This window comes from Tenacibaculum sp. FZY0031 (genome assembly GCF_036350695.1).
GTDB lineage: Bacteria > Bacteroidota > Bacteroidia > Flavobacteriales > Flavobacteriaceae > Polaribacter.
This window is the reverse complement of record NZ_JAZDVY010000010.1, coordinates 57672-115342: the sequence shown is the minus strand read 5'-3', so window position 1 is coordinate 115342 and position 57671 is coordinate 57672. Positions and strand designations below refer to the sequence as shown.

61 protein-coding genes (2 of these 61 cut by a window edge) are annotated in these 57671 nt (G+C 31.7%); 38 read left to right on the top strand and 23 right to left on the bottom strand.

Going from position 1 to position 57671, the window contains the following annotated elements; translation table 11 throughout:
• On the top strand, positions 1-562 hold the 3' portion of the coding sequence (locus V1T75_RS14600) for an AAA family ATPase (protein WP_330489233.1). The gene continues 443 nt to the left of window position 1, outside the view; only the last 562 of its 1005 coding nucleotides appear in the window; its start codon lies beyond the left edge, outside the window; the stop codon is at positions 560-562.
• Between the two features lie 2 nt (positions 563-564).
• Positions 565-1896 (top strand): DUF58 domain-containing protein, encoded by a 1332-nt coding sequence (locus V1T75_RS14595; RefSeq protein ID WP_330489246.1) that lies wholly within the window; start codon positions 565-567, stop codon positions 1894-1896.
• 47 nt (positions 1897-1943) lie between these two features.
• Here the strand turns inward: V1T75_RS14595 and V1T75_RS14590 are convergent, their stop codons facing one another.
• The 3 genes from V1T75_RS14590 to V1T75_RS14580 are packed head-to-tail and all read right to left on the bottom strand — an operon-like array spanning position 1944 to position 2908.
• On the bottom strand, positions 1944-2270 hold the full coding sequence (locus tag V1T75_RS14590) for a CCC motif membrane protein (protein WP_125345467.1): 327 nt from the start codon (positions 2268-2270) through the stop codon (positions 1944-1946).
• Between the two features lie 14 nt (positions 2271-2284).
• Complete coding sequence (locus V1T75_RS14585; RefSeq protein WP_330489232.1) at positions 2285-2578, bottom strand: DUF2752 domain-containing protein; 294 nt, start codon at positions 2576-2578, stop codon at positions 2285-2287.
• A 6-nt stretch (positions 2579-2584) separates the two neighbouring features.
• Positions 2585-2908: a YbaB/EbfC family nucleoid-associated protein gene (locus V1T75_RS14580; protein WP_330489231.1), complete on the bottom strand. Its 324-nt coding sequence runs from the start codon at positions 2906-2908 to the stop codon at positions 2585-2587.
• A gap of 74 nt (positions 2909-2982) precedes the next feature.
• On the opposite strand from V1T75_RS14580, the gene V1T75_RS14575 reads away from it, so the two are divergent.
• On the top strand, positions 2983-5145 hold the full coding sequence (locus tag V1T75_RS14575; RefSeq protein WP_443082052.1) for a S9 family peptidase: 2163 nt from the start codon (positions 2983-2985) through the stop codon (positions 5143-5145).
• Positions 5146-5259: 114 nt separating this feature from the next.
• Positions 5260-6255 carry a PLP-dependent cysteine synthase family protein gene (locus V1T75_RS14570; protein WP_330489230.1) on the top strand — a complete coding sequence of 332 codons (996 nt, stop codon included), beginning with the start codon at positions 5260-5262 and terminating at the stop codon, positions 6253-6255.
• Position 6256: 1 nt separating this feature from the next.
• Here V1T75_RS14570 and V1T75_RS14565 read toward each other — a convergent pair whose 3' ends face one another.
• Complete coding sequence (locus tag V1T75_RS14565; RefSeq protein WP_330489229.1) at positions 6257-6745, bottom strand: hypothetical protein; 489 nt, start codon at positions 6743-6745, stop codon at positions 6257-6259.
• 56 nt (positions 6746-6801) lie between these two features.
• Positions 6802-8058, bottom strand: coding sequence for an exo-beta-N-acetylmuramidase NamZ family protein (locus tag V1T75_RS14560; protein WP_330489228.1), 1257 nt, complete (start codon positions 8056-8058; stop codon positions 6802-6804).
• A 136-nt stretch (positions 8059-8194) separates the two neighbouring features.
• Here V1T75_RS14560 and V1T75_RS14555 point away from each other — a divergent pair, with 136 nt between their 5' ends.
• Entirely contained in the window at positions 8195-9430 is a 1236-nt protein-coding gene (locus V1T75_RS14555; protein WP_330489227.1) for an ABC transporter permease, read from the top strand.
• Between the two features lie 22 nt (positions 9431-9452).
• Positions 9453-10811, top strand: coding sequence for a pyridoxal-phosphate dependent enzyme (locus tag V1T75_RS14550; RefSeq protein ID WP_330489226.1), 1359 nt, complete (start codon positions 9453-9455; stop codon positions 10809-10811).
• Positions 10812-11047: 236 nt separating this feature from the next.
• On the opposite strand, the gene lipA is transcribed toward V1T75_RS14550, so the two are convergent.
• The 6 genes from lipA to V1T75_RS14520 are packed head-to-tail and all read right to left on the bottom strand — an operon-like array spanning position 11048 to position 15242.
• Positions 11048-11917 (bottom strand): lipoyl synthase, encoded by an 870-nt coding sequence (gene lipA, locus V1T75_RS14545; RefSeq protein ID WP_330489225.1) that lies wholly within the window; start codon positions 11915-11917, stop codon positions 11048-11050.
• A 39-nt stretch (positions 11918-11956) separates the two neighbouring features.
• The gene (locus V1T75_RS14540) at positions 11957-13177 is read right to left on the bottom strand and encodes an Nramp family divalent metal transporter (RefSeq protein ID WP_330489224.1); all 1221 of its coding nucleotides are present in this window, start codon (positions 13175-13177) and stop codon (positions 11957-11959) included.
• 12 nt (positions 13178-13189) lie between these two features.
• Positions 13190-13318, bottom strand: a complete 129-nt coding sequence (locus V1T75_RS14535; protein WP_330489223.1) for a hypothetical protein — start codon at positions 13316-13318, stop codon at positions 13190-13192.
• A 28-nt stretch (positions 13319-13346) separates the two neighbouring features.
• On the bottom strand, positions 13347-13910 hold the full coding sequence (locus tag V1T75_RS14530) for an RNA polymerase sigma factor (RefSeq protein ID WP_330489222.1): 564 nt from the start codon (positions 13908-13910) through the stop codon (positions 13347-13349).
• Entirely contained in the window at positions 13901-15004 is a 1104-nt protein-coding gene (locus V1T75_RS14525) for a glycosyltransferase (RefSeq protein ID WP_330489221.1), read from the bottom strand. The genes V1T75_RS14530 and V1T75_RS14525 overlap by 10 nt, the downstream gene beginning before the upstream one ends.
• Before the next feature lie 34 nt (positions 15005-15038).
• Positions 15039-15242, bottom strand: a complete 204-nt coding sequence (locus tag V1T75_RS14520; RefSeq protein ID WP_028892532.1) for a hypothetical protein — start codon at positions 15240-15242, stop codon at positions 15039-15041.
• A 135-nt stretch (positions 15243-15377) separates the two neighbouring features.
• Here V1T75_RS14520 and aqpZ point away from each other — a divergent pair, with 135 nt between their 5' ends.
• Entirely contained in the window at positions 15378-16064 is a 687-nt protein-coding gene (gene aqpZ, locus V1T75_RS14515) for an aquaporin Z (RefSeq protein WP_330489244.1), read from the top strand.
• A 46-nt stretch (positions 16065-16110) separates the two neighbouring features.
• On the opposite strand, the gene murB is transcribed toward aqpZ, so the two are convergent.
• Positions 16111-17121 (bottom strand): UDP-N-acetylmuramate dehydrogenase, encoded by a 1011-nt coding sequence (gene murB, locus V1T75_RS14510; RefSeq protein ID WP_330489220.1) that lies wholly within the window; start codon positions 17119-17121, stop codon positions 16111-16113.
• Position 17122: 1 nt separating this feature from the next.
• Positions 17123-18313: a pyridoxal phosphate-dependent aminotransferase gene (locus V1T75_RS14505; RefSeq protein ID WP_330489219.1), complete on the bottom strand. Its 1191-nt coding sequence runs from the start codon at positions 18311-18313 to the stop codon at positions 17123-17125.
• 157 nt (positions 18314-18470) lie between these two features.
• Between V1T75_RS14505 and V1T75_RS14500 the strand changes: the two genes are divergently transcribed.
• Complete coding sequence (locus V1T75_RS14500; RefSeq protein ID WP_330489218.1) at positions 18471-19811, top strand: aspartyl protease family protein; 1341 nt, start codon at positions 18471-18473, stop codon at positions 19809-19811.
• Positions 19812-19856: 45 nt separating this feature from the next.
• On the opposite strand, the gene V1T75_RS14495 is transcribed toward V1T75_RS14500, so the two are convergent.
• Positions 19857-20261, bottom strand: coding sequence for a DUF1573 domain-containing protein (locus tag V1T75_RS14495; RefSeq protein ID WP_330489217.1), 405 nt, complete (start codon positions 20259-20261; stop codon positions 19857-19859).
• A 187-nt stretch (positions 20262-20448) separates the two neighbouring features.
• Between V1T75_RS14495 and V1T75_RS14490 the strand changes: the two genes are divergently transcribed.
• Entirely contained in the window at positions 20449-23088 is a 2640-nt protein-coding gene (locus tag V1T75_RS14490; RefSeq protein ID WP_330489216.1) for a valine--tRNA ligase, read from the top strand.
• Between the two features lie 145 nt (positions 23089-23233).
• Positions 23234-24772, top strand: a complete 1539-nt coding sequence (locus V1T75_RS14485) for an ArnT family glycosyltransferase (protein ID WP_330489215.1) — start codon at positions 23234-23236, stop codon at positions 24770-24772.
• Here V1T75_RS14485 and V1T75_RS14480 read toward each other — a convergent pair.
• Both V1T75_RS14480 and V1T75_RS14475 read right to left on the bottom strand, forming a co-directional pair.
• The gene (locus V1T75_RS14480) at positions 24769-25440 is read right to left on the bottom strand and encodes a phosphatase PAP2 family protein (RefSeq protein WP_330489214.1); all 672 of its coding nucleotides are present in this window, start codon (positions 25438-25440) and stop codon (positions 24769-24771) included. The genes V1T75_RS14485 and V1T75_RS14480 overlap by 4 nt on opposite strands.
• A 188-nt stretch (positions 25441-25628) precedes the next feature.
• A complete protein-coding gene (locus V1T75_RS14475) occupies positions 25629-26357 on the bottom strand; it encodes a head GIN domain-containing protein (RefSeq protein WP_330489213.1) in 729 nt (242 codons plus the stop codon).
• A gap of 23 nt (positions 26358-26380) precedes the next feature.
• Here V1T75_RS14475 and V1T75_RS16410 point away from each other — a divergent pair, with 23 nt between their 5' ends.
• Positions 26381-27073 (top strand): lysoplasmalogenase family protein, encoded by a 693-nt coding sequence (locus V1T75_RS16410; protein WP_443082051.1) that lies wholly within the window; start codon positions 26381-26383, stop codon positions 27071-27073.
• Here the strand turns inward: V1T75_RS16410 and V1T75_RS14470 are convergent.
• The 3 genes from V1T75_RS14470 to V1T75_RS14460 are packed head-to-tail and all read right to left on the bottom strand — an operon-like array spanning position 27036 to position 29188.
• A complete protein-coding gene (locus tag V1T75_RS14470; RefSeq protein WP_330489212.1) occupies positions 27036-28106 on the bottom strand; it encodes a hypothetical protein in 1071 nt (356 codons plus the stop codon). The genes V1T75_RS16410 and V1T75_RS14470 overlap by 38 nt on opposite strands.
• Positions 28093-28623 carry a hypothetical protein gene (locus V1T75_RS14465; protein WP_330489211.1) on the bottom strand — a complete coding sequence of 177 codons (531 nt, stop codon included), beginning with the start codon at positions 28621-28623 and terminating at the stop codon, positions 28093-28095. Before V1T75_RS14465 ends, V1T75_RS14470 begins: the two co-directional genes overlap by 14 nt.
• Positions 28613-29188, bottom strand: a complete 576-nt coding sequence (locus V1T75_RS14460) for an RNA polymerase sigma factor (protein ID WP_330489210.1) — start codon at positions 29186-29188, stop codon at positions 28613-28615. Before V1T75_RS14460 ends, V1T75_RS14465 begins: the two co-directional genes overlap by 11 nt.
• A gap of 202 nt (positions 29189-29390) precedes the next feature.
• Between V1T75_RS14460 and V1T75_RS14455 the strand changes: the two genes are divergently transcribed.
• The 10 genes from V1T75_RS14455 (at position 29391) to V1T75_RS14410 (ending at position 42250) form a co-directional block, all read left to right on the top strand.
• The gene (locus V1T75_RS14455; protein ID WP_330489209.1) at positions 29391-30248 is read left to right on the top strand and encodes a hydroxymethylglutaryl-CoA lyase; all 858 of its coding nucleotides are present in this window, start codon (positions 29391-29393) and stop codon (positions 30246-30248) included.
• A gap of 4 nt (positions 30249-30252) precedes the next feature.
• Positions 30253-31074: a hypothetical protein gene (locus V1T75_RS14450; RefSeq protein WP_330489208.1), complete on the top strand. Its 822-nt coding sequence runs from the start codon at positions 30253-30255 to the stop codon at positions 31072-31074.
• Between the two features lie 37 nt (positions 31075-31111).
• On the top strand, positions 31112-32677 hold the full coding sequence (locus V1T75_RS14445) for a bifunctional metallophosphatase/5'-nucleotidase (protein WP_330489207.1): 1566 nt from the start codon (positions 31112-31114) through the stop codon (positions 32675-32677).
• Positions 32678-32788: 111 nt separating this feature from the next.
• Positions 32789-33988 carry a DUF4856 domain-containing protein gene (locus V1T75_RS14440; RefSeq protein WP_330489206.1) on the top strand — a complete coding sequence of 400 codons (1200 nt, stop codon included), beginning with the start codon at positions 32789-32791 and terminating at the stop codon, positions 33986-33988.
• A gap of 98 nt (positions 33989-34086) precedes the next feature.
• Positions 34087-35190: an imelysin family protein gene (locus tag V1T75_RS14435; RefSeq protein ID WP_330489205.1), complete on the top strand. Its 1104-nt coding sequence runs from the start codon at positions 34087-34089 to the stop codon at positions 35188-35190.
• 99 nt (positions 35191-35289) lie between these two features.
• Positions 35290-36654 carry an HTTM domain-containing protein gene (locus V1T75_RS14430; RefSeq protein ID WP_330489243.1) on the top strand — a complete coding sequence of 455 codons (1365 nt, stop codon included), beginning with the start codon at positions 35290-35292 and terminating at the stop codon, positions 36652-36654.
• Positions 36644-39109 (top strand): TonB-dependent receptor family protein, encoded by a 2466-nt coding sequence (locus V1T75_RS14425; RefSeq protein ID WP_330489204.1) that lies wholly within the window; start codon positions 36644-36646, stop codon positions 39107-39109. The genes V1T75_RS14430 and V1T75_RS14425 overlap by 11 nt, the downstream gene beginning before the upstream one ends.
• A gap of 169 nt (positions 39110-39278) precedes the next feature.
• The gene (locus V1T75_RS14420; protein ID WP_330489203.1) at positions 39279-39788 is read left to right on the top strand and encodes a hypothetical protein; all 510 of its coding nucleotides are present in this window, start codon (positions 39279-39281) and stop codon (positions 39786-39788) included.
• 200 nt (positions 39789-39988) lie between these two features.
• A complete protein-coding gene (locus V1T75_RS14415) occupies positions 39989-41503 on the top strand; it encodes a tetratricopeptide repeat-containing sensor histidine kinase (RefSeq protein ID WP_330489202.1) in 1515 nt (504 codons plus the stop codon).
• Between the two features lie 3 nt (positions 41504-41506).
• A complete protein-coding gene (locus V1T75_RS14410; RefSeq protein ID WP_330489201.1) occupies positions 41507-42250 on the top strand; it encodes a LytR/AlgR family response regulator transcription factor in 744 nt (247 codons plus the stop codon).
• On the opposite strand, the gene V1T75_RS14405 is transcribed toward V1T75_RS14410, so the two are convergent.
• The 3 genes from V1T75_RS14405 to V1T75_RS14395 all read right to left on the bottom strand — a co-directional run bounded on the left by V1T75_RS14405 (position 42251) and on the right by V1T75_RS14395 (position 43995).
• A complete protein-coding gene (locus V1T75_RS14405; RefSeq protein WP_047789511.1) occupies positions 42251-42520 on the bottom strand; it encodes a hypothetical protein in 270 nt (89 codons plus the stop codon).
• 5 nt (positions 42521-42525) lie between these two features.
• Positions 42526-43113, bottom strand: coding sequence for a hypothetical protein (locus V1T75_RS14400; RefSeq protein WP_330489200.1), 588 nt, complete (start codon positions 43111-43113; stop codon positions 42526-42528).
• Between the two features lie 111 nt (positions 43114-43224).
• Positions 43225-43995 carry a hypothetical protein gene (locus tag V1T75_RS14395; RefSeq protein ID WP_330489199.1) on the bottom strand — a complete coding sequence of 257 codons (771 nt, stop codon included), beginning with the start codon at positions 43993-43995 and terminating at the stop codon, positions 43225-43227.
• Between the two features lie 256 nt (positions 43996-44251).
• On the opposite strand from V1T75_RS14395, the gene guaB reads away from it, so the two are divergent.
• Positions 44252-45727 (top strand): IMP dehydrogenase, encoded by a 1476-nt coding sequence (guaB, locus tag V1T75_RS14390; RefSeq protein ID WP_330489198.1) that lies wholly within the window; start codon positions 44252-44254, stop codon positions 45725-45727.
• A gap of 79 nt (positions 45728-45806) precedes the next feature.
• On the opposite strand, the gene V1T75_RS14385 is transcribed toward guaB, so the two are convergent.
• The gene (locus tag V1T75_RS14385) at positions 45807-46550 is read right to left on the bottom strand and encodes a hypothetical protein (protein ID WP_330489197.1); all 744 of its coding nucleotides are present in this window, start codon (positions 46548-46550) and stop codon (positions 45807-45809) included.
• A gap of 374 nt (positions 46551-46924) precedes the next feature.
• On the opposite strand from V1T75_RS14385, the gene V1T75_RS14380 reads away from it, so the two are divergent.
• From V1T75_RS14380 to V1T75_RS14305, 16 genes are all read left to right on the top strand, one after another.
• Positions 46925-47098, top strand: a complete 174-nt coding sequence (locus tag V1T75_RS14380) for a hypothetical protein (RefSeq protein WP_330489196.1) — start codon at positions 46925-46927, stop codon at positions 47096-47098.
• Between the two features lie 56 nt (positions 47099-47154).
• Positions 47155-49026 carry a tetratricopeptide repeat protein gene (locus V1T75_RS14375; protein WP_330489195.1) on the top strand — a complete coding sequence of 624 codons (1872 nt, stop codon included), beginning with the start codon at positions 47155-47157 and terminating at the stop codon, positions 49024-49026.
• Between the two features lie 2 nt (positions 49027-49028).
• Complete coding sequence (locus tag V1T75_RS14370; protein WP_330489194.1) at positions 49029-49694, top strand: response regulator; 666 nt, start codon at positions 49029-49031, stop codon at positions 49692-49694.
• A 1168-nt stretch (positions 49695-50862) separates the two neighbouring features.
• Positions 50863-51528 (top strand): hypothetical protein, encoded by a 666-nt coding sequence (locus tag V1T75_RS14365; protein WP_330489193.1) that lies wholly within the window; start codon positions 50863-50865, stop codon positions 51526-51528.
• 84 nt (positions 51529-51612) lie between these two features.
• Entirely contained in the window at positions 51613-51819 is a 207-nt protein-coding gene (locus V1T75_RS14360; protein ID WP_125067306.1) for a hypothetical protein, read from the top strand.
• A gap of 10 nt (positions 51820-51829) precedes the next feature.
• Complete coding sequence (locus V1T75_RS14355; RefSeq protein ID WP_099216602.1) at positions 51830-52063, top strand: hypothetical protein; 234 nt, start codon at positions 51830-51832, stop codon at positions 52061-52063.
• Positions 52063-52344 (top strand): membrane protein insertion efficiency factor YidD, encoded by a 282-nt coding sequence (yidD, locus tag V1T75_RS14350; protein WP_330489192.1) that lies wholly within the window; start codon positions 52063-52065, stop codon positions 52342-52344. Before V1T75_RS14355 ends, yidD begins: the two co-directional genes overlap by 1 nt.
• Positions 52345-52424: 80 nt before the next feature.
• Positions 52425-52982 (top strand): SH3 domain-containing protein, encoded by a 558-nt coding sequence (locus tag V1T75_RS14345; protein WP_330489191.1) that lies wholly within the window; start codon positions 52425-52427, stop codon positions 52980-52982.
• 84 nt (positions 52983-53066) lie between these two features.
• On the top strand, positions 53067-53402 hold the full coding sequence (locus V1T75_RS14340; protein ID WP_330489190.1) for a YegP family protein: 336 nt from the start codon (positions 53067-53069) through the stop codon (positions 53400-53402).
• 117 nt (positions 53403-53519) lie between these two features.
• Positions 53520-53741, top strand: coding sequence for a hypothetical protein (locus V1T75_RS14335; RefSeq protein WP_330489189.1), 222 nt, complete (start codon positions 53520-53522; stop codon positions 53739-53741).
• A 7-nt stretch (positions 53742-53748) separates the two neighbouring features.
• On the top strand, positions 53749-54507 hold the full coding sequence (locus tag V1T75_RS14330; protein ID WP_330489188.1) for an ion transporter: 759 nt from the start codon (positions 53749-53751) through the stop codon (positions 54505-54507).
• Complete coding sequence (locus V1T75_RS14325) at positions 54507-54755, top strand: DUF4236 domain-containing protein (RefSeq protein WP_330489187.1); 249 nt, start codon at positions 54507-54509, stop codon at positions 54753-54755. Before V1T75_RS14330 ends, V1T75_RS14325 begins: the two co-directional genes overlap by 1 nt.
• 27 nt (positions 54756-54782) lie before the next feature.
• A complete protein-coding gene (locus tag V1T75_RS14320) occupies positions 54783-55151 on the top strand; it encodes a DUF6804 family protein (protein WP_330489186.1) in 369 nt (122 codons plus the stop codon).
• A gap of 4 nt (positions 55152-55155) precedes the next feature.
• Complete coding sequence (locus V1T75_RS14315) at positions 55156-55551, top strand: hypothetical protein (protein ID WP_330489185.1); 396 nt, start codon at positions 55156-55158, stop codon at positions 55549-55551.
• A gap of 13 nt (positions 55552-55564) precedes the next feature.
• On the top strand, positions 55565-56827 hold the full coding sequence (locus V1T75_RS14310; protein ID WP_330489184.1) for an ABC transporter permease: 1263 nt from the start codon (positions 55565-55567) through the stop codon (positions 56825-56827).
• 6 nt (positions 56828-56833) lie between these two features.
• Positions 56834-57671: the 5' portion of a hypothetical protein gene (locus V1T75_RS14305; protein ID WP_330489183.1), read on the top strand. 77 nt of this gene lie beyond the right edge of the window; the window shows 838 of its 915 coding nt (coding positions 1-838); the start codon lies at positions 56834-56836; the stop codon falls past the right edge of the window.

The window sequence follows — 57671 nt, the reverse complement described above, 5'->3', positions numbered from 1 at the left end:
CACGATGGATGGTGAGCGTTATGTAATGAATCCTCCCTTTATGGTATTGGCAACTCAAAACCCAATAGAACAGGAGGGGACGTATGCCTTACCAGAGGCGCAATTAGACCGTTTCTTATTCAAAATAAATGTTGGATACCCAAATTTAGAAGAAGAAATACAAATCATTACTGCTCATAACGAACGAAAAGGAGCGTTACCGCAAACGAAAGTGGAAGCTGTGTTAACAGAAGCTGAGTTATTAGAATACAGAAGCAAGGTTTTTGAGGTGTTGGTAGAAGAAAAAATTATCAAATACATAGCACAACTTATTTCTAATACGCGAAACAATGCACATTTGTATTTAGGAGGTTCACCAAGAGCAAGTATTGCAGTATTGATGGCATCTAAAGCGTTTGCAGCCATTAACGGACGTGATTTTGTAATTCCAGAAGATGTAAAGAAGAGTATTTACCCTGTATTACGCCATAGAATTATGTTAACTCCTGAACGCGAAATGGAAGGAATGACAGCCGATAAGGTGATTGAAATGATTGTACAATCTGTAGAAGTTCCAAGATAGTGATTCAATTCTTTAAATCGTTATACGTACACAATCGCTTTTTTATCTATATAAGCGTAATTTCGGCATTGTTTTTAGTGTCGTTTTGGATTCCTGCGCTCTATGCAGCAACGTGGATGCTTGTGTGGTTATTTGTGATAGCGATGTGTGTTGATGTGCTCATTTTATATCGATTTAAAAACGGATTTTCAGCGAAAAGAATTGCATCAGAAAAATTATCGAATTCAGATGCTAATGAAATAGCCATTAGGCTTGAGAATAACTATCCGTTTCAAGTTTTTATTTCGTTGATTGATGAATTGCCAGCACAATTTCAAAAAAGAGATTTTGAACATGCAATGTCTTTGAAACCCGGAGAGAAATCAACCTATACCTATGCTGTTAGACCTGTTGAAAGAGGAGAGTATACCTTTGGAAAAGTAAATGTATTTGTGTCTTCTTTTTTGCAGATGTTTTCTAAACGATATTCATTTTCAGCGGAAGAAAGTGTAAAAGTATACCCGTCGTACATACAAATGAAAAAGTATGAATTTTTGGCAATGCACAATAACCTAACGGAATTTGGTATGAAGAAAATACGACGCATTGGGCATACTATGGAGTTTGAACAGATTAAAAACTACATTCCTGGTGATGATGTACGTACTATAAACTGGAAAGCAACGGCTAAAAGAGCAGAGTTGATGGTGAATCAATATCAAGATGAAAAATCACAACCCATATATTCTATTATCGATTTAGGTCGTGTGATGAAAATGCCTTTTGAGGGATTAAAGTTATTAGACTATGCGATTAACTCAACCTTAGCTTTTTCAAACATAGCCTTATTAAAAAATGATAAAGCAGGGATGCTTACGTTTTCAAAAAAAGTAGAAAAAATAGTAGCAGCCAGTAATAAGAAAACAAACTTATCGGTCATCAACGAAGAGTTGTATAATATTACAACCGATTTTTCAGATGCTAATTTTGCACTGTTGTATGCCAATATTAAACGAAAAATAAATCAACGAAGCTTACTAATTTTATATACGAACTTTGAGCATATATCTGCCTTAAAACGACAATTACCGTATTTAAAAGCGATAGCTAAAAAGCACCTATTGGTAACTGTTTTCTTTGAAAATACGGAGTTAGATACGTTAATTACTGAAAATGCAGAAGATTTACAAAGTGTGTATCACAAAACGATTGCTGAAAAATACGCTTACGAAAAACGGTTGATGATAAAAGAGTTAGAGAAAAATGCGGTACATGCTATCTTAACCAAGCCTCAACATTTATCGGTGAATGTAATTAACAAATACTTAGAGTTTAAGGCAAAAGGAATGATATAAAAAAAGCGACCATTGGTCGCTTTTTTTATTTTTTTATTGATGCAGAATTATTGTAGCTCTTGTAATCTTTCTTGTAGTAATTCTGGATTTCCTAAAGCATCCATTCCAATCATTGAAATAATCCAAATAATGTAAGCTATAAAAATAACGTTTAATACAATACCTACAATACCCAATATTTTACCTGTATTGGCATTTTTTACTCCCTCGTACATGTCAGGGTTTTCGTTATCCAATTTAATAGCTTTGTTACCTAAAACCAAAGCAATAATTCCTAAAGGTAGCCCAATAACACCATAACAACAGCAAGTTACAATAGAGCAGATACCTAAAACTAAGGCTGTAGTTGAATTTGGTAGTTTTTGTTTTTCCATAGTTTTTCTAAAGTTTAAATTAATTGATTCATTTTTATAACATAACTACTCACAATAATGAGTATGTTAATGATAGCCAATATACTGATTATTTTTTGAGCATATTTTACTTTGTAGAAGAAGTTAATACTTACAACAAAAGCTAAAAGTAGCAAGGTGTATATTGCAGGATACATTTTAAAAGCTGCAACAAACTCTCCATGTAAAAGGAAACTCAAAGCACGCTGTATACCACAACCCAAACAATCAAATCCAAAGAATTGTTTGTTTAAGCAGGGAAACATATAATCTTCTAATTGTAACGGCATAATTTGTTATTTAAACATATCCATTCCTGGAATGTTTGGCATTCCGCTTTTAGCAGCGATAGCTAATTCTTGTTCGTTAATTTCACCAGCACGTTTCAATGCTTTGTTTAGCGCTAAGATTAAGTAATCTTCTAGTTCTTCTTTATCTTCTAACAAAGATTCATCGACTGTAATCGCTTTTATTTCACGATTAGCAGTTACGGTAACTTTTACATTTCCTCCAGCAATTGCTTCGTCAATTAAAACGGTGTCTAATCGTTTTTTAGTCTCTTCTACTTTTTGTTGAGCTTCTTGTAGTTTGCCCATCATTCCAGAAATATCTCCAAACATTCTTGTACAGTTTTTTATGATTTACTTAACAACAAAAATAGTATTTTCACAAGAAATATAAACCAACTTAAAAAATGAAAAAAATAATGCTGTCGGCTTTAGTTTTTAGTCTTATTTTTGGTTCTTGCAAAAAACAAGAAATGAATAAAGATATCAAAGCCCCAGTTGCTGAAAAGCAACCGACTAAGTTAGAGAAACATGGAGATGTTCGTACTGATGATTACTTTTGGATGCGTTTAACAGATGCTCAAAAAAATGCGAAACTAAAAGATGAACAAACTCAAAAAGTATACGATTATTTAAATGCAGAAAATGCTTTTTACGATGAAATGACGAAAGAAACGAAAGAGTTTCAAGAGGAGTTATTTCAAGAAATGAAAGGTCGTATTAAAGAAGATGATGAATCTGTACCATACAAAAAAGACGGATATTTTTACATTACTCGTTATGAAAAAGGACAACAGTATCCAATTTATAGCCGTAAAAAAGAAACTTTAGAAGCAGAGGAAGAAATCATGTTCAATGTAAATAATGAAGCAGAGGGATATGATTATTTTCAGTTAGGAGGATTAAATGTGTCACCAGATAATAAAATGGTGGCTTTTGCTACAGATACAGTTAGTCGTCGTCAATATTTTATCAGAATTAAAAATTTAGAAACGGGTAAGATTTATAAAGACATTATCGAAAATACTACAGGAGGATCGGTTTGGGCAAATGATAATAAAACGTTGTTTTATGCTAAAAAAGATCCTGTAACTTTACGTTCTTCAAAAATTTATAAACACACGTTGGGTTCTGATGCAGCTTTAGATGAATTAGTGTATGAAGAAAAAGATGATACGTTCGGAGCTTTTGTTACCAAATCAAAATCTAAGGATTATATCATAATAGGTTCGTATAGTACAGTTTCAACAGAATACCATGTGTTAGATGCTAACAATCCTGATGGAGAATTACAAATAATTCAACCACGTGAGCGTGATTTAGAATATGAAGTAGCACACTACGGAGATTATTTTTACATTAAAACTAACAAGGACGGAGCAACCAATTTTAAGTTGATGAAAACTCCTATAGATAAACCTGGAAAAGAAAATTGGGTAGATGTAATTCCACATAGAGAAGATACGTTATTTGAAGACTTCTCAATTTTTAAAGATTATTTAGTTTTAGAAGAAAGAAATGAAGGATTGAATAAAATCCGTATCAAACGATGGGATGGAACAGAAGATTACTACTTACCTTTTGATGAAGAAACCTATTCAGCAGGAGTATATGGTAATCCTGAGTTTGATACAGAGGTAATCCGTTATTCGTATAACTCAATGACAACTCCAAGTTCAGTAATCGATTTCAATATGAAAGATAAATCAAAAGAAATCAAAAAGGAACAAGAAGTTTTAGGAGGGAAATTTGATAAAAATAATTATGTAAGCAAGCGTATTTGGGTACCTGCTCGCGATGGTAAAAAAGTAGCGTTATCAATTGTACACCATAAAGATACGAAGCTTGATAAAAACACACCAATTTTACAATATGCATATGGTTCTTACGGATATACAATTAATGACGGATTCTCAACAACACGTTTAAGCTTGTTAGATCGCGGATTTGTATATGCATTAGCGCATATTAGAGGAAGTCAGTATTTAGGACGTGAATGGTACGAAGATGGTAAAATGTTGAACAAGAAAAATACATTTACCGATTTTATTGATTGTTCTAAGTATTTAATTGATAATGGCTATACATCACCAGAGCATTTGTATGCTATGGGAGGTTCTGCTGGAGGTTTATTAATGGGAGCTATTGTGAATATGAATCCGGAGTTATACAACGGAATCATAGCTGCGGTACCTTTTGTTGATGTAATTTCTACCATGTTAGATGATAGTATTCCACTAACCACAGGAGAATATGACGAATGGGGAAATCCGAACGATAAAGTATACTACGATTATATTAAATCGTATTCTCCATACGATCAAGTTGAAGCAAAAGCATATCCTAATATGTTAGTAACTACAGGTTTACACGATAGTCAAGTGCAGTATTGGGAGCCAGCAAAATGGGTAGCGAAACTACGTGAATTAAAAACTGATGACAACATGTTATTCTTACACACGAATATGGAAGCAGGGCATGGAGGAGCTTCTGGAAGGTTCGATGCATTAAAAGAAACTGCGGAAGAATATACGTTCTTTTTAATGTTAGAAGGTAAGTTAAAAAAATAATTATATTTTTGCGCTCGATTGAGTGTAAGTGTCATTGCGAAAGCAACGAACAATCTCAACAGATTTTTCGTGTCCGTTTTTCGTAATGACACTTTTTCTTATTTACAAACTATAATGAAGAGACATCAAGGTATTACCAATTCAATAATAGATTTAGTAGGTCAAACTCCCATGATTCAACTGCATCGCATTACCCAAGATTTACCGGGTACTTACTATGCAAAAGTTGAAGCTTTTAATCCAGGACACTCTGCTAAAGATCGAATTGCATTGCATATCATAGAAACAGCTGAAGAGAAAGGAATTGTAAAAGAAGGAGATATTATTGTGGAAACAACTTCTGGTAACACAGGGTTTTCATTAGCAATGATTAGTATTGTAAAAGGGTATCGCTGTATTTTAGCAGTGAGCGATAAGTCTTCTCAAGATAAAATAGATATGCTAAAATCGATGGGAGCAGAAGTGCATGTTTGTCCTGCAAATGTTACTCCTGATGATCCTCGTTCGTATTACGAAGTAGCTAAACGATTGCATAGAGAAAATCCAGGGTCTATTTATATCAATCAGTATTTTAATGAGCTGAATATTGAAGCGCATTATAAGAGTACAGGACCAGAAATTTGGGAACAAACCGAAGGAAAAGTAACACATGTAGTGGCTGCAAGTGGAACAGGAGGTACGATTTCTGGAACTGCACGATACTTAAAAGAACAGAATCCTGATATTCAAATTTTAGGAGTAGATGCGATGGGATCTGTAATTAAAAAATACCATGAAACGGGTGAATTTGATGCCAATGAAATTAGTCCATATAAAATAGAAGGTTTAGGTAAAAACTTAATTCCTACTTCTACCGATTTCGATGTGGTAGATGTCTACGAAAAAGTATCCGATAAAGAAGCAGCATTAAAAGCCAGAGAGTTAGTGAAAACTGAAGGAATTTTCGCAGGCTACACTTCAGGAGCAGCCTTACAGGCTACACAACAATACGCCGATAACGGATTTTTTGATGAAAAAAGTGTGGTGGTAGTAATTTTACCAGATCACGGTTCTCGTTATATGAATAAGATTTATTCGAATAAGTGGATGAAAGAACAAGGGTTTTTGTAGTTTATAAATAGTTGATACCATGCAGGGTACTTAACTTTTTATGAATTACCCTAATGTCTTTTTCATGAATATAATAGCAAGTAGAAGATAGTTTAACCTGATTTTTGTTGTCTTTAATAATGAAAGAGACAAACAAAGTAAAAGATATAAATGGGGAGTGATTTATTTTAGAAACTACTAATTCATCTAATTTTAAAGATGTTTTTCTACAAGAATTAAAACCTAAAAATTTATTGATAACCAAACTTTGGTTATCATAATCGATATAAATACTATCTAATTTTACTCTAGAGATGTAGATAAATATTTTGATAATGATGGCAAATTCAAAGATTATTATAAATTTTATAATATCCATAACCTCTGGTTTTGACCACGTAATTAAATCAATTAGTAGAGACCAGAATAAAGCTATGGGAATTAGTATAAAAAACTGATTGATAAAATCAGTGTATTTTAATCTTCTGTTATTTTTAAAAATCTTTTTCATATAAACTAAATACACTATAAAAATAGAACTAACAGTTAGTGGGGGCAATATGTATATTATTCATACAACAAATACTGTTCACGTACCTTTTTAAAGTCATTTAGACCTTCTTGCCAACTTGCTTTAATTTCCTCTTCCGAAAGTCCTTGTTCGATTTGTTGTTGTAGTTTTTTAGTTCCTGCTAGTTTGGTAAAAAAAGCATTAAAAAAGTCTTTTTTAGGAGACTGTTGATGTGCTTTTACGAGCCAACTAAGGTTTAAGCTAATTAAGCTTTCAGAAGCGCTTAAATCTTCCCCAAAACACATCTTTTCTTTATGTTTTGGATGTTTTGCTCCTTCATTGGGTTGTGGTGTAAAACTAAAGTCAGATTTTTCTAAATGTGGAGAACCATAAATTTGAAATTGTTTGTCAGTTCCTCTTCCCGCAGATACATTAGTTCCTTCAAAAAAGCACAAACTAGGGTATAAGTTAATTGAAATGTCGTTCGGTAAATTAGGCGATGGTTTTATCGGTAAACTATAGGTTGATTGATGCGTGTAATTTTCTAACGGAATTACGGTTAAGTCACACTGAATACCATTTGCTAACCATTGTTCACCGTTAATCATTTGCCCGTACTCCCCAATGGTCATTCCATAAACTACAGGAACAGGATGCATACCTACAAAACTTTTGTGTTCAGGTTCTAAAACAGGTCCGTCAATATAATGTCCGTTAGGATTTGGTCTATCTAATAAAATCACAGGAATATTTGCCTCGGCACAAGCTTCCATTACATAATGTAATGTAGAAATATAAGTGTAAAAGCGAGCACCCACATCTTGAATATCAAAAACAACCACATCAATTCCATTCAATTGTTCTGGTGAAGGTTTTTTGTTTTTTCCATACAAGGAGATGATTGGGATGCCTGTTTTTACATCTTTTCCATCAGCTATGGCTTCACCAGCATCAGCTTTTCCTCTAAAACCATGTTCTGGAGCAAACACTTTTTGCACGTTAATTCCTTCGTAATTATGTAAATAATCTACTAAGTGGTGTTGTATCATTTCTGAACCCATAATGTTAGGTGCAACTTCTGCTCGTTGTAATACTTGTAATACGGAAGTCTGATTAGCCACGATGGCAATATTTTTATTCTTTAAAAGAGGAAGGTAGGCTGTAGTTCTATCAGCACCCGTTTTAATTGTTTTTGGTTCTTCTTGTTTTATAGCTTCTTTAGCAGTAGATTTTTTTTGCTGTTGTGCACAAGAAGAAAATTGAAAACTAACTACTAAAAAAAGTAAAAAAATGGAATAAAAAGAAAGCTTCATCTATCAAAAATTAAAAGATAAAGGTACAGATTTCTGTTTTTTAAGAATAAAAAAAGTGAAAGAATTAAAACCTAGGGATTCTTCTCTTTCTTTACATAAGAATTAGTTACTTTTGGTTTTGTAAAAAAGAAAACATTTGAACTTCGAACTATTCATAGCAAAACGAATCATTGCTGGAAAACAGTATAAAAGCAGTATTTCATCACCAATTATTACCATTGCAACCATCGCAATTGCGCTGGGGGTAGCTATTATGTTAATTGCAGTCTCAATTACTTCAGGATTTCAGAATAAGGTGCGTGATAAAATGACAGGTTTTAAAGGACATATTCAAATTGTAAATTATGATAATAACAATTCAGATGTTTCTACAGTTCCGATTGATATTAACCAAGAGTTTTATCCAGAGTTCAAAAATATTGACGGTATAAAAAAAGTACAACCTTTTGCCAATGTAGGGGGAATTATAAGAACCCCAACTGATTTTGAAGGAGTTATTTTTAAAGGGGTTTCGGCCGATTACGACTTTACTTTTTTTAATGAGTGTTTGGTTGAAGGTCGCCTGCCAGATTTTACGCAAGATAGAAACCGAGAAATTCTAATTTCAGAATCCATAGCAAACCGATTGCATTTTAAACTAAATGATACCATTCAAACTTGGTTTGGAGCCGAAAATAGTAGTTTGAAATTTAAATCTAGAAAACCAATTATTGTGGGAATATACAATACAGGTTTTGAACAGTTTGATAAGATTATGTTGCTGGGAGATGTAAGAGAAGTACAAAGAATTAATCGTTGGAAAGATACTGAAGTAGGAGGTTTTGAAGTATTGATTGATGATTATGATAAGCTAAAAGAAAAAGGAGATGAAGTGTATACTAGCATTGGAGCAACTTTAAATAGTATTACGATTGTAAATAATTATCCCGCTATTTTTGAGTGGTTAAAACTCTTAGATAATAACGTGTGGTTTATTATTGGAATCATGGTACTAGTTGCTGGTATAAACATGGTAACAGCCTTGTTGGTTCTTATTTTAGAGCGTGTGCAAATGGTTGGAATTTTAAAAGCATTGGGAAGTGTAAATTGGAGTATCCGAAAAATATTTTTATACAATGCTTCTTACTTAATTTTAAAAGGATTGTTCTGGGGAAACCTTATTGGACTTAGCATTCTTTTAATTCAAAAATATACGAAGTTAATAAGTCTGGATCCTGAAACTTATTATGTGTCAACAATGCCAGTAGATATTAATTTCTTAGCAATTTTATTGTTGAATATAGGTACGTTGGCATTGTGTTTTTTAATGCTAATTGTTCCTTCGTATATCATCACAAAAATCCGCCCTTCAAAATCCATTCGATTTGCTTAGTTTTGCATAACATTAATTAGATATGAAGTACGCAAAAAATATATTAGAAACTATTGGTAACACACCTTTAGTTCAGTTAAACTCAGTAACAAAAGAAGTAGATGCTTTGGTATTGGCTAAAGTAGAAACGTTTAACCCAGGGAATTCTGTAAAAGACCGTATGGCACTGAAGATGATTGAAGATGCCGAAGCAGATGGTCGTTTAAAACCAGGAGGTACTATTATTGAAGGTACTTCAGGAAATACAGGGATGGGATTAGCATTAGCGGCCATTGTAAAAGGGTACAAGTGTATTTTTGTAATTTCAGATAAGCAGTCTAAAGAGAAAATGGATATTCTGCGCGCAGTAGGAGCAGAGGTAGTTGTTTGCCCTACGAATGTAGAACCAGATGATCCTCGTTCATACTATTCGGTATCTAAGCGTTTAGGGGAGGAAACTCCAAACTCTTGGTATGTGAATCAATACGACAATCCTTCAAATGCACAAGCGCATTACGAGCAAACAGGACCAGAAATTTGGGAACAAACCGACGGTAAAATCACACATTTTGTTGTTGGAGTAGGAACAGGTGGAACAGTTTCAGGTACAGCGAAGTTTTTAAAAGAAAAGAATCCCAATATTAAAATTTGGGGAGTAGATACGTACGGATCCGTCTTTAAAAAATACCATGAAACAGGTATTTTTGATGAAAATGAAATTTACCCATACATTACAGAAGGAATTGGGGAAGATATTTTACCAAAGAATGTAGACTTTTCTTTAATAGATGGATTCACTAAAGTCACTGATAAAGATGCGGCTATTTATACACGTAAAATAGCAAAAGAAGAGGGTATTTTTGTAGGGAATTCAGCTGGTTCAGCGATTAAAGGATTGTTACAGTTAAAAGATAAGTTTAAACCTGATGACGTAGTGGTAGTGTTATTTCACGATCATGGAAGCCGCTATGTAGGGAAAATGTTTAACGATGATTGGATGCGTGATAGAGGTTTCTTAGAAGAAGAAATTACGACAGCAGAAGATTTAATTAAAGATCATATAGATAAACCGTTGGTAACTGTTCAAACAGAAGAATTAGTATCGCATGCCATCGAAAGAATGCGTGCATTTAAAATATCACAAATTCCAGTAAGAGATACAAATGGGTTTGTAGGTTCTGTAGATGAATCTGCATTATTACATAGTTATTTAGAAGATAAAAACATAGCAGAAAAGCCTATTAAAGCTGTAATGGGTAAAGCGTACCCTACGGTTAAAAAATCAGCTTCTATTGATGAGGTATCGAAGTTAATTAATAAAGAGAACCAAGCTGTATTAGTTGATTTAGAAAACGGTAAACATCATATCATAACTAAATATGATATTATTAGAGCTATTTAAATAGCTTTATTATAAATACAAAAACAGGAAGCCCGCTCAATTGAGCGGGCTTCTTTGTTAATCAACTAATTCAAATAATTTACACAATGAAAACAATGTTACTTGCTTATGGTATTGTTGTTTCCAATATCTGTGCCAAAATTATAAATAAAAAGACGTACTTTTTTTAATTTTTAATTATTTGACATTTTTTTAACGTTAAACCGTTAAAAAGTTAAGAATATTTTAATTTAAGGTTAGCTAGCGTGTTTGTGTGCTTTGTATGAAGAACGTACTAAAGCACCACTTTCTACATACATAAAGCCCATTTCTAACCCTAATGTTTCGTATTTTTTGAATTGTTCAGGTGTTATGAATTCCTTAACAGGTAAGTGTTTTTTACTAGGTTGTAAGTATTGACCAATAGTAATAACATCCAATCCAACATTGCGTAAGTCTTTCATGGTTTGAATTACTTCGTCTTCCGTTTCTCCTAAACCAAGCATGATTCCAGATTTAGTACGCATTCCGTTGTCTTTTAAGTATTTTAAAACTCCCAAACTACGATCATATTTAGCTTGAATACGAACTTCACGTGTTAAACGACGAACAGTTTCCATATTGTGAGAAACGACCTCAGGAGCTACCTCAATAATACGGTCTAGTAATTTTTCGTCTCCTTGAAAATCAGGTATCAAAGTTTCTAAAGTCGTATTCGGATTCGCTCTACGGATAGCTTGCACAGTTTCAGACCAAATAATAGAACCTCCATCTTTTAAATCATCACGGTCAACAGAGGTAATTACTGCATGTTTAATATTCATTAATTTAATAGAACGAGCTACTTTTTCAGGTTCATCCCATTCTACAGTATCTGGACGTCCAGTTTTAACCCCACAAAACCCGCAAGAACGTGTACAGATATTCCCTAAAATCATAAAGGTAGCAGTACCTTCTCCCCAACATTCACCCATGTTAGGACAGCTTCCACTGGTACAAATAGTGTTTAGTTTATATTTATCAACAAGCCCTCTTAGTTCCGTATATTTTTTTCCTACAGGTAATTTTACACGTAACCATTTTGGTTTTTTCGTTCTTTCTGGTGTTGCTAAAGTTTCGTTTGCCATTCCATAAAAAATTGAACAGCAAATTTACGAAGAAAAGATTTATAAACTAAGTAAAAACCAAATACTAAATCCGAATAAAAAAACTATGCCGAAAAGGCTCAAAATACGCAAGCCTATATTGGGTCTGTATTTTTTAGGTGTGTGTTTACCAGTAATTAAAATATAGTTGAGAATAGCATAAAAAGGAGCCGTTAAAAAAGATAAAACGGTGGCTATTCGTACCAGAAATACCATATCACTTAAAAAATAATACAAAATAACAGAGGTTCCAAGTGTTAACAATACTAACCAAAACCAATACCCTAACCTTATTGTTCTCGGAAAAAGTAAAAACGACGATTTTTCCATAGCTCTTGGGGAAGCATCTAATGTGGTAATAGTAGTACTAAACATGGTTGTAAAAGCCGCCACTCCAATAAATACAGAAGAGAACTCTCCTAAGTTTTTTGTGTATAAATTGATTAGTTGAGAAGCAAAAATAGTTCCTTTACTAGAGAATGATTCTCCCGATTGATACATAACTAATGCACCTAGCATAACAAAACAAACTCCCAAAAACAAGGCTCCAATATATCCAACGTTAAAATCAAAAATAGCTTGCTTGGGTTTAATTTTTATAAAAGTAGTTTTGTCTTTTTCTACCGACCATAAAGAATGCCAAATAGAAATATCCAAGGGGGCAGGCATCCATCCTAAAAAGGCGATTAAAAAGGTAACCTGAGCTGTTCCGCTTGGAACTATTTGTTGAAAACTAAAGCCTTTATCCGTTTTAACTAATGCAATGTTAACAGCAACTATAGTGCTAATGGTTAAAATTGCAATAATGTATTTCATTAAGTTATCTAAGAACTTGTATTTACCAATACCTAATAAAACAATACTAATAAGCATAATGAGTACAGACCAGGCAACTAAATCAAGTGAAATGCCAAAAAGATTAGAGGCTAAACTGGCTGTAACAATAGTAACTGCTGCTTGAATGGTAAACATAGTGGCAAGATTTAAGATAAAGTAGCTGATTAAAACTCCTTTACCTAGTCTTTTATAACCATCGAGAAGAGTCTCTCCAGTTGCCGTAGCATATCGAGGACCAAATTGAAAAAATGGGTATTTGATAATGTGCACTAGGAGTAAAGCCCATAACAATCCAAAGCCAAAATCGGCACCAGCTCTAGTTGATTGTACCAAATGAGAAACACCAATGGCAGCACCAGCAAACAATATTCCAGGACCAAGTAAATTTAAGAGGGGTTTTTTCATGAAAAAGAGAGCTTAAAAGTTTAAATAGTCACTATCTTTTAACTTTTTAAAGAAAGTTTCTAGATGTTTTTTTTCTTCTCTTTTTGGTTGAAATTCTTTTTTATGTAAATATTTTCCTGTTACGTTAAACTGTAAAATCATAAAGTTTTGATTTTTATGGTTTTGCAATTTATGATTTCTTTATTATTTCAGCTAATAATTTTTTGGCACGTAGTAGTTTTACTTTTACATTGTTCATCGGTTCCCCAATTTGCTCAGAAATTTCTCTATAACTTAATTCTTGGAAGTAACGAAGATTGATGACATCTTGATACTTTGGTTTTAATTTTTTAATGTCCTTTAGAAGCTTTGCTAAGTTTTGTTCGGTAATAATCTTATCTTCAGGAGAAGGAGCATCATCAACAACAGCGTACACTTCTTTTTCTTGCTCTTCGGTTGTTTGCATATATATGGTAGATTGTTTCTTTCGAAGAAAATCGATGTATACGTTTTTAGAAATTGTAATCAACCAAGTTTTAAATTGATAGCTTTCATCAAAAGTTTCAATTCTATCAAAAGCTTTGGAAAAAGTTTGAATAGTAATATCTTCAGCATCGTTATCGTTTTTGGTTTTTTTAAGCTGAAAAGCGTACACGGTTCCCCAAAAAGTATCTAACAAATAATTAAAAGATATTTGATTTCCTTTTTTTGCTTGTTGAATATGGAGGAGTACTTTTTCTTGATTTATGTCCAATGCTTAGGTTTCGAGATTTGATTTGATATAAAGATACTAATTTGTAGCAATACTAAACAAATATCAAGGAATGGGAGTAATAAAACAATATTTTTTTCATGGAGTTTTGATGCTGACCTTCCAAGAACGATGTATTGAATAAGATAAAAACTAATTATAAAAGGCAAGGCTAATCTCCAGTTAACAACAGTTACATAACCTACTAAAAGATAAAAAAGAAGCTTGGTAAGGTAGAAAAACCAAAGAAAAAAACGATGGTTGAATTTATATAAAGAAAAAAGAATGGATGCTTTTTTTTCTAAAGAAAACCACTTTTTAAAAGAAAGAAGTTCTGTTGAAACAACGAAGCTATCTAGGGTATTTACATAAGTAGTGTTTGTATTTGTCGAAGCATCTTTTAAAAACAAATCCGCTTCCCCCATAAAAAGATTTATGTGATTGATATATCCATTCACTTTAAAAAACTCACTTTTAGTATAGGCAAGGTTATGATTTGTAGCCCTGTAAGGACTCTGAAATTTAACAAAAGAAAGAGATTGTACAGTTTTAAGTAAGTGGTCAAAACGAATGAGAAGATTGCCCAATGAATTTTTCTTATACCTTAGTTTTTGAAGACCAATAACAATGGTTTTTTCTTGTGAAAAATTACGAGCTATTTCATGAATCCAGTTTTTAGAGAAAGCTTTACTACTAATTTCAGTGAATAATAAATGATTGTAAGTGGCTGCTTTCACACCCAAAGTCAAGGCATATTTTTTATTTCCCCAAAAAGCTTCTGTGTTTTTTACATTTACAAGCTTGATATTTGGAAGTTCTCTCTGTAGCTCTTCTATTATGTTGAGAGAATTATCAGAGGAAGCATTGTTTACTAAAACAATTTCGAAACAAGAATATTTTTGTTCGGCTAAGTCTTGAATATAATTAGCTAAAATGTCGACATTGTTTTTTATATAAACAATTACTGACACAGGGATATTTACTTCCGTGTTTCCTAGTTTTTTTCTTGTATTAATAAAAGAAAAAAAGAACAAATAATACATTACTTGTACAACCGTAACTACTACAAAAGTGTAGAACAGGATGGTAAATATCATAAAGAGAGTAAAAGGTTAGTTGGGTAGTGTTTGCCTAATTATGTTGAGGCTCACTACAGGTATCGAACTGGTCTGGAGTTTTACCACAAAATCCACAAGCTTCACCGCTTTCGTTTAACATTGGGTTTTGACTAGCACAGGTACCAGCAAACTCTCCGTCTTTTTTTGCCCAAATTTTAATGGCAATTCCAGCAAATGCTAATGCTAATAATCCTATGGTAACAAAAATTAATTTCATGATGTATTGTTTTGTATTGCAAAGATACAAACTTCCTGTTTTTCTATATAAAATAAAGAGAGATTTATAAGATTGTGACTTTTATGTGTTTGAGGGTCTTAATAATGTAATCAATTAATTAAAAAAAATATGGATATTAAAAAATATTTTGCTGAATTCTTCGGAACATTTTGGTTAGTCTTTGGTGGTTGTGGTAGTGCCATTTTTGCCGCTGGTTTTCCTGAATTAGGAATTGGTTTTGCAGGAGTAGCTTTAGCATTTGGTTTAACAGTATTAACAATGGCCTATGCTGTAGGACATATTTCTGGAGGTCATTTCAATCCTGCGGTTACTATTGGTTTATGGGTTGGAGGAAATCATACTGCTAAAGAAGTAGTGCCGTATATTATATCGCAGTTAATTGGGGCTGTGTTAGCAGCTAGTTTTTTATACTTAATAGTATCAGACAATGATAGTTTTGAATCACTAGGAGGCTTTGCTGCAAACGGTTATGGAGAGTTATCTCCAGGAGGATATAACATTGGAGCGGCCTTCTTAGCAGAGTTTTTATTAACTATGTTTTTCTTGCTAATTATTTTAGGAAGTATTCATAAAAATGCTCCGAAAGGTTTTGCTCCAATAGCAATTGGTTTAGGGTTAACTTTAATTCATTTAATTAGTATTCCTATAACGAATACATCTGTAAATCCAGCTCGTTCTATGAGTCAAGCATTGTTTGCAGGAGGAGATTACTTATCGCAGGTATGGTTGTTTTGGGTAGCACCAATTGTTGGAGCAATTGTGGGAGGTTTACTTTATAAGACCCTGTTTGATAAAGAGTAACAAAAGAGGTAGAAATAAAAAAGGAGTGTATTAATACACTCCTTTTTTATTTAATAATATTGACTTCTATTTCTAGATCAATATCAAATGTGTTTTTAATAGTATACTGAATTTTTTGTGCTAACTCGTAAATTTCATTTCCTTTAGCACTTCCATAATTCACTAAAACTAAAGCTTGTTTTTCATGCACTCCATAGGCACCAAAACGCTTTCCTTTAAATCCGCTTTGTTCAATTAACCAACCTGCAGGTACTTTAATTTCAGCATCAGAAATAACATAACTAGGAATATTAGGATATTTTTTCTGAAGTTTTTCAAAATGTTCTCTGGAAATTACTGGATTTTTAAAGAAACTTCCGCTATTACCAATTTTTTTAGGATCTGGTAATTTGGACTGACGAATAGCAATAACAACATTAGAAATATCTTTAATAGTAGGATTTGTAATTCCTTTTAAAGTTAATTCAGACGCTATTGCTCCGTAAGAAGTGTTAAGTTTATGGTTGTTTTTAGTTAATTGAAAACTAACTGAAGTTAACACGTACTTGCCCTTGGCTTTATTTTTAAAAATAGAATTTCGGTATCCAAACTGACATTCTTCCGCAGCTAGAGAAACCAATTTTCCTGTTTCAATTTCAACCGCTTCTACTTTTGTTATGGTGTCTTTTACTTCAACCCCGTAAGCTCCAATGTTTTGGATAGGACAAGTACCAACATTTCCAGGAATTAAAGATAAGTTTTCCAATCCGCCATAGTTTTGAGAAACGCACCATAAAACAAACTCATGCCAATTTTCGCCAGCATTTACAGTTAGGTGAATGCTGTCTTGATTTTCTCTATCGATAGAAATTCCTTTGATATCAATATGTACAACTAGGATTTCAATATCTTTGGTAAGTAACATGTTGCTACCACCGGAAATTAAAAAGATATTTTTTTCTTCTTTTAAGAGTTGTTGTAATTGGTATACAGAAGTAATAGAAACAAAACGTTTGGCATTTACATCAATGCCAAACGTGTTGTATTCTTTTAAAGATATGTTTTCTTGAATATTCAAATTAACTATTATAGTTTTCTAGGGCGATTTTTAATATTTCAACAGAACGCTTTAAATCAGTTTTGTTTAAAACATAGGCAATACGCACCTGGTTTTTTCCTTCCCCTTCAGTAGAATAGAATCCACTTGCAGGAGCTACCATTACGGTTTCGTTGTTATCACTAAATTTTTCTAAAATCCACTGAGCAAAATCGTCACTGTCCTTTACTGGTAATTCAGCAACACAGTAAAAAGCCCCTTTTGGGTTGGCAACTTTTACTCCTTCAATTTTTTGTAACTCAGAAATTAAGGTATTTCTACGATCTTCATACTCTTCAATAACTTCATCAAAATAACTTTGAGGAGTGTCTAAAGCAGCTTCACTGGCAATTAAAGCATAGGTTGGCGGACTTAAACGTGCTTGTGCAAATTTAATAGCTGTTCCAATAAAGGCTTCGTTTTTAGAAACAATACAACCAATTCTTGCACCACACATACTATAACGCTTCGATACAGAATCAATCATAATAGCATTTTGCTCAAGTCCTTCTAAAGCCATGACTGAATTGTGCTTTTCACCATCGTAGGTAAATTCACGGTATACTTCATCAGCAATTAAAAATAAATCGTGTTTTAATACAATTTGTTTTAGCTTTTCAATTTCTTCTTTACTGTATAAATATCCAGTTGGATTCCCTGGATTACAGATTAAAATAGCTTTAGTTTTTGAAGTAATTAACTTTTCAAAATCTTCAATTGCAGGTAAGGCAAAATTGTCTTCAATTTTAGAAATAACAGGCACTACTTTAACACCCGAAGCAGTAGAAAAACCGTTATAGTTAGCATAAAAAGGTTCTGGAATAATAATTTCATCTCCTGGATCGGTAATACTACCAATAGTAAATAACAAAGCTTCTGATCCGCCAGTAGTCGCAATAATATTATTAGCAGTTACATGAATATCATTTTTAGCATAATAATTAGCTAGTTTGGTTCTGTATTCTTCTGAACCTTCAGATCTAGCATACGATAACACTTCAATAGCATTATTTTTTACAGCATCTAAAGCAACTTGTGGTGTTTTAATATCTGGTTGACCAATGTTTAAATGGTACACTTTTGTCCCCTTTTTTTTAGCTGCCTCAGCAAAAGGAACCAATTTGCGAATTGGTGATTGAGGCATAGCATTTCCTTTACTAGAAATTGATGGCATTTTAATATAAATTAGTTGTTTGAAAAGCAAAATTGCGAAATATATTTGAGAGTATTGGAATGTTTGTTGGAAAAAAAACGGTTAAAAAAATCATAAAAACCAGAATTTCTAAAATGAAGATTGTATCTTTAAGTATATAACCATTAAATAAGTTCTTTTGAATAGATTAGTACGATACTTTTTAACGCTTTTTTTTAGCGTGTCTGCCTTTGCTCAACAAAATTTTCAGTTTTTAGGCAAGGAAACTGATAAACAATCCTTAAGATTTCAATTAATAAATAATTTAGTAGTCATTCCCTTAGAAATTAATGGACATCAGTTATCATTTATCTTAGATACGGGGGTAAATAAAACAATCTTATTCAATTTAACCTCAAAAGATAGTGTTGGTTTAAATAATGTAAAGAAAGTGTTTATAAGAGGTTTAGGTAGTGGAGAACCAGTTGAAGCCCTGTTTTCTAGAGGAAATAATTTTAGAATTAAAAACATTACGAGTTCTAACCAAGGCTTATATGTTATTTTAAAAGATGCTTTTGATATTTCTGCTAAAATGGGGACCACTATTCACGGAATTATTGGGTACGATTTGTTAAAAGATGTTATAGTTAAGATTAACTATGTAAATAAACGAATTGACTTTTACAATCCTAAAACATTTAAGTTCAATGCATGTAGTAAGTGTGAAAGTTTCCCGTTACAATTTTTTAGAAACAAACCCTATATAAATGTAACAGCGCAGGTGGATACGGTAACAAACACTATGTTGCCAGTTAAATTGTTAATAGATACAGGAGGGAGTGATGCTGCATGGTTGTTTGAAGGAACCAAAAAAGAATTAAAAACACCTAAGAAATTTTTCAAAGACATAATTGGAGAAGGTTTTAGTGGAACTATTTATGGGAATCGAAGTAGAATTCCTAAAATAGCCATAGGAAAGTTTAATATAAGTGAACCAACGGTCTCTTTTTTAGATTCGTCGTCTACATTTAATGCTAGGCAGTTTAAAGAAAGAAATGGGAGTATTGGTGGAGAGATTTTAAAGCGCTTTAAGGTATGGATTGATTACCCTAATAAAAGAGTTATACTCAAAAAAAATGCCTCATTAAATAAGGGCTTTTATTACAATATGAGTGGTTTACACATTGTATATGATGGACAAGAATTAATTAAAGAAAAAGCTTTGGAAAAATTTGTAGATAGTTACAATTCAAACAATCAAACATCTAAAAACAATGTAATTTCTTTAATAAGTACTTATTTTTATCGTTTTAAGCCTAAGTACAAAATAGATAAAATAGTAGAGAATTCACCTGCGTTTACATCGGGACTTCAAGTAGGAGATGTAATCAAGAAAATTAATGGAAAAGCTGCCCATGAATATCACTTAAACGAAATTATGGACATGTTTCACACAAAGCCAGGAAAGAAAATAAGAATGGAGGTAGAAAGAGTAGGCGTAAAACTTAAGTTTGTGTTTAAGCTTGAACAACGTATATAAAAAAAGCACAACATCTGTTGTGCTTTTTTTATATGGAGTAGTTTTTTAACTATCGCTTACTGTACTTTTCTCTTTGGCAGGAGTAGCATCTTTTACGATAAATCCTTTAATCTTAACTCTTTTTCTTTTGTTTTTAGCATTTGAAATAACAGTTAACGTTTTAGAGAAACCACCTAATCTTTTTGTATCGTAAGAAACTTCAATTTGCCCTTTTTTTCCAGGCATAATTGGTTCCTCTGGCTTAGTAGGGACTGTACACCCACAAGGAGATACAATATCCTTAATAATGATAGGAGCATCACCTATGTTTGTGAATTCAAATACGCGTTTTCCTTCAGACCCATAAGCTATTTTCCCATAGTCAATAGTTTCAGTTTCAAATTTAAATTCTTGAGCGCTTACTGTTAAGGTAATAAAGCAAACAGCGATAAATGATAAAATTGTTTTCATAATGTAAAAAATTAATTTTTTAGGGTATTAACCGCTACAAATTTAGTATTATTTCTTTAAGTTCTAAAAAAACAACCTCTAATTTTCTGTACCTCATAGATAGTTGTATTTTTGCTAATCGAATTTCAAAAACAATGCCAAAGGTTAAAAAGTGTTAAATTATTAACCATAAAGATACACATAACATATGAATATTCCATCAAAATATAATTCTAAAGAAGTAGAAGGAAAATGGTACGATTACTGGATGAAACACAATTATTTTCGTTCAGAAGTAGACGAACGCGAACCCTATACAATTGTTATACCTCCACCAAATGTCACAGGTGTGTTACATATGGGACATATGTTAAATAATACCATTCAAGATGTATTAATTCGCAGAGCTCGATTGCAAGGAAAGAATGCGTGTTGGGTTCCGGGTACCGATCATGCCTCAATTGCTACAGAAGCAAAAGTGGTCGCAAAATTAAAAGAGCAAGGGATTGATAAAAACGATTTAACTCGTGAAGAATTTTTAGCACATGCCTGGGAGTGGAAAAATGAGTATGGAGGAATCATTTTAGATCAATTAAAGAAATTAGGAGCCTCTTGTGATTGGGAGCGTACTGCATTTACAATGGATCCTGCGTTGTCAGAATCGGTAATCAAAGTATTTGTGGATCTATATAATAAAGGATTAATTTACCGTGGATATCGTATGGTGAACTGGGATCCCGAAGCAAAGACAACGCTTTCTGATGAAGAGGTGATTTATGAAGAACGCCAAGGTAATTTGTATTATTTACAGTATGCTATAGTAGGTTCTGATGAAAAAGTAACCATAGCAACTACACGTCCTGAAACCATTTTAGGAGATACAGCTATTTGTATCAATCCAAACGATGAGCGTTTTGCACATTTAAAAGGGAAAAAAGCTATTGTTCCTCTTTGTAATAGAGAAATTCCAATTATCGAAGATGAATATGTTGATGTTGAATTTGGTACAGGGTGTTTAAAAGTAACTCCTGCACACGATGAAAATGATAAAACTTTAGGAGACAAGCACAACTTAGAGGTAATTGATATTTTTAATGAAGATGCTACCCTAAATTCTTTTGGATTGCATTATGAAGGTAAAGATCGTTTTGTAGTTCGTAAGGAAATATCTAAAGAACTAGAAGAAAAAGGATTTTTAGTGAAAACTGAAGTACACGTAAATAAAGTAGGAACTTCAGAAAGAACCAAAGCAGTAATTGAACCAAGATTATCAGATCAATGGTTCTTGAAAATGGAAGAGTTGGTAAAGCCAGCTATTGAAGCTGTATTAGGAGAAGATAGAGAGGTGAAGTTATTCCCTAAAAAGTTTGAAAATACGTACCGTCACTGGATGGAAAATATCCGAGATTGGAATATATCACGTCAGTTATGGTGGGGACAACAAATTCCAGCATTTTATTATGGCGATGGGAAAGAAGATTTTGTAGTTGCTGAAACTATAGAAGAAGCAGTAAAATTAACTCAAGAAAAAACAGGGAACTCTTCATTATCTGCGTCAGACTTACAACAAGATCCTGATGCGTTAGACACGTGGTTTTCTTCTTGGTTATGGCCCATGAGTGTTTTTGATGGAATTCGTAATCCTGAAAATGAAGAAATCAAATACTACTATCCAACCAATGATTTGGTAACTGGACCAGATATTTTATTTTTCTGGGTAGCTCGTATGATTATTGCTGGATATGAGTACAAAGATAAACGTCCGTTTGAAAACGTATATTTAACAGGATTGGTACGTGATAAGCAACGTAGAAAAATGAGTAAATCTCTAGGAAATTCACCAGACGCCTTAAAATTAATTGAAGATTTTGGTGCAGATGGGGTTCGTGTAGGGTTGTTACTAAGTGCTGCAGCAGGAAATGATTTATTGTTTGATGAAGATTTATGCCAACAAGGAAAAGGATTTGCTAATAAAATTTGGAATACTTTTCGTTTAATTAAAGGTTGGGAAATAGATGAAAGTTTAGCGCAACCAGAAACAGCTAAAATAGGATTAGCTTGGTATGAAGCGAAGTTTAATAAAGTATTATTAGAAATAGAAGACCACTTTAGTAAGTACCGTTTATCAGATGCGTTAATGGCTATTTATAAATTAATTACCGATGATTTTTCATCATGGTTATTAGAAATTGTAAAGCCAGGATACCAACAACCAATCGACGCAAAAACATATAAAGCTGTAATAGAAGTATTAGAAAATAACTTAAAAGTATTACACCCATTTATGCCTTTCTTAACAGAGGAAATTTGGCAGCACATTACAGAAAGAACTCCTGAAGATGCATTGATTATAGCTAAATATCCAACAGTAGGAGAAACAAATGAAGAATTGATAACGAATTTTGAGTTTGCTACAGGGGTTGTTTCTGGAATTAGAACAATTAGAAAAAACAAAAATATTTCGTTTAAAGATGCAATTGAATTATCTATTGTAAATAACGAAAACGTTACAAAAGCGTTTGATGCAGTAATTCAGAAGTTAACCAACGCTTCAGCAATTAACTATGTTACCGATAAGGTAGAAGGAGCAGCATCTTTCCGTGTAAAATCAAATGAATATTTTGTGCCAATTTCATTAGATACGATTGATGTAGCAGCAGAAATTACAAAGTTAAATGCAGAGTTAAAAAGAGCAGAAGGCTTTTTAACTGGAATTCAAAAGAAATTGTCTAACGAGCGATTTGTAAGCAATGCACCAGAGCAAGTTATTGCTTTAGAACGTAAAAAAGAATCAGATACCTTGGCAAAAATCGAAACGATTAAAGCTAGTTTGTCTTCGTTACAATAAGTAAATAAAATTGAATAATAAAAAAACCGCTGTATGATTACAGCGGTTTTTTATTGGTAATTAGTTGAGAAATAGGAAACATAAGCTTAATAATTACTTAAAAAAAGAACATTTACATTTGTTTTAATTTAAAAACATTTGTAAGGTGAAATATGCCAATCATTATATTCTTTTAATTATTTCAGCAGTTGTTTTTACAGCTGGCATCTCTAGTACAGATATCTATTTTTTAGATGAAGCAAAAAATGCAGTATGTGCGAGAGAAATGATGGAGAATAGCGAGTATGTGGTGCCTACGTATAATGGGATTTTACGTACAGATAAGCCTCCACTGCATTATTATTTTATGATATTGGCGTATAAAATTTTTGGAGTAACCCCATTTGCAGCAAGGTTTTTTTCAGCAATAATGGGGGTGTTAACCGTTTTGTGTGTGTATTTTTTTTCTAAAAAACACCTGGGGAATATAAAAGCGTTTTACGCGAGTTTACTTTTAATAGCTTCTCTACATTTTAATATTCAAATGCATTGGAGCGTGCCTGATCCGTATTTCATTTTCTTTATCACATTAGCTGGATGTAGTTTTTATGAGTTTTATAAAACCAATAAGAAAATATGGTGGTGGATTCTTTACCTTTCGTTGGGATGCTCTTTTTTGTCAAAAGGCCCCGTAGGAATGGTTTTAATGAGTTTATCGGTTTTTGTATTTCTATTAATAAAAAAGGAGTTTACATGGAAAGTAATTAAGAGTATAAATCCGTTTGTAGGAATCCCCTTGGCATTAGCAGTCGCTTTTCCTTGGTTTTATGCAGTTCATAAGGCAACTGATGGGAAGTTTACAGAAGGCTTCTTTTTAAAGCATAATATAGACAGGTTTAGTAATGAAATGGAAGGGCATGGAGGAGTCTTCTTACTAACAATTGCTTTTGTTGTTTTAGGACTAATCCCTTGGTTTTTCTTTTTTGGAAATTACAAATTAGTCAAAAAGATGATTAAAGAAAATAGCTTTTATTTGTTTAGTTTTTGTGTTTCGGCTAGCATCGTTTTCTTTTTTATGATTTCAGGAACCAAACTACCCAATTATACAGTACCAGCTTATCCGTGGCTGTTTGTGTTACTATCTGGAATACTATTGAATGTTGAAAAGAAAAAACCGTATGTAATAGCTATAGTAGTTTTATCTGTTGTTTTACCAATTGGAGTTATAATTGGAATAAAACAAGATAAAGTTATTCATGATTTGTATGTATTAGGATTTAGCTTTTTTATTGTAAGCATTGGGGCAATAGTAGCTTTTTTTTACAGAGACACCCAATATAGATGGATAAATATTTTAAATGGTAGTTGGTTAATTATGGCTCTGGTGTTTTTTTACATTGTTTTTCCTATAGTAGATAAACAAAACCCAGTACAAAAAACAATTTCTTTTTTTGATAAAAATGAGGCGATAGCTGGTTACAAAATCGTAAACTCTGCATTTATTTTCAAGCTAGAAAAAGAAATACCAGTATACAGAAGTTTAGAAGAATTACAAAATTTTATAGAGAAACATCCAGAAGGAGGGAAAATTATTACACGTGCAGGCAAAGAAAACGAGTTACAATTAGAAAGCATAGGGTTAAAAGAGGTCGCCAGAGAAAAAGATTTGTTTGAGAATCCTACGACATTAATTTTAGGGTTTTAGGCTTTTTTTATTAGCAAAACACTAACAGCGGTTAGGAACCCTAAAAATGCTCCAAATGAAATATCTATTAAAAAGTGCTGTAAAAGATATACCCTTGATAGTCCTGCAAAACAAGCTAAAACAAACAAAAATAATTGCCCGTACTTGTGTAACTTAAAAAAGAAAATAAAAAAGAAAGCTAAGGAAAAAGCTGTTAAAGTATGCCCTGAAGGAAAGCTGTTTAAACTGTGAATATTAATACCAGATACTTTATGTAAAAGCTCAAAAGTATTTGTGTCAAAATATGCTTTGGGTCTGGCCATTCCTTTAAAAATTACTTTTTTCAATACCCAAGAAATTCCTGTTTGTATTAGTAATAAATAAATTAAATACGTGAGATTTTTTCGTTTTAAAAAGAAAATTAAAATAGCCAAAGGAATATAAATTATAGCATCCCCTAAATAGGTAATGTATTTAAAAAAAATATCTAAAAAATTAGTATGGTGTTTGTTTAGAATAATTAATAATTCTCCTTTAGGGATGGTAATAGAAAAATATAAAGCTAAAAATAGAACAGCTATAGATGTGAGTATAATTATATTACTTTTGAGAAAAAACCAAATTAAGTTAACATGATTGTCGTGTTCAACTTTTTGAGGGAGGTAAATAACATCTTTGTAACTTAGCATTGTTATGTCTTTATAAATTCACAGTAGTGAAATTAAAAAGCCTATTTTGCCAAAATGTTAAGAGTTTTTTTTATTTGCTTTACTAAAAAGTAAAAAATGTTATGTTATTATTATCTAGGTTTTTAACTTGAAAGCTTAGGTATGATAAAAAATCCGCTGGACTTTTTATCATACCTAATTAAAAGTGTTTAGTTTTTGTCAACCACATCACCTGAACCTAGAGAGTTGCTATCTATTTGAGAGGGGTTTCCTTTATAATAAATGCTTCCAGAGCCTACAACAGTAGCTTTAATTTTGTTACTAACAGTAGTCAATATATCACCAGAGCCAGCAATACTAGCTTTTAAAGAACTTGTTTTTAAATCGTAACCTTTTATATTACCAGAACCTCCAATAGCACATTTTAAATAGTCAGTTTTTCCTTTTAATTTAATATTCCCTGATCCTCCTATAGATGCTTTAATAGTATTTGCTTCAACACTAGCAACAATATTTCCTGATCCTCCTAAAGCAAAAGAAACTTCGTCAGCTTTGATACGTTTTTTTGCAATTACATTTCCTGATCCCCCTAAAGCAACCGATTCAATATCTTCAAAAGGAACGGTAACGGTTAATTTTTTGGTGGTATGAATGTTGGTGTTTTCTTTAAAATTAATATTCAACTTTCCATTTTTCACTTCTGTTTCAATATATTTTAAAATATTCTCTTCACCTTCTATGCTAAGTTTACCTACTGTCCCCTCAGTTAAATAAACATCAAAGGAACCTCCAACGTTCACTTTATCAAAAGAATTAATTTTTCTAGTTTCTGTGATAACATTTCCGTTACCTTTAATTTTTTTAGCGCCCCACCAACTTTGAGAATTAACAGTAATTGATAAGAGAATTAAAACGATGGTAGTAAATTGTTTTTTCATTTTTAGTTATATTTAGCGTTAATATGATGTCGTTTAGTTTTAAAACTTTTAGTATAGCCTATATAGTAGCAAGTATTTTATCATTGTTTTTTATTGATGTTGATAAACCTATTACAGAGCTAATTTTTAAAATTTTTTCACTACAGTTTTTGTCTTTTTTATACTTGAGTTCTTCTCAAAAAATAAATTATTGGTATTTACTAATACTAATGAGCTCTGTTGTATCGGATGCTCTTTTGATTTTTGAGGATGACTTTATAAAAGGAGGTGTCTTTTTTTTATTGTTAAATAGAGTTTTATATTTAATCATAGCTAGAAAAGCGATGCATAAAACAAAACTCAAAACGTTGCTAGCCTACCTTATACCAGGCTTAATACTTTTTTTAATCATTTCGTATTTGTTAAGACCTTATTTAAAAGAACTTTCGTATTCAATTTTTATAATATGTTTTTTAAATGCCACTATAGTTGGAATAACTTTTTTTAATTTTTTAAATAAAATGAGTAAAGAGAATTTGTTTTTCTTCTTAGGGATCTTTCTCATTATTACAGCCGATTTTTTAATAGTGTATAATAAATATGTTGATTACAAACTTTACTATGTTATTGCCTATACGATAGTGTACTACATTGCTCGTTATTTAATTTGTGTTTCAATGATTAAGAAAAAAAGCGGTTTTAATCATTTAATTTTAAAGAAACGCCTCCGTATCTAGATTTGATACTGATACTAGAATTAGAATTGTTAGTTCCAAAAGTTCCTTCGTAATACTTTTTAGATGACTTATTACTGCTTTTAAACATTGTTACATGGTTATCAGGATAGTCAAACCCAGCATAGCCTAAATCAACAGTAAAACTAAAGTTGTTATCACTATTAGTACCAAGCTTAATTCCAGCATAACTTCCATCGATAACAATACTTTCAAAACCTTTTTCAATATTTCTAACTCTTACCCCGCCATAATCGGTATCAATTTTTAAATTTTTTCTAAGAGTTCCTATTTTTATACTAGCGTAATCAGAGTTACCATTAATGTTTGAGGCATCATTTATAGAAATACTTCCGTAATCACTATTAAAATCAACATTGGTTGCAGTCCCAATTTTCATGGTAGAATAATTGGCATTTACTTTTAAGCTCTCTGATTTTACAACGGTTAACTTAGAGTAGTCAACACTTAAGTTTCCCGATTTCATAAAGTTAATTTCAGAAACACCACAATAATCTAAATTAATGTTGTTAGTTTCATTTAAGAGTTGATCTATTTGTAGTTTACCATAATCACAATTAATGTTAGATTTCCCTTCTAGTTTATCTAGTTCAATATTCCCGTACTTATTATTTAAATCAGCATTATTGGTAATGGGCATCTTTACAAAATAATTAATCTTATAGTTTGTGTTATTGTTGCCCCACCAAGACCAACTAGATTTTGTTTTCTCAATAATGGTTCTGGCTTCTACCAAACTAGGAGTCGCTTCAAATTGAACATCTATAGCTTTTAATTTACGTTCAACATTAGATAAGTCACTGCCTTTAACAGTTATTTTGACGTCAATTTCTATGGTGTTTTTGTCCCAAGTCACAACATTTACATTGCCGTATTTATTACTAATGTATAGGGTTGCATTTTTATGAACAGAAAAAGTTTTACGAATGCTCTTACTTTTTTCGTGTTTTTTATCATTAGCTACTAAAAGTGTAGGAATGAAAAGGAATAGGAAAAGTAGTTTATATAATTTCATCTTCTAATATTTCTAATTTTGCGGGGTTTTGTTGTAATTCTAATCGTAAAAGAAGTTTTTCTAATACATCTAATCGTTGTTGATAATTTTGTATCATTTCTCTGATAATTTGATGTTTATTTTCTCTTTTAGATAGTTCTTTTTCGAGCGTTTGGTACTGATCTTCCAATTCTTCAATTTGATTTAAAGAATCTTCTATAAGTATTTCAGTTTCTAAACTTCTATATTGTTCAACTTCTTTTAACTCTTGATTTATGGTTGTAACAAAAAAGTTTTGAGCTTCTGCCATCTTGGGCGAAATATCGGCTAAGTCGTAGGTGTTTTTTTGTTGGTAACTACCAAGATAAAACCCTATAACTAGTACTACTGACGCTGCTATACTCATCCAAAAATAAGATGGTTTTTTAGCTCGTTTTGACGATTCTAGTTTTCGTTGAAAGCGATTTAAATGCCCTTGATGAGGTTCAAAAACATCAAAATCATTTTCCTGAAAAAACAGATGTAGTTTATCCTCCATATACTTGTGTTTTATGTGTATTACTTACGAATACTTGTTTTAACTTCTTTTTTGCTCTAGATATTGTTGTTCGTACATTTTCATTAGTGTAATTTAAGATTTGAGCGATTTCTTCATAATCATAACCTTCAATTAGATGTAAGGTCAATACAATTCTGTAATTGTCCTTTAATTGTTGTAAACAGTTTATAACTCTTTTAACTTCCAAAGAACTATAATCTATTTCAATATCTTCAATTTCATAATCAGGTACCAAATCCATTCGTACTTCATCATATCGAGTATTTTTTTTTAACTGGGTTAAACTTTTATTAATAACTATTCTTTTTAACCAAGCACCAAAAGTAACTTCACCTTTAAAAGTATCTAATTTTGTAAAAGCAGTTAAAAATGCTTCTTGAATTAAATCTTCTGCCTCGAACGCATCTTTTAAAATACGATACGATGTATTGTACATAGCTTTGTAATAGCTTTGATACACCTGCATTTGTGCAGTATTATCGCTCTTTTTACAGCGTTCGATTAGTTGGTTGATATGTGTTTGTTGCGACTCCAATGAAATCATTCTATACTAGAGACAATTTAACTTTTAAATTGTGACAGTTGGCAAGCATAAAAATAAAAAAATAAAAAATGTTTTTTAAAATTTAATAGTTAGTTTTAGGTATTTTACTGATAATTAATTGATTGCGATTTTTGTTTTTTGCAGAAATAGAGCAGGCCGTGATGGGTAAAAAAAATGAATCAAAATATGTATATTTGACACAATGGTTAACAGTGTTAAAATTATTGAGTGTCCAAGGGATGCAATGCAAGGAATTAAAAGCCATTTTATTGCCACGGAGGCAAAGGCTAAATACATCAATTCGCTGTTAAAAGTAGGATTTGATACGATTGATTTTGGAAGCTTTGTGTCGCCAAAGGCCATTCCACAGATGAGAGATACAGCTGAAGTTTTATCGAAGTTGGATTTATCTACCACTAAAAGTAAACTTTTAGCAATTGTAGCAAATGTACGAGGAGCAAATGATGCGTCTCAGTTTGAAGAGATAGATTATTTAGGCTATCCTTTTTCGATATCCGAAAATTTTCAAATGCGTAATACGCACAAAACGATAGATCAGTCTATAGATACTTTAAAAGAAGTATTAGCCATTGCAAATAGAACGAATAAAGAAGTCGTAGCTTATTTATCAATGGGGTTTGGAAATCCGTATGGAGACCCTTGGAATGTTGAAATAGTAGGAGAATGGACGGAGAAACTTTCGTCGTTTGGGGTTAAAATCTTATCTTTGTCAGACACAATTGGGAGCTCAACACCTGAAGATATAGACTACCTATTTTCAAACTTAATACCTAGTTATCCCCAAATTGAATTCGGAGCTCATTTACATACAACACCCGCCAAGTGGCATGAAAAAGTAGATAGTGCTTTTAAAGCAGGTTGTCGACGTTTTGATGGAGCAATAAAAGGGTATGGAGGGTGTCCGATGGCAAAAGATGAGTTAACAGGTAATATGCCAACTGAAAAGTTACTGTCTTATTTTACAGCAAACAAAGTAGCAACCAATATTAAACCGATGAGTTTTGAAAGTGCTTATAATAAGGCACTAGAAGTTTTTTAAAGTAATGAAATTAACTATTGTTTTTCTTTTTATCTTTTTTTCTGCCTTTTCTCAATCTGTAGATAGTGAAAGAATAGGAGTGTGGGATGTGAGTGGAAGTAAAATAATTAAAAATCAGTCTGTAAGTGATGATTTGGCAGCTTATTATTGGAGTGAGTTCAATAGAATCTTTCCAAAAGAACTGACTCAGCAATATATAAAACGTATTGTTTTGATGACGGATGGCGTAGATGAAAAAACAGGAGCCTTAGTTGCACTGAGTTCAAAAAACGACAAATGGCAATTAGAAATAGACATAAGAGATGTTAATTTTGAAACGAAAGATAAAAGAAGGTTGCATGAATCTGTATATACTTTAGTACATGAGTTTGGACATTTACTAACATTAAACAGAACCCAAATAAGACCCACCAATAAAAGGCAACAAGAAGAAGGAGAATTATATTTAACCCTCGAAGGAGAAGCCTATAAAAATAGCTATATCAATAGATTTGTTAATATATTTTGGAAAGGAGCATTGTTAAACAGATGGGATGTTATCCAACGAAAATATTGTTATACTGAAGCAAATTATTATACAGAAGCAAACTGTGTAGAAAAGCTATATGACCTCTATTTAAATAACCGAACAGAATTTCTTACAGATTATGCTGCCGAAAGTCCTGAAGAAGATATTGTAGAAAGTTGGACTGCTTTTGTATTAAGACCTAAAATTAAGAAGCCTAGAACCATAGCACATAAAAAAATAAACTTTTTTTATCAGTTTCCTGAACTGGTAGCCTACAGAAAAATGATAAGACAGAACACGCGTCAATATCTTCATTAGAATTTGTAAATTTGGTCTTCTTATTAAAAAAAGCCAAATGAAACAATTTAAAACCCTATTACTACTTTTAATAACTTGTATTGTTGTTAGTTGTGGTTCTCCTCGAAAGAAAAACAATTCAACAACTCCAGAAACAAGACATCAGTTTAAAAAGGATGCAGATAAAACTTATTTCACCATCTTACAGTTAAATGATGTATATGAAATAGCTCCAATTCAAGGAGGAATGTATGGAGGAATGGCAAGAGTTGAAACGGTGCATAAACAGCTCTTAGAAGAAGATAAGAATACTATGTTGGTATTGGCGGGAGACTTTTTATCTCCTTCTTTACTAGGTACGATGAAATATAATGGTGAAAGAGTAAGAGGGAAACAAATGGTAGAGGTGATGAATGCTATGAATTTTGATCTTGTAGCATTTGGAAACCACGAATTTGACCTAAGTTATTCACACCTACAAGATCGTTTGAACGAGAGTAAGTTTGATTGGATTTCTGCCAATGTATTGCACAATGTCGACGGTAAACATTCTTATTTTCACAAAGTTGTTGACGGTAAAAAACACCCCTTAAAAGATGCTTTTATAAAAGAGTTTAAAAACCCTGATGGAACTCTTTTAAAAGTAGGGTTTATAAGCGTTTGTATTCCATCCAATCCCAAAAGTTATGTGTATTATGGTGATATGTATAAAGAAATACAACGTTCTTATAACGAAATAAAAAAACAAGTTGATATTGTACTAGGATTAACTCATGCAGCACTTACACAGGATAAAGAAATAGCAAAGCTATTACCAAATGTACCCTTAATAATGGGGGGACACGAGCATACCAATAGCTATACAAAGGTAGGAGAAGTAACAATAACAAAGGCAGATGCCAATGCTAAAACAGCTTATATTCACAGGTTTGAATACGATTCAAAAACGAAAGTAGTTAACTTTAAATCTGAGTTAAAAGAAATTACTAAATCAATCCCTTTTGATGGGAATGTAAAAGAAGTTGTAGATAAGTGGCAAGTAATTTTAGAAGATAAAATTCAAGAAGTAGTTTCTAATCCTTATGAAGTAATATACAAAGCAATCGAACCTTTAGACGCTAGAGAAAGTACTATTAGAACCGTACAAACTAATATGGGCAAACTCATTGCAGAAGCTATGAGTTTAGCGTATAATAATGAAGTAGACTGTGCTTTAGTAAATGGTGGGTCTGTACGAATAGACGATGTTTTATCTGGAGATGTTAATGCGGTAGATATTTTTAGAGTATTGCCTTATGGAGGTGAGATTTTAAAAGTTAAGATAAAGGGAGGTTTATTAAAGGAAGTATTAGATTTTGGCGTTAAATCTTCAGGAACAGGTGCTTATTTACAACGATTTAATGCTAACAAAGTTAATGGAGAATGGATGCTTAAAAATGGAAAACTACAAGAAAACCAAACTTACACAGTTGCTTTCTCAAATTACTTATTAAGAGGGTTGGATATTCCCATGCTTTCAAACAAAAGTGAAGGAGTTTTAAGTGTTTATACACCCAAAAAAGAAGAGATAGCATACGATATACGCAAGGCTGTAGTTACCCTTTTTAGAAAAACAAGTAGATAAAAAGAGTAAGAAAGTAAAAATTATTTAAAATAAGTCTTAATAAGATTTGCAAGGTTGAATTTCTTCTATAAATTTGCCAAATAAAATTAATTAAAACTTAATCTAAATAAAATGAAAAGAGGAATCCTTTCTATGATAGCTGTTTCAGCTTTGGTGTTTACTTCATGTTCAAGTGATGATGAACCAGTAAATTCAGTAAAAGCACCAGCTACTTATAAATTTGAAAGAAATAATGAGTCTACAGTAAGTTTTTCTGGGCAAACAACCCGAATTAAAATGGCTACTGAGTTAATTACTGAACTTAAAAACCCGGTAAAAACAGAAGCAGATTTGGATAACATGTTTGCACATGCTGAAGGGGCGGCTGATTTTGCCGATGCAACATTAAACGCATCTAATAAAAATGTACGTAGTAAAACAGCAGCATCTACCGATTTCTTTTCTGCAAACACAACAGAAGCGAATGCAATAAAAGCACAATTTGATACTTGGATAAAAGAGCAAGTAGATGGTGTATTTCCAAACTGGGATGTTGATGCAGTTGCAGGAACAGCAGGTAAACTTCAACAAAATGGAGGAGGATCTACTAGATACATTAATGGAAAAGGAGTTGAGCTGAATCAAATTTTTGCAAAATCATTAATCGGAGGTTTAATGGTTGATCAAATGTTAAATAACTACTTAGGTACAGCTGTATTAGATGCAGGAAGTAATGTTACTAACAACGATAATGATGTTGTTGAGGAAGGAAAAAGTTATACAACAATGGAGCATAAGTGGGATGAGGCTTACGGCTACTTATATGGTAACGAAGCTAACCCAGCTGAACCAGTATTAGAAGCTGATAAGTTTTTAAACGAATATTTAGCAAAAGTAAATGGAGATGCTGATTTTGCTGGTATAGCAGATGATATTTACAATGCATTCAAGTTAGGAAGAGCTGCTATTGTTGCTAAAAATTATGAGGTTCGTAATGAGCAAGCAGCAATCATTCGTGAAAAAATTTCAAACGTAATTGCAATTAGAGGAGTATATTACTTACAACAAGGTAAAAATAACTGGGCAACAGATAAAGCTGCAGCATTCCATGCTATTTCAGAAGGTTTAGGATTTATCTACAGTTTACAGTTTACTCGTAAAAACAATGCTACAGAAGCATATTTTACCAAAGCAGAAGTAGAAGGATTATTAGAAGACTTATTAGGAACTGGAAATGGTTTATGGGAAGATACTACACCAGCAACATTAGATACTGTTTCTGAAACAATCGCTGCTAAATTTAGCTTCACTGTAACAGAAGCAGGGAGCTAACAAGCAAATAATTTAAGAATTCTTATAAAAAGTAGTTATGATTTCATAGCTACTTTTTATATTTGCAAAAGTTTTATTTAGAATAAATAGAAATAAAAATGATTAAAAAGTTTTTACCTTTCCTATTACTTGCAGTTGTAGTTTATGCTTGTAGTTCAGATAGTTCAGATAACCCAACACCCTCAGATGGCTTTGATAGAGGAGCAATGCTAACACATTTAGCAGATAATATAATCACACCTTCTTTTGAAGGGTTTGATAGTCAGTTAACTACGTTAAAAGCTAAAGTTACAGCTTTTACCGATACTCCAAATGCAACAACTTTAGCGGAAGTACGTACTGCTTGGTTAAATGCTTACAAAGCATGGCAACATGTAGAAATGTTTAACATAGGTAAAGCTGAGGAATTAGGTTTTGTAAACTTTTTTAATATTTACCCACTTACAGTTGCAGACGTTGAAAGTAATATCAGTAACGGAACCTACGATTTAAACAGTTCTAATAATCACGATGCGCAAGGGTTTCCTGCGTTAGATTATTTGTTGTACGGTGTAGCAGCAAACGATACTGCTATTTTAGAAAAATACACAACAGATGCAAATGCAGCGAACTATAAAAAATATATAACAGATGTGATTGCTCAAATGAGCGGATTAACAACGACAATTCTTAACGATTGGAAAGGAAGTTATAGAGATGAGTTTGTCGCTTCTACAGATAATACAGCTAGCTCATCATTAAATAAATTGGTAAACGATTTTATTTTTTATTATGAAAAAGGATTAAGAGCTAATAAATTCGGGATACCAGCAGGAAACTTTTCATCAACACCATTACCTGAAAAAGTTGAAGCATATTACAATCGAGTAGCATCAAAAGCATTAGCATTAGAAGCATTAAATGCTGTGCAAGACTTTTTTAACGGAAATAACTTTAATGGAGCAGGTTCTGGAATTAGTTTTAAAAGTTATTTAGAGTATTTAAAAAGAGGAGATTTAGTAAACTTAATAAATACACAGTTTACTACAGCTGAAACACAAATAGGTACATTAAACGATGATTTCTACCAACAAATAACTACAGATAATACTCAAATGACAAAAGCATTTGATGAGCTACAAAAAGTAGTAGTGTATTTAAAAGTAGATATGCTACAGGCTTTTAATGTTAGCGTAGATTATGTTGATGCCGACGGAGATTAATCACTGAAAACAAAATAACAAAGCTGTCTATGTATATAGGCAGCTTTTATTAAAATAACTATTTAGTCATACTTTTTGTAGGTGAAGCATATCATAAAAATGATTTCTAAAAATTACCTTTCAAAGCAAACAAATTCAGCCCCTTTGGCTGTTTTTCGTGTTTTTTTTGGGGTTATGATGCTTTTTGGTATCCTACGATTTTGGTATCATGGCTGGATAGAAAAACTATATGTACAACCTACATTTCACTTCTCATATTACGGTTTTGAATGGGTGAAACCTATTGGGAATTATACATATTTACTATTTATAATTAGTAGTGTATCAGCAGCATTGGTGGCTTTAGGGTTTAAATATAGATTCGCCATTATAACATTTTTTCTAAGCTTTACCTATATAGAGTTAATGGATAAAACAACCTATTTAAACCATTACTACTTTATAAGCATCCTAAGTTTTGTACTAATCTTTTTACCAGCAAACGCTCGTTTTTCTTTAGATGCTTACCTAAGAAAAAGAGAATATACAAATGTGCCAAAATGGACAATAGATAGTGTAAAATTGCTTTTAGGAATTGTATACTTTTATGCAGGTTTAGCAAAGTTAAATTCCGATTGGTTATTTAGAGCACAACCTTTAAAAATATGGTTGCCGTCAAAATATGATTTACCATTTATAGGAAATAATTTAATGCAACAAGAATGGTTTCACTACGCGATGAGTTGGTGTGGAGCTTTATATGATTTATCAATTCCCTTTTTATTATTGTATAAAAGAACACGTTTGTTAGCTTTCAGTTTGGTTGTGTTTTTTCATGTATTTACTAGGGTTTTATTTCCTATAGGCATGTTTCCTTTTATAATGATTGTTGCGACACTCATTTTTTTCGATGCCTCTTTGCACGAGAAAATGATTCAATTTATAAAACGAGTGTTCTCAATTTCATCAAAAACAGTTGAACAAGTTAAAGAATATACCTATCCAAAACTTCAAAAGAAAGTCATCCTATCAATCTTAGGAACTCTTTTTATACTTCAAATTCTATTACCATGGCGTTACTTACTGTATCCAGGAGAATTATTCTGGACAGAAGAAGGTTTTCGTTTTTCGTGGCGAGTTATGCTAATAGAAAAAGCAGGCTATGCAAACTTTAAAATTGTAGATGGAGAAACAGGGAAGTTTTTTTATGTAAACAATGCTGATTTTTTAACCTCTTTTCAAGAAAAACAAATGAGTTTTCAGCCCGATTTTATTTTGGAATATGCTCATTATTTAGGAGACCATTTTAAAAAAGACGGTCATAAAAATATAGAAGTCTACGTGGAGAGTTTTGTGGCATTAAACGGACGATTAAGTCAACCATATATAAATCCTAAGATAAATTTATATAAAGAAAAAGAAAGCTTTAAACATAAAGACTGGATATTACCTTTTACTGATAAAATTAAAATTTATGGACTATAAATACATGTTCAAACACACACAATTAGCTCAAAATATAGTAAAGTTAGTATGTGTATTATTATTTTTTACAGCTTCAACTTTTGCTCAAAACAAAGTTTCAGGAGTGGTAACCTCTGAAATAAATATGAAGTTGCAAAATGTAAAAGTATATAATAAAACGGGTAGATTGTTAGTGGAAACAAACAGTAAAGGATTTTATCAATTTTCAACTGAAAAAGAACAATTAGAATTGTTGTTTTATGTAGAAGAGTACCAATTAAAAGAAGTTAAAGTAACTGTTGTAAAAGACGTTGTATTAAATGTTCAATTAAACTCTTTTTCTGAGGAATTATCAGAAATACAAATCAAAGCACAACGAAGAAAGGTGTTTGAGTTAAAACGCTTAAAAGATGTGGAGGGAACAGCCATTTTTGCAGGAAAAAAGACCGAAGTTGTTTTAGTAAATCAATCTACAGCAGCGTTAGCTTCTAATAATGCACGTCAGCTATACAGTCAAGTAGCAGGATTAAACATTTTTCAAAATGACGATGCAGGTTTACAATTAAATATTGGAGGTAGAGGGTTAGATCCTAACAGGACATCTAATTTTAATACACGTCAAAACGGATACGATATTAGTGCAGATGTATTAGGATACCCAGAAAGTTATTATACACCACCAGCAGAAGCATTGGATGAAATTCAAATTGTAAGAGGAGCAGCTTCGTTACAATATGGAACGCAGTTTGGAGGATTAGTTAACTTTATAATGAAGAAACCAAATCCTAACAAACCATTAGAAATTATTACTAGAAATACCTTAGGAAGCAATAACTTATTTACCAACTTTACCAGTGTTGGAGGAACCAAAGGTAAAGTTAGCTATTACGGATATTACAATTATAAGCAAGGAGATGGTTTCCGTCCAAATTCTGAATTCGATTCAAAAAATGCCTTTGCACATTTCGGATATGAGATTTCAGACAGAACAAAACTAGAAGCAGAAATAACATATTTGAAATATGTAGCTCAACAAGCAGGTGGATTAACTGATGCAATGTTTGCAGAAAATCCTTTTCAAAGCAATCGTGAACGTAACTGGTTTCAAGTAGATTGGTTTTTGTACAACCTTAAGTTAGCTCATCGTTTTTCAGATAAAACAAATTTCACGTTTAATTTCTTTGGTTTAAATGCTTCGAGAGATGCGGTCGGATATAGAACCAATAGAGTTAGTGATGAAGACCCAGGAAGAGAAAGACAAGTTATAAAAGGAGATTTTAATAACTTCGGATTTGAAGCTAGGTTATTATCAGAATATGAGTTATTCAATAAAAAAGCTACTTTTTTAATAGGAAGTAAGTTTTATAAAGCAAACAACACATCAGCGCAAGGCCCGGGATCTGAATTGTCAGATGCTGACTTTAAAATTTACTCAGAAGAGTTTCCAAATTACCCAAGACAATCAAACAGTACATTTCCTAACTTAAATATCGCATTGTTTGGAGAAAATATTTTCTATTTAAATGAGCAATGGTCGCTAACTCCAGGTTTTCGTTTAGAACATATAAAAACCGAAAGAGAAGAATTCATAACAGATATTACCACCGATGCTGCAGGAAATGTGATAAATAGAAATGAAAGAGACGAGGAAGAAACCAAAGAACGTACATTTTTATTATTAGGAGTAGGAACTAGCTACAAACCTAATAGTTCAATAGAATTTTACGGGAATGTTTCACAAAACTATCGTTCAGTAACCTTTGCAGATATCAGTACTGCAAATCCTGCTTTTGCAATAGCAGAAGATATTACAGATGAAAAAGGATTTACAGCCGATATAGGAGTAAGGGGAGATTTTAACAAAGTAGTATCATATGATGTAAGTGTTTTTGGACTTTTTTATAATGATAGAATAGGTATTTATACAAGACCAGATGGTAAACCAGAAAGAGATAATATTGGAGATGCAAGGATTCTTGGTGTAGAGAGTCTTTTTGATTTGAATCTAAAAAAGATGTTTGATATCAATAGTGATTATAACTTTAATTACTTTGTAAATACTTCCTATACAAACTCAGAGTATACCTCTTCAATAGCAAATGGAATCGTAGGCAATAAAGTAGAATTTGTGCCAGAGTTTAACTTTAAAACAGGTGTTAAGTTTGGATATAAAAACGTATTATCAAGCTTACAATATACTTACCTAACACAACAATTTTCTGATGCATCGAATGCTGTTATAGCAGATTCAAATTCTAGTATCGCTAAAATAAGTGGAGTAGTAGGTGAAATTCCTGCTTATGGAGTATTAGACTTCTCAGCTTCTTACAAATACAAAATTTTCAAGTTAGAAGCAGGAGTAAATAATCTGTTAGACGAAAAATACTTTACCCGTAGGGCAACAGGATATCCAGGGCCAGGTATTATACCATCCGCTTCGAGAAACTGGTATATAACATTACAGTTTAAAATTTAAAATAAAGGGAGAAGCTTCGGTTTCTCCCTTTTTTAATCGGTAGAAATAAGAGAAGTTTTGCTAAAGATAATTTTCTCTATAACTGCTATAAATTATTAACAAACTATTTTTTCTTTTCTTTTTATAATTGTAATTTTAGCCAAATAACCAAATTAAAAAATTATAGAAGATGGGAAACCCAGTAAACGTTAATGGAGTTACATTAGAGTTAAAGTACTTTAGAAAATTTGACACCAATATTAATGTAGAAAATGTACCTACAGGTCCTTTAGTAAACATGTCTAGAGATGAATCTGGAAATAGTGCAACGCCTAATATCGTAACAGTTTTAGCATATTTACCAGACAATACATTAAATCCAGTAGAAAATACCAATGGATTGCAATTACAAGGAAACGAAGTTTATTTAAACTACTATGGAGTTACATCTACACAAATTGTAAATAAAGATGGAGGATACGATACCGTAAGTTGCAGAGATTTTAGAGTAGAATTTAATTGTGATGAAGTAGCAAGTTTATACGATCTGTATTATGTGCAGTTCGCCTATCAATTAGATGCAGGAACTCCTTCTGTAGATATGATTTTAGTACGTAGTGAAAATGATGATCCTGAAACAGATAGAGGAACAGTAACAGTACCATCTACTCCACCACCACCAACAACAACAGTAAAATAATTTTGAAAAATAATTACTATTTACTCCTAATTCTTGTGCTCCACTTAGGAGTAAATGTTTATTGCCAAAAATCTGATTTTTTGCTCGAAAGAGGAAATATAATTTGTAAAGAATCTAATAATGAAGTTTTTTGTAAGGCTATAAAGTTCTATAATAATAAGCAGTACGATTCGTGTTACACGTATAGTAATAGGGCTTTAATGATTACGAAAACGAATAAAGAAAAAGATTTTTTCAACTGTATTCATGGATACAGTGCTTTTGTAAATAAATTCTATAAAAAAGCATTGTCGAGTGTATTAGAAATATCTGATGATGATAATTATGCTCAAATTAAATTGTATTTATTAGGAAATATATATTTAAATAGTAAGAAATATGATGAGGCAGTATTGAATTTTGAAAAATGGATAACTAATGATTCTATTTCAAAAAACAGTATTAGGAAAGTGGCATTTAGAAACTTAGCTCTTTCATATATTCATTTACGAAAATACTCTAAAGCCAAAAATTATTTTGACAAAGAGTTAGCTTTATTAAGTGCAGGAGACACCCTTAATATTATAAGGACTAAAATAGATTTAGCAAATGTATATTATAATCAATACCTAGATAATGAAGCAATTCCGCTTTTTAAGGAAGCGTATGAATTAGCAAAATTATATTCCGATGTTGAGCTTAAGCAATATACTGCTCAAAATATGGCAGTTGTAGAGAAGAATAGAAAAAACTACCAAAAAAGTGTAGACTATTATATAGAATACGGTCGTTGGAAAGATTCTATTTGGAACCGTGATAAAATTTGGGAACTTACAGAAAAAGACAAACAATTAGCCGTAGCCCAAAAACAACAGGAAATCGTTTTACAAGAAGAACAGCTAAAACGTCAAGCGGTAGTGCAAAAGAGTTTAGTAATTGGAGCTTCGGGATTATTAGTTTTTCTCGGATTTTTAGGCTATTTTTATAGAGAGTTAAAAAGTAAAAATAAGTTTATTACTCAACAAAAAGAGGCGTTAAACGTAGCGAATAAAACAAAAGATTATTTGTTTTCTGTAGTATCTCACGATTTACGTTCACCAATAAATACGATTAAGCGACAACACGAAAAGCTAAAACGACAATTAAAAAACAAAGAATACGAAGCGGTAAGTGAAACGACCAACAATGCTATTGCATTAACTGAAAGTACAAGTCATTTATTAAACAATGTATTACATTGGTCGTTAGAGCAAAACAATCAGTTATCGTTTAAAGCAGAAGAATATCCTTTAAAACCATTGGTAGAACAAGCTGTTTATAATTTTGAAGAGATTGCAGAAGCTAAAAACATTGCACTAACGACCATATTAGAAGCTAGTATTTTAGTAAAAGCAGACAAAGAGTCCCTAAAAATAGTATTGAGAAATTTGTTAGATAATGCACTAAAATACACAGGAGAAAACGGTACAATAGCAATAAAAACCTATAACGACTCTGAAGAATTTAGTACAATTGAAATTAAAGACACAGGTTTTGGAATTTCAGAAGAAAAACTAGCAAAAATTAAAGGATTAGAAGATTTAAGTATTGACAAAATTAATAGATCAGAAGGTGTAGGGCTAGGAATGTTACTGTGTCAAACACTTATTAAAAAGAATAATGGAAAATTACTCATAGATAGTGAGTTGGAAGTGGGGACAACTATACGAATTTTGTTACCCAACGCAAGCGCATAAATTATGAAAAAACTACAATTACTATTGTTAGAAGACTTAGAAGAAGAAGCAGTAGAACTTTCTTCTTTTTTGGAAGATAATGATTATGAGGTATCGTTAGCAAAAAATGCGGTAGAAGCAGAAAAACTGATAAGAAATCGTTTTTTCGATGTTATTATTTTAGACATCATGATAAACGGAAGACCAGACGGAATTTCGTTAGCACACCGTTTGAATAAAGAAGGAATTAACATCCCCTTTTTATTCTTAACAAGCATGCAAGGAAGAGAAATTTTTGATGAAGCAAAACTAACCAATCCGTTAGTATATCTTTTAAAACCTTATAACAAACTAGAATTGTTATTCTCTTTAGAGTTGGCGATTGAGTCGTGTTATCAGCAAAATAACAGTATTAGTTTAGCATCAGACAATGGTGTGATAAGTCCATCTTTTTTATTCATAAAGAAAAAAAGGAGTGTAGTTAAAGTAGATGTAGCTGCTATAAACTACGTAGAAGTAAAGGAAAAATACTGTAGCATAATTTGCGACTCAGGAAATTACCTTATAAAATTATCGTTAACTAAGTTAAAAGAAATGCTATCTAATTCAGATTTTAGACAAGTGCATAGAAATTACTTAGTTAACGTAAAGAAAATCAAAGAAATTTACTTTGAAGATAATCTTATTGTCTTAGAGAATGACGAAAAAATTCTTTTTAGTGAACGTTATAAAACAGCATTTATAAAAGACAATACAATTTTTAGGTAGTTATACCACCTTAGAAACTAAACTTATTACAAAGCCAAAGCCATTTTCGATATTAGAAATAGCTTTGGCTTTTTCGTTATTACTAATAGTAGCATCGTCAATAAGTTTAAGTGTTTTTATGGCATTTGCATTGGTAATTTTACTTTCCTTAATAAAAGCATCTACTTCACTAAGTTTTAAATTAGTTAAACTAGCCAATTGTTTGTTAAACTCGGCATCAGTCTGTGAAGCAGCTTCTTTCGCTATATTGTTCCAATCTATAGAATTCATAATTGTTATTTTTCAGTAATTACTTTTTCAAGGTTTATCAATTTATTTAGAGCATTTCCTGTTTTATCAATACTCTGATTAATGGTACTTTCCACTTTTTTGATATCAATTTTATCTCCTGTAAGTTGATCTATTGCTTGCAAAGCGTCACTTTCTGTAGTTTTTACTTTCACCGCAGAGTTAATTAAGTTTTGAAGCGAAGTGGTAGCTTTGTTGTAATTGCTATAATTAGCATTTAATTGGTTTAGAATATCTTGTTTTTGTATATCCAAGACACTTTGAAGCGAGTCTTTTTTACGATTAATAATAGGAATTATACTGTTTAAAATATTTGGTAGTTCTTTTTTGTAGTCCAAAGAATCGGGTAATAACCGCTCAAAATTTTTTAACAACGTAGGAGTGTACTTGTCTTCAATAAATAAATTGATTTTTTCTTTTCGCTCATCAAAAAGTCTGTTAACCAAAGATACATTTAGCTGATGCATATTGTCTGCTTCTTTAATAACTTCTTTGGTAAGTGTTACGGTAGAACTTGGGATGCTAGCGCAAGAAAAAAGAAAGCTACTAAAAATAAATACGTAAAAGTACTTCATAAGTGTAGTTTGTTTTAAAATTAAAAGAGGTTGCTACGATATTGAGCTAAGTTTGGTTAGTACGTTGTAAGCTCTATTTATAATAAACTTAACGTCACAACCCCTTTGTTTTTATAATGATTTCGTAATGGTTTTTGGTACAATAAAAATGGACTTAACTCTATCTATAATGCCTTGTAGGATACTAAAAATAGCCTCAGAAGAAAACCCTCCAATTAGAGCAAGCACTCCTTTATTAAAAAGGTTAATATCTTCAGGACTTTTGGTATAAAATGAAATAATTTCCGACATAATGAGTCCGGCAATAATACCCAGTACTATTTGGGCTAAATACGAAATAGACTCTTCTGAAACCATGGTTGATTCTCTAATAGAATCGCTAACCCTTTTTAATAAATAAAAAATAACACCCAGTCCAGCAACAGACGCTAAATAAGAAAGGTTTAATAATAATGATAATCCTGAGTTATTCATTAAGCCTTCATCTAGCGAATTGTTATTTACATCAGGGGAAAGGGCAGTAACAATAAATAAAACCAAAAAGAAAAGAGCTAAGAAAATAAGATTTCTTACCAAAGGAAGCTTGCTGAAAATAGATTTGTTTTCACCTTCATCTCGAAGAGCTTTGGTATACTCTATCGATTTGGGTGTAGCAGGAGCAATGTTTTTAACAAGTATATTGTGTGCATTGATCAAATCATTTAAATCGTTGCTTTCAATAAGCGAGTTTATTTCAGTATTTATAACAATACCATTATAAATAGCATAGGATAACATGTTGTTAATTTCAGTAATCAACTCTTTAGATACTCTGGGATAAACACCATTACTATTAGTGTTAACAACTTTTTTACTATCTTTTTGAAGGGTATTATTTTCCATTGCTTTGGTTTTGTGAGTTCTAAATATATGTAAAAGCTACATAAATTTAAAAAATAAGTGGGAAGAAAATAATCAAAAAACCTTTAGCGTATAAAACTTGATTATTAACGTAATGGATGTAAGATTGAAATGTACTCAAACCTAAATAAGTAACATAAAAAAAATGATTTACTTAACTTAAATTTAAAGATTGTTTTTGCATTATTTGTAGTATATTTGCATGCAATTAATTAACAACACACTAAATTGATTGCATATGCAAGCTCATCAAGCTAAAATATTAGGGGAAGGATTAACGTATGACGACGTTTTATTAGTTCCTGCCTATTCAGAAGTACTTCCAAGAGAAGTTTCAATCCAAACAAAATTTACAAGAAACATAACAATCAATGTTCCAATAGTATCTGCAGCTATGGATACGGTAACCGAATCTGCTATGGCAATTGCTATTGCAAGAGAAGGAGGAATAGGAGTGTTACATAAAAATATGACAATTGAGCAACAAGCTCAAGAAGTTCGTAAGGTAAAGCGTGCAGAAAGCGGAATGATAATCGACCCGATTACCTTATCGTTAAGCGCAATTGTTTTAGATGCTAAACAAGCAATGCGTGAGCATAAAATTGGAGGAATCCCCATTGTTAATGAAGGAGGGAAATTAGTAGGAATTGTAACAAATCGTGATTTACGTTTCGAAAAAAATAACGAGCGCCCTATTGTTGAAGTTATGACCGCTGAAAACTTAGTAACAGTTGCAGAAGGAACTTCTTTAAAAGATGCTGAAGTTATCTTACAAGAAAATAAAATTGAAAAGTTGCCTGTTGTTAATGATGATGACAAATTAGTAGGGTTAATTACTTTTAGAGATATTACAAAACTTACACAAAAACCAATAGCGAATAAAGACTCTTATGGACGCTTACGCGTAGCTGCAGCATTAGGCGTAACGCACGATGCAGTAGATAGAGCAGAAGCATTAGTAAAAGCAGGAGTAGATGCTGTAATTATTGATACGGCTCACGGACATACCAAAGGCGTGGTTTCTGTATTAAAAGAAGTAAAAGCAAAATTTCCTGAATTAGATGTTGTAGTAGGAAACATTGCAACACCAGAAGCAGCTAAATATTTAGTAGAAGCTGGAGCTGACGCAGTAAAAGTAGGAATAGGACCAGGGTCTATTTGTACAACTCGTGTGGTAGCAGGTGTAGGATTCCCACAATTTTCAGCAGTATTAGAAGTAGCAGCTGCTATAAAAGGAAGTGGAGTTCCCGTAATTGCCGATGGAGGTATCCGTTATACAGGCGATATCCCAAAAGCGGTTGCGGCTGGAGCAGACTGTGTAATGTTAGGATCATTATTAGCAGGAACCAAAGAATCACCAGGAGAAACGATTATTTACGAAGGAAGAAAATTCAAATCGTATCGTGGAATGGGATCTGTTGAAGCGATGAAACAAGGCTCAAAAGATCGCTACTTCCAAGATGTAGAAGACGATATTAAAAAGTTAGTTCCAGAAGGAATTGTAGGACGTGTTGCTTACAAAGGAGAGCTGCAAGAAAGTATTCACCAATTTGTAGGTGGTTTACGTGCAGGTATGGGATACTGTGGGGCAAAAGATATAGAAACCCTAAAAAATACAGGGAAATTTGTTCGTATTACAGCAAGTGGAATTAATGAAAGCCACCCACACGATGTAGCAATTACGAAAGAAGCACCTAATTATAGTAGACGATAAACTATAAAACTATCTCCCTTAATTCAGGTAGAATATGATTAAAAATAAAAGCCGTTAATTATTAAATTAACGGCTTTTTTTATGGTTTAAAACCTTCTGCGTCTAAAATATAAGGTGTAATAGGATCTAATTCTTTCAACGTTTCAGGATGTACACCCCTAGCCGTAAAGAATTCTCGCTTTCCCTCTGTATTACTTCCGTACCAAAAATTCTCCTTACCGTTTGTAAAAAACTCCATATCCTTGGTAAGTGTTACTTTTTTAAAACGATCAATATCTATATGGTAAGTTGTATTATCTATTGAATTTAGATAATAACATGGGACTTCTTTATAATGGTCTTTTTCCCAAACAATGCAATTACTTTTTTCAAACAAAATATCTTTATAAAAAATAAATACAGAAACTAAAAGAATGGTACCAATTAAAATTGGTGCTTTCTTTTTTAAGAGAATAGTTGAAACTCCTAATTTATTTTTTCCTTTTACTTTTTTACCAGTTAAGTTATTTTCTTCACTTATTGAAAAAGGCTTTACAGAATCTATAGTAATACTTTCCTTATAGTTTTCAAAGTCCTCAAAGCCCAAATATTCAGCCATTACATCTTTTACAAAAAGATCGGGAACTCCAACGGGGATATTCTCTTCTCTTTCTACATACTTTTTATGCAACCTACTAACTGTTTGTACACTCACATGATTAAATATATCATGCCTTCTTTCTAGTAGTTCTTGTACGAAAAACACAGCTTTTCCATTTCGACTATCAATTCCTTCATCTGTCTCAATCTTTTTAAAAAAATCAACAATTAGTTTTTCAATCATGGTTAATCAATTATTAGACAAGTTGCGGTCAAAAGTAAAGCTGTTGTACAAAAATTGATTACGGTTATCCATAAACTAGACAAAAGCCGATTGATCAAGTTTTGATAAATGGTAAAACTTGGATTTTCAGAATCTTTGCAGTGGCACTGATCGAGAAATTAAAAAGAAAACAAATTGATTGGTTCTAATTAAAAGATGAAATATCGGTAGAATTTCTTAGGGGGAAGCTACTTAATAATACCGATGTTCATCTCTACTTCCCGCGAAAGAGGCGCGCGACTCTTTTAAAAATTCTACACCCCAAACTCGGTGTAACTGTAGCTAAGCAAAGTGCTTGGACAGGATAAATATTATCAATTTTTAAAAGTAACAAAATGAACAAGGTTTTATTAATTATAACATTTTTAGTAACAAATGGAATCTATACTATAAATACAAACTCAACTACTGTAGTACCACAAACCAATTCTACAGAAGTAGTGACAAGTGATACAGGAGGAGAGGAAGATCAAGATCCAGATGTACCAGAAGATCCAGATGGAAATTAATAAGTTAAAGATAAAGGAGATGTAAAACATCTCCTTTTTTATATTATTTTTATTGGATGATAAGAAAAATAAAAGGTTTCCATTTAATATTAATAATTGGTCTACTTATTAATTGTAAACTTGAAAAGAAAGTAGATAAAATTCAGAAGGAAAAACTATCTTGTATTGAGAGGTTAGAAAAAAACTTAAAGAGTTATGAACAAGCAAAAAGAGAATCTAGAAAAGAAGATCAAATATCTTCAGGAAAAAGAATAGTTTACTGTTCTTTTAAATTAAAACAATATAATAGAGTTATAAGTTATGGAAAAGAAATAATAAACTTACTAAAAGGTAGTGGAGATTTAAAGTCTTATTCTTATGTGTATTATCATATAGGATTAGGATATCGTTACTTAAAGCAAAATGATAGTACATATTATTATTATACAAAATCTAATGAGATTAATGTAAAGTTACAAGATAGCTTAAAAATAATGGAAAGATTTTATAATATCGCTAGTTTAGAATCTGAGGAAGAACTCTATTTAAAAAGTGATTCTACAGCAATCCAAGGGCTAAAATATATAAGCAATAACCCTAAATCTAATAACATTATATGTTCTATTTATAATTGCTTAGGAATAAATTCCAGAAATCAAGGGAATTATGATAAAGCTATAAAATATTACAATTTAGCTACAGAAACAACCAATGATAGTTTAAGGAAAATAAGATACATGGGGAATAAAGCGGTAGTTTATAAGTACGATAAAAAGTATAGAAAGGCCTTAGATATATATGAAAAAATAATAAAAAACAGTTTTTTTAAGAAAATAGAGTTAAAGCTAAAATTTAAAATACTAGATAATTATACATATACAAAGTATTTATTAGGTGAAAAAGTTGATGTTAATGATTTTTTTAAAGTTCAAAGGTTAAAAGATAGTATAAATAATTATGCAGGTTTAATAACTAATTATTCATATCTATCTGATTATTTTAATAATCAAAACTCTGATAAATCTCTATTTTATGCTCAAAAAATGTATAATTTATCAAGGGAAAGAGAAAGACCTAATGATAGAATAGAAGCAATAGATAAGCTAATTAAACTAGTAAAAGGAAATGAGGTAAGAAAGTATGCAATTGAAAGAAGTCATTTAAAAGACAGTATAATTGATGCTAGAAGAAAGTCCAGAAATAAATTAGTAAAAACGATATATAACTTTGATCTGTTAAAAGAGCAGAAATTAAAGGCAGAAATTAAAACAGAACAACAAAAATCACAAAAACAACTCTGGATTTTTACAGTTATTCTTACCATTCTATCCTCAATAGTCTATTTCTTTTATAAAAGAGAAAAAAATAAAAAAGAAAAAGCCATAGAAGTTTACAACACAGAAACCCGCTTAGCTAAAAAAATACACGATGAATTGGCAAACGATGTATACGCGGTAATGAATACACTACAAAATACATCAATAACAGATGAAAGGTTGCTCACGAGAGTAGAGAAAATATATGCACAAACCAGAGATATTTCTCACGAAAACAGTCCTGTACTCACAGGAGAGCACTTTGAGAGTTTCTTAAAACAACTGTTTTTAGATTTTACGAACGATCGTTGTAAAGTAATCCATAAAGGATTACAAGAAGCAAACATAAACCAGTTAGCTAAAGAAAAACAAATAGTAGTATATAGAGCCTTACAAGAGCTCTTGGTAAACATGAAAAAATACAGCGAAGCAACTTTGGTGCTTATCACTTTTTCAGTAGAAAAAAATAAATTATCAATAGCGTATCAAGACAATGGAATAGGTGTAGAAAACCTCTCTGTAAAAAATGGTTTACAAAATATGGAAATCCGTATTAAATCAGTAGGAGGGTTTATTACTTTTGAATCAAAGCAAGAAAAAGGATTTCAAGCAAAGTTTCAATTTAAAAAGTAGTTATGTTCAAAAAAGTATTGATAGCAGAAGATGCTGATTTTATGTCAAGCGGAATAAAAGTAGCCTTAGAAAACATGCAAATTCCTAATGTTGAATATGCACAATATTGCGATGAGGCTTTTTTAAAACTTAAAAAAGCATGGTTAGATAAAGAACCATTTGATTTATTAGTAAGCGATTTATCATTTAAAGATAATATACATGAGCAACGATTAGAATCAGGTGAAGCACTTATAGCCGAGGCAAAAAAACTACAGCCTACTTTAAAAACAGTCGTATTTTCTGTAGAAGACAAACCCTACAGAATTCAGCAACTATGTAATGAGTTAGAGGTAAATGCGTATGTATGGAAATCTAACCACGGACAAAGAGAGCTAAAAAAAGCAGTACAAAGTGTGTTTAACGGTGAGTTTTTTATAACACCACAATTAGCACATGCCTTACGAGATAAAGAAGCTTTTGAAGTTACAGACTACGACGTGTTTTTATTAAAACATTTAGCAGAAGGCTTAGATCAAAAAGAAATTAGCGAAGCATTAAAAAACAAAGACATAAAACCCAGTAGTGTTAGTTCGGTAGAAAAGCGCTTAAAACTATTAAAAGAAAACTTTAACGCCAATAACCCTACACAACTCATAGCCATTACTAAAGATTTTGGACTCATCTAAAATAACTGTCATTCCGAGCGATAGAGAGGAGTCTCAATATAAAGAGAAACAAATACTCTTAAGATTTAGCTACGCTGAACCTTACGGTTTCTCCCTTTGGTCGAAATGACGTTAACAAACAGTAAACCGTTATTCCGAACGAGGTATGAGGAAGAATCTCAAAAGAGTTACACTTATTCTTCATATTACAATCACTGTCAGTTCGAGTGATTTTTATTGAGTGATAACGAAGTAAAAATTGTACTTCGGCTACGCTCAGCAGAGCTATCGAGAACTATTCGACAAACATAAAAATTGCCACGTTTCATTTATAATGATGAGTATATGTTTTATGACCTTCAAGAAAATTTTTGAAAATCAAGACAGCAGCGATGGATGTAAGATAAAAAGTTGTTTGAGCGATAGCGAGTTTCTTTTTATCAGAGGTAGGTGTCGTAGTATTTTCTTACGATTTTATTGTAAGTCTTGATTTTTGTTTCTTTTTATCAAGAAAAAGAATATAAGACTTTTTTTTATCGTCATTACAAGATGGATATGAGTAAGTAATCTTTCTGTAGAGAACTCCAAAGGCAAAGATTGCTTCGCTTTAGCCTGCCTTGAGCTTTTCGACTTCGCGCAAGATAAACTTAAGTCGAAAGGCTCGCAATGGCGTCATAACGAAGAACAATAAAAACACCATATAAAACATTGAGAATTTTGTTAGTTATACTAGTAAATACCTCATACCCATTAAAAAACATAACAAAAAGAGTATATAACATAAAAAAGTACGAGCATATAGCTCGTACTTTTTACGTTATAAAATTTTGTTTGAAACATCAAACACTACTGTTGTCTGTTACATAACAGTACTGTTGTTACTTAAGCAACAGTAAGACTAAAGGTAGAATCACCTACCATAATATCCTTTAAAAAGCGTTCAGAGTTTCCTGTTGCCTGCGTTTTAACCCTAACACGATAGTTACCAGCAGAAAGGGCAGGGGCTTCACCAGTAATCTTCTTATTACTCTTTTAAAAGTTAAGAAAATCAATATAGCATCTAACAAAGTTTTAATTATGGAAGCCATTTTGCATAGCCTTAATATAATAGCAAAGCCTACGGAAACTCTCAAAGTTTTGTGCTTTAAGGAGGATAAGTTTGCAGTAATATTAATAAAAAAAATAAAAAATGAGAAAAGTGTTTATTGTATCGGTAATATTATTAGCTATTGTTTCGTGTTCTTCCCCTCTTGATAAAAAATTTAATGAAGAAAGAGCAGCAGAAGACATCAAGGCGGTTCAATCAGAAATTGATTCAACTGAACTTGGAATGTTGGTGGGGTCAATGTTAAGATTAAAACTAGAAGGAGAAAAAGTAGAAGGTCTAACCTACAGAGAAATTTTAGAAAAAGGGAAAAGATGGAAAGAAAAAGAAGAAAAACTAGAGAAAGAGCAGAAATTCTTAGCAGAGAAAGCAAAAAAAGAAGAGTTAGAGAGGATTAATAGATTATCAGAAAGTGTAGTGATTTCTTGTTTTGAAAAGGGTTTTTACAAGTACAAATATGAAGACTATATCACCTATAAGTTTGTAATTCAAAATAAATCGAATAAAAATATAAGAGCAGTGAAAGGGAGTCTTATTTTTTCAAATTTATTTGATGAAGAAATAAAGACGATAAACTTGGTTTATGATAAAGTGCTTACAGCAGATACTACTGTTAATTACGAAGCACAAACAGATTACAATCAGTTTAGTGATAGTGATAAAGCTCTTAAAAACAAAGAGCTAAAGGACATGAAAGTAAAGTGGAAACCTGAGAAAATAATTTTTGAAGACGGAACAACTTTAGAGTAACTCACTAACCTTACGGGAAACCGTAGGGTTTTGTGTTTTTATCAAGGTAGGTTTGTAATGATATTAACCAAAAAAATATAGAAAATGCCAAAATATTATGTAAATAATACAGCACAACCAAATGGAGATCATGAAGTACATAAAGAAGGATGTAATTGGTTGCCTTTTGTTCTTTCCAAAAAAGACTTAGGCTATCATTCTTCTTGCCATTCAGCAGTTTTAAAAGCAAAAGAATATTATGCAAAAGCTGATGGCTGTAAACATTGTAGTGAAGAGTGTCACAAAAGCTAATTTATAAATTATGGAATATAAAGTAATACCCTTTACACCGTCTATTGATAGAAATAAAGGAAACTCAGCAAAAGTAGCACAACAATTAGAAGCTATTATTAGTAATTACAACGATCAAGGTTGGCGATATGTTCGATTAGAAAGCGTAGAAACTCATGTTCTCCCTGATTCAGGTTGTTTTGGAATAGGTTCTCAGCCAGGATATACAGCATACAGGCAAATGATTGTTTTTAGTAAAGAATAATGAAACATTTGTTACTTCTTTCTATAAAGGCGTATTGGAAGTTTAAACCAAAGGATAAGCCAGCATGCTGTATATTTAGAAAATCCTGTTCACATTACGTATATGAAGAAACAAAAAGAAAAGGACTGTTAGCAGGAGTAAAAGCATTAAAATATCGGGTTAAAAACTGTACTTATGGTTATGAACTTTATTTAAACCCGATTAGTAAGAAAAAACAGATGCTGCTAAAGAATGGAGAAGTGTTAGAAGAAGAGGAAATAGCAAAACGACTATTATATTAATTAAACCCTACGGATTTCCGTAGGGTTTTCTGTTTTATAGAAATTAGATTTGATATAATAAACTTAATCCCTTCAATATTATGAATCAGAAATATGAAAAAGTATTCCTAATTACATCATTATTAATAGTAATAGTTGCTACGGTAGTTGTAACAAAGAAAAACAATTCTAAAGAAAATTTATATAACAAAGCTTTAGTAGGCTGTTATGTTCCACCTAAAGCTAGGTGTACTGGCTCTGTAAACTGTAGAGCATGTAAAAACTGTAAGTATTGTAAATATTGTAACAGTGGAGGCTCTTGCGGTGTTTGCGGAAAGAGAAGTAGCACAAAAAGTTATACCAACTCTTATAAAAGCTACTCAAAGAAGCCACAAACCAAACAAACTATTTTTGACGGACGTAAAACCAATAGTACATTGTTAAAAGAAGAGCCATATTACCTAAAAACATTATTGGTAAACAAAAACCTTTTAAATTTAAGAAGTGGCCCAAGTACTTCTTATTATGTAATTCAACAATTAGACTTTGGAGAAAAACTAACCATATTAGCCACTCAAGCAAAATGGATTAAAGTGAGGGTAAAGCGAACAAAAGTAATAGGGTTTGTTCATGTGAGCGGTGTACTTTTGGTAGAATAAAAAAAGCTTAGATGTGGGTTTCCGTAGAGTTTTCTGTATTAGAAAGTATAGTTTTGATATAATACTAATTAAAAAACATAGAAAATGGGAAACCCAAAATTTGAAATCAAAAAGAGAACGGATAATGAATTCATGTTTAACCTGAAAGCAGGAAATGGAGAAGTTATTTTAACCAGTGAAGGCTACGCTAGTAAACAAGGATGTAAAAACGGTATAGATTCTGTAAAAACAAATGCACCTGATGATGATAACTATGAAAGAAAAGAAGCTTCAAATGAGCAATACTACTTTACACTAAAAGCGCAAAATGGAGAAGTCATAGGTAAAAGTGAAATGTATACCACAACTTCAGCAAGAGATAACGGTATTAAATCGGTACAAAATAATGCTCCATATGCTGACACAGTTGATTTAACATAAATAATTATTTATAGGAGATTAAAATTCTATATTGTAGTAGTTAGAAACCTTACGGATATCCGTAAGGTTTTGTTTTTTAGTAGGTTTAGCTTTGGGGTATAACCAAACTAAAACATAATGATAAAAAAAATACAAATTGTAGGTCTCATTTTTATTTCAGTATTATTAACAGAATGTTCTACCGATACGGATGGAATAGAAGAGCAAGAAACAAAAACTGAATGGAAGTGTGGGGTTCATAATGGAAAGCAATTATGGACAGGACCCAAAGGAGGATGCTATTATAAGAATAGCAATGGAAATAAAACATATGTAGACAGATCGGAATGTAATTGTTAAATGAGCTATGAGTACAAGAGCATTAAAAGTATTCAATTACAACCTGTTTTTATCAAGGTTTATTTATGGTTTAATCATTATAAATATAATCTGTTTAGTACTAGAGTCTTTTAAAACGTTAAGAGTTAATTATACACAGTTTTTTCAGTTTATAGAAGGATTCTCTATTCTGGTTTTTTCAATAGAATTTATAACAAGAATTGTAATTGCAGAAAAGCAAAGTAATAAAGGGTGGAGTTCTTACGTTTTCTCTGGTTACGGGATTTTAGACTTACTGTCAATATTACCTTTTTATTTACCACTAATTTTTCCGTTTGATTTACGAGTTTTAAGAGTGTTGAGGCTGTTAAGGTTGGTACGAATATTTAAACTTGGTAGGTATTCAAAATCCTTTAAAACAATTAATTTAATACTAAAAGAAACCAAGCCAGAACTCTTAATAACAGCCTTTATAGCATTAATATTAGTAATGCTCTCGTCTACTTTAATCTTTTATGCAGAAAACGAAGCACAACCCGATAAGTTTTCAAGTATTATAGAAGCCTTTTGGTGGTCGTTAGGAACGCTTACCACTGTAGGAGTAGCAGATATGTATCCTGTAACTCCCTTAGGAAAATTCTTTAGCGCTTTAATAGGAGTTATAGGGATTGGCTTTGTGGCATTACCTACAGGAATTATAAGTTCAGCTTTAATAGATAAAGTAAAAGAAGAAAAGAGTAATTGTAGTAACTGCCCTAATTGTGGGGTAAGAATAGATAAGAACTAATGGGATTTCAATTTTACAGACGAATAAAACTAGGAAAAGGTTTTGGACTGAATATTAGTAAATCGGGCATTTCTCCAAGCTTACGAACTAAAATAGGAGCAGTAAGCTCCAAAGGGTACTCTATAAGAACGGGTATAAAAGGGTTGCAGTATAGAAAAAGACACACTAAAAAAGAAGGAATAGGCTGCCTAGGAATTGTCTTTGCTATAGTTAGTGTTTTTGTAGCACTGTTAATAAAAAGAAAGTAAATATACTCGTAGTTAAACTATAATCAAATGAAAGTAGGAATACAAAAAACAGTAAATATTATTTGTGCCATAGCATTGTTTTTAGCAGTAACAGCACTACCAATTGAATATTACAATGTTTTAAGAATAATTGTTTTTATAGGAGGCTTATTGGTAGTTTTTAATCAGAAAATAAAGAAGCATTGGAGGTTATTATTTATACCAATAACATTATTATTTAACCCCATATTTCCCATCTATTTTTATGTAAAATCATATTGGGTTCTTTTAGATGTTCTCTGCGGAATCTTATTTCTACTGCTCATATTTTATGGGTATAGCTCAAGCATAAAAAAACAACGAACAATAAAAAAACAAGTGTCTAAAAATAAAGACATGTATAACGTTAAATATTAAAAAAATGAATGAAATAACTACCGAACTTAAAAGTCACTTTTTAAGACTATATGAAATGGCTTTTGCTGATAATGATTTTGATGTGTTAGAAACACAAATGCTATACAAATTTGCAGAAGAGAGAAATATATCTAAACAAGAGTTAGATAACATTCTACTATCAACCCAACAAGAAAGCTTAGTACCCGAAAGCTTGGAGCTTAAAGTTGAATACTTATACGATTTAGCAGTAATGATTTGGGCAGATGGAAAAGTAACAGAAGATGAAATGATAACTCTAAAAAAGTATTGTTTAAAGTTCGGGTTTTTGGAAGAGAATCTAGAAGAATTGACCAGTTTTTTGATAGAGAATGCAAAAAAATATACTCCTAAAACAACATTGTTAAAACAACTAACCTAATCAACTAACAAATATGGAAGCCTTAAAAAAAATATTTACTACAAGGGAGAAAGACCCAGTAGAAAAAGTAGTAGTAAAGGAAGAAAAAAAAGATGTCAAACTAACTTTTTTCGAAAGTGGTTATGGATCATCTAAGCAAGCCTCAGGAAATCACAAAGTATTCAGAGCTTGTTTAAATAATGTGTATATGGATTACAAGAGAAAATGCGCAGAAGATGAAGAGCTACAAAAAAAACTAAAAGATCCTCATATACAAGAAAAAGGAAGAGAAGGAATTGAGTTAAAGAAAAGACAAACAGCAAAAGCAATCTTAGAAGAAAACATTAAAACAGATGAAGAAAAGATTGAAGAGTGTGAACATCAAATAGTTGAAGTTAGAGAGAATCCGGAGAAGTATGTAGAAGAAGTAGATAAAAAGCCAAAAGCCCAATTTTATTTAGGGTTAATAGTACTTATTCCAATAACATTCTACTTATTAGTTTTTTACATATCAGCCTCATATTCAGCTTTTTTTAAAAACTTTGAAAATAGCGAGTTATCAGCGGCAATTTTTGATGGAAAATCATTTTCTAAAGCTTTAGAACATGGAGTGTTAGAAGCGATTTTTATAGCTACCATACCATTCGCTTTTATGGGTTTAGGATATTTAATACATATGTTTCAAAAACATAAAAATTGGTTGTCATATGTAAAAATAGGAGCATTATTTATTATCACTTTTATATTCGATGCCATACTAGCGTATCAGATAGAAATGAAGATTTATGATTATAATAAAACACCAGATTCACCAGAGTTCGATTTGTCAATAGCCTTTAGTAAAGTAGAGTTTTGGGGAATCATCTTTGCAGGCTTTGTCGTATATATAATTTGGGGACTGGTGTTTGATTTTATTATGAAGGAATATGAGAACATTGATAAAATAAAAGCCTTTATAAGAAGTAAAAGAGAAACGATTGTTAACCTACAAAAATCAATAGTTGAAGCCATAGAAAAATTAAACGGTGTAAAAGAAGAAATCTCAGGAATAGAAGCAAGAATAGCTAATTTACAAAGAACAATTGATGGCTTTGTATTCCCTAATAAACGTTACTTAACCTACCATGCAGAATATGTAAAAGGATGGTATTTAGCTATAACAGACAATTTTTTAGATTTAAAAAGAAGAGATGAATTACTTTCTAAATGTGATGAAGTAGAAAAAGAACACCTGACAAAATATGATTTAACAGATGAAAACACGGAAGGAATAATTTATAAATCTCAATTAAAATAACGAAAAATGAAAGCATATAAACTTATAATAGTAACTCTATATATAATACTTACATACTCTTGTTCAAATAAAAAAGAAAAAGACCCAGTAGCAGAAGTATCAAAAGAAATAAGTAGTACAAGTAAAAAAAAGAGCAAAGAAAATTTAAATATTAGTATCGTATTAGATTTGTCAGATAGAATAAATCCAAAGAAGTATCCAGAACCTTCAATGGAGTTTTATCAAAGAGATTTAGGTTACATAGAGTCTGTCGCGAAGACTTTTGAAAACCATATTAGAGGAAAGAGAACAAATAAAATTAATGATAAAATACAACTGTTTGTTGAGCCGGCACCATCAGATAGTGAATTAAATCAGAAAATAGCAACACTCAAAACACAGTTTGATAAAACCAATGCAACCAAAGACGAAATTCTAAAAACCGCAAAGAAGTATACAGAAATATGTAATAATATTTATGAAACCGCTATTACAGATGATAAATATGTTGGGTCAGATATAAGAGGTTTCTTTAAAAATAAGATCCAAGATTATTGTGTGGAAGAAGGATATAAGAATGTGGTAGTGGTTTTAACAGATGGGTATGTGTACCATAAAGATAACCTTACAAGAGAACAAAACAGAACATCGTACTTAGTACCAAAAACAATAAGAAGTTTCAAACTAAATAAAGGTAATTGGAAAGAGAAGTTTCAATCAAAAGATTATGGTTTTTTACCTTTACATAAAAATTTACAAAATGTAGAAGTATTAGTTTTGGGAGTAAACCCGGATAAAAAGAACCCTTACGAAGAAGATGTAATAAAAGAGTATTGGAAAAAATGGTTAAAAGAAATGAATGTAA

Excerpts from the sequence above, each read along its gene's own strand:
- V1T75_RS14590 (WP_125345467.1), bottom strand. The coding sequence starts at position 2,270 with ATGGAAAAACAAAAACTACCAAATTCAACTACAGCCTTAGTTTTAGGT.
- V1T75_RS14585 (WP_330489232.1), bottom strand. The coding sequence starts at position 2,578 with ATGCCGTTACAATTAGAAGATTATATGTTTCCCTGCTTAAACAAACAA.
- V1T75_RS14580 (WP_330489231.1), bottom strand. The coding sequence starts at position 2,908 with ATGTTTGGAGATATTTCTGGAATGATGGGCAAACTACAAGAAGCTCAA.
- V1T75_RS14575 (WP_443082052.1), top strand. The coding sequence starts at position 2,983 with ATGAAAAAAATAATGCTGTCGGCTTTAGTTTTTAGTCTTATTTTTGGT.
- V1T75_RS14570 (WP_330489230.1), top strand. The coding sequence starts at position 5,260 with ATGAAGAGACATCAAGGTATTACCAATTCAATAATAGATTTAGTAGGT.
- V1T75_RS14565 (WP_330489229.1), bottom strand. The coding sequence starts at position 6,745 with ATGAAAAAGATTTTTAAAAATAACAGAAGATTAAAATACACTGATTTT.
- V1T75_RS14560 (WP_330489228.1), bottom strand. The coding sequence starts at position 8,058 with ATGAAGCTTTCTTTTTATTCCATTTTTTTACTTTTTTTAGTAGTTAGT.
- V1T75_RS14550 (WP_330489226.1), top strand. The coding sequence starts at position 9,453 with ATGAAGTACGCAAAAAATATATTAGAAACTATTGGTAACACACCTTTA.
- lipA (WP_330489225.1), bottom strand. The coding sequence starts at position 11,917 with ATGGCAAACGAAACTTTAGCAACACCAGAAAGAACGAAAAAACCAAAA.
- V1T75_RS14540 (WP_330489224.1), bottom strand. The coding sequence starts at position 13,177 with ATGAAAAAACCCCTCTTAAATTTACTTGGTCCTGGAATATTGTTTGCT.
- V1T75_RS14535 (WP_330489223.1), bottom strand. The coding sequence starts at position 13,318 with ATGATTTTACAGTTTAACGTAACAGGAAAATATTTACATAAAAAAGAA.
- V1T75_RS14525 (WP_330489221.1), bottom strand. The coding sequence starts at position 15,004 with ATGATATTTACCATCCTGTTCTACACTTTTGTAGTAGTTACGGTTGTA.
- V1T75_RS14520 (WP_028892532.1), bottom strand. The coding sequence starts at position 15,242 with ATGAAATTAATTTTTGTTACCATAGGATTATTAGCATTAGCATTTGCT.
- V1T75_RS14505 (WP_330489219.1), bottom strand. The coding sequence starts at position 18,313 with ATGCCATCAATTTCTAGTAAAGGAAATGCTATGCCTCAATCACCAATT.
- V1T75_RS14495 (WP_330489217.1), bottom strand. The coding sequence starts at position 20,261 with ATGAAAACAATTTTATCATTTATCGCTGTTTGCTTTATTACCTTAACA.
- V1T75_RS14490 (WP_330489216.1), top strand. The coding sequence starts at position 20,449 with ATGAATATTCCATCAAAATATAATTCTAAAGAAGTAGAAGGAAAATGG.
- V1T75_RS14480 (WP_330489214.1), bottom strand. The coding sequence starts at position 25,440 with ATGCTAAGTTACAAAGATGTTATTTACCTCCCTCAAAAAGTTGAACAC.
- V1T75_RS14475 (WP_330489213.1), bottom strand. The coding sequence starts at position 26,357 with ATGAAAAAACAATTTACTACCATCGTTTTAATTCTCTTATCAATTACT.
- V1T75_RS16410 (WP_443082051.1), top strand. The coding sequence starts at position 26,381 with ATGATGTCGTTTAGTTTTAAAACTTTTAGTATAGCCTATATAGTAGCA.
- V1T75_RS14470 (WP_330489212.1), bottom strand. The coding sequence starts at position 28,106 with ATGAAATTATATAAACTACTTTTCCTATTCCTTTTCATTCCTACACTT.
- V1T75_RS14465 (WP_330489211.1), bottom strand. The coding sequence starts at position 28,623 with ATGGAGGATAAACTACATCTGTTTTTTCAGGAAAATGATTTTGATGTT.
- V1T75_RS14460 (WP_330489210.1), bottom strand. The coding sequence starts at position 29,188 with ATGATTTCATTGGAGTCGCAACAAACACATATCAACCAACTAATCGAA.
- V1T75_RS14455 (WP_330489209.1), top strand. The coding sequence starts at position 29,391 with ATGGTTAACAGTGTTAAAATTATTGAGTGTCCAAGGGATGCAATGCAA.
- V1T75_RS14450 (WP_330489208.1), top strand. The coding sequence starts at position 30,253 with ATGAAATTAACTATTGTTTTTCTTTTTATCTTTTTTTCTGCCTTTTCT.
- V1T75_RS14445 (WP_330489207.1), top strand. The coding sequence starts at position 31,112 with ATGAAACAATTTAAAACCCTATTACTACTTTTAATAACTTGTATTGTT.
- V1T75_RS14440 (WP_330489206.1), top strand. The coding sequence starts at position 32,789 with ATGAAAAGAGGAATCCTTTCTATGATAGCTGTTTCAGCTTTGGTGTTT.
- V1T75_RS14435 (WP_330489205.1), top strand. The coding sequence starts at position 34,087 with ATGATTAAAAAGTTTTTACCTTTCCTATTACTTGCAGTTGTAGTTTAT.
- V1T75_RS14430 (WP_330489243.1), top strand. The coding sequence starts at position 35,290 with ATGATTTCTAAAAATTACCTTTCAAAGCAAACAAATTCAGCCCCTTTG.
- V1T75_RS14425 (WP_330489204.1), top strand. The coding sequence starts at position 36,644 with ATGGACTATAAATACATGTTCAAACACACACAATTAGCTCAAAATATA.
- V1T75_RS14420 (WP_330489203.1), top strand. The coding sequence starts at position 39,279 with ATGGGAAACCCAGTAAACGTTAATGGAGTTACATTAGAGTTAAAGTAC.
- V1T75_RS14415 (WP_330489202.1), top strand. The coding sequence starts at position 39,989 with ATGATTACGAAAACGAATAAAGAAAAAGATTTTTTCAACTGTATTCAT.
- V1T75_RS14410 (WP_330489201.1), top strand. The coding sequence starts at position 41,507 with ATGAAAAAACTACAATTACTATTGTTAGAAGACTTAGAAGAAGAAGCA.
- V1T75_RS14405 (WP_047789511.1), bottom strand. The coding sequence starts at position 42,520 with ATGAATTCTATAGATTGGAACAATATAGCGAAAGAAGCTGCTTCACAG.
- V1T75_RS14400 (WP_330489200.1), bottom strand. The coding sequence starts at position 43,113 with ATGAAGTACTTTTACGTATTTATTTTTAGTAGCTTTCTTTTTTCTTGC.
- V1T75_RS14395 (WP_330489199.1), bottom strand. The coding sequence starts at position 43,995 with ATGGAAAATAATACCCTTCAAAAAGATAGTAAAAAAGTTGTTAACACT.
- guaB (WP_330489198.1), top strand. The coding sequence starts at position 44,252 with ATGCAAGCTCATCAAGCTAAAATATTAGGGGAAGGATTAACGTATGAC.
- V1T75_RS14385 (WP_330489197.1), bottom strand. The coding sequence starts at position 46,550 with ATGATTGAAAAACTAATTGTTGATTTTTTTAAAAAGATTGAGACAGAT.
- V1T75_RS14380 (WP_330489196.1), top strand. The coding sequence starts at position 46,925 with ATGAACAAGGTTTTATTAATTATAACATTTTTAGTAACAAATGGAATC.
- V1T75_RS14375 (WP_330489195.1), top strand. The coding sequence starts at position 47,155 with ATGATAAGAAAAATAAAAGGTTTCCATTTAATATTAATAATTGGTCTA.
- V1T75_RS14370 (WP_330489194.1), top strand. The coding sequence starts at position 49,029 with ATGTTCAAAAAAGTATTGATAGCAGAAGATGCTGATTTTATGTCAAGC.
- V1T75_RS14365 (WP_330489193.1), top strand. The coding sequence starts at position 50,863 with ATGAGAAAAGTGTTTATTGTATCGGTAATATTATTAGCTATTGTTTCG.
- V1T75_RS14360 (WP_125067306.1), top strand. The coding sequence starts at position 51,613 with ATGCCAAAATATTATGTAAATAATACAGCACAACCAAATGGAGATCAT.
- V1T75_RS14355 (WP_099216602.1), top strand. The coding sequence starts at position 51,830 with ATGGAATATAAAGTAATACCCTTTACACCGTCTATTGATAGAAATAAA.
- yidD (WP_330489192.1), top strand. The coding sequence starts at position 52,063 with ATGAAACATTTGTTACTTCTTTCTATAAAGGCGTATTGGAAGTTTAAA.
- V1T75_RS14345 (WP_330489191.1), top strand. The coding sequence starts at position 52,425 with ATGAATCAGAAATATGAAAAAGTATTCCTAATTACATCATTATTAATA.
- V1T75_RS14340 (WP_330489190.1), top strand. The coding sequence starts at position 53,067 with ATGGGAAACCCAAAATTTGAAATCAAAAAGAGAACGGATAATGAATTC.
- V1T75_RS14335 (WP_330489189.1), top strand. The coding sequence starts at position 53,520 with ATGATAAAAAAAATACAAATTGTAGGTCTCATTTTTATTTCAGTATTA.
- V1T75_RS14330 (WP_330489188.1), top strand. The coding sequence starts at position 53,749 with ATGAGTACAAGAGCATTAAAAGTATTCAATTACAACCTGTTTTTATCA.
- V1T75_RS14325 (WP_330489187.1), top strand. The coding sequence starts at position 54,507 with ATGGGATTTCAATTTTACAGACGAATAAAACTAGGAAAAGGTTTTGGA.
- V1T75_RS14320 (WP_330489186.1), top strand. The coding sequence starts at position 54,783 with ATGAAAGTAGGAATACAAAAAACAGTAAATATTATTTGTGCCATAGCA.
- V1T75_RS14315 (WP_330489185.1), top strand. The coding sequence starts at position 55,156 with ATGAATGAAATAACTACCGAACTTAAAAGTCACTTTTTAAGACTATAT.
- V1T75_RS14310 (WP_330489184.1), top strand. The coding sequence starts at position 55,565 with ATGGAAGCCTTAAAAAAAATATTTACTACAAGGGAGAAAGACCCAGTA.